This is a genomic window from Roseburia sp. 499 (assembly GCF_001940225.2).
In the GTDB taxonomy this organism is placed as follows: domain Bacteria; phylum Bacillota; class Clostridia; order Lachnospirales; family Lachnospiraceae; genus Petralouisia.
Genome location: NZ_CP135164.1, coordinates 1,211,103 through 1,268,773 on the forward strand (window position 1 = coordinate 1,211,103; position 57,671 = coordinate 1,268,773).

General features: G+C 38.7%; 61 protein-coding genes (2 of these 61 cut by a window edge). 53 read left to right on the plus strand and 8 right to left on the minus strand.

What is annotated here, in order from left to right:
- From BIV20_RS06005 to BIV20_RS06150, 30 genes are all read left to right on the plus strand, one after another.
- Positions 1-681, plus strand: partial view of a Glu/Leu/Phe/Val family dehydrogenase gene (locus tag BIV20_RS06005; RefSeq protein ID WP_075719222.1) — the 3' portion only. Its footprint begins 576 nt before the window's first position; 681 of the gene's 1,257 nt are visible here — the last part of the coding sequence; the start codon falls outside the window, past its left edge; it ends in the stop codon at positions 679-681.
- 61 nt (positions 682-742) lie between these two features.
- Positions 743-2,230: a stage IV sporulation protein A gene (spoIVA, locus tag BIV20_RS06010; RefSeq protein ID WP_075719028.1), complete on the plus strand. Its 1,488-nt coding sequence runs from the start codon at positions 743-745 to the stop codon at positions 2,228-2,230.
- Positions 2,231-2,318: 88 nt separating this feature from the next.
- Entirely contained in the window at positions 2,319-3,083 is a 765-nt protein-coding gene (locus tag BIV20_RS06015) for an MBL fold metallo-hydrolase (protein WP_075719224.1), read from the plus strand.
- A gap of 31 nt (positions 3,084-3,114) precedes the next feature.
- Entirely contained in the window at positions 3,115-3,594 is a 480-nt protein-coding gene (rnhA, locus tag BIV20_RS06020; protein ID WP_075719030.1) for a ribonuclease HI, read from the plus strand.
- A gap of 51 nt (positions 3,595-3,645) precedes the next feature.
- Positions 3,646-3,780 (plus strand): vanadium nitrogenase, encoded by a 135-nt coding sequence (locus BIV20_RS06025; RefSeq protein WP_143524507.1) that lies wholly within the window; start codon positions 3,646-3,648, stop codon positions 3,778-3,780.
- Between the two features lie 69 nt (positions 3,781-3,849).
- Positions 3,850-6,471, plus strand: coding sequence for an alanine--tRNA ligase (alaS, locus tag BIV20_RS06030; protein WP_242939792.1), 2,622 nt, complete (start codon positions 3,850-3,852; stop codon positions 6,469-6,471).
- 132 nt (positions 6,472-6,603) lie between these two features.
- A complete protein-coding gene (gene rpsU / locus BIV20_RS06035) occupies positions 6,604-6,780 on the plus strand; it encodes a 30S ribosomal protein S21 (RefSeq protein WP_004054229.1) in 177 nt (58 codons plus the stop codon).
- Between the two features lie 185 nt (positions 6,781-6,965).
- Positions 6,966-7,904 carry a stage III sporulation protein AA gene (gene spoIIIAA / locus BIV20_RS06040; RefSeq protein ID WP_075719034.1) on the plus strand — a complete coding sequence of 313 codons (939 nt, stop codon included), beginning with the start codon at positions 6,966-6,968 and terminating at the stop codon, positions 7,902-7,904.
- Positions 7,898-8,413, plus strand: coding sequence for a stage III sporulation protein AB (locus BIV20_RS06045; protein WP_075719036.1), 516 nt, complete (start codon positions 7,898-7,900; stop codon positions 8,411-8,413). The genes spoIIIAA and BIV20_RS06045 overlap by 7 nt, the downstream gene beginning before the upstream one ends.
- Before the next feature lie 13 nt (positions 8,414-8,426).
- A complete protein-coding gene (spoIIIAC, locus tag BIV20_RS06050; RefSeq protein ID WP_075719038.1) occupies positions 8,427-8,621 on the plus strand; it encodes a stage III sporulation protein AC in 195 nt (64 codons plus the stop codon).
- 9 nt (positions 8,622-8,630) lie between these two features.
- On the plus strand, positions 8,631-9,017 hold the full coding sequence (locus BIV20_RS06055) for a SpoIIIAC/SpoIIIAD family protein (RefSeq protein ID WP_075719040.1): 387 nt from the start codon (positions 8,631-8,633) through the stop codon (positions 9,015-9,017).
- A complete protein-coding gene (locus tag BIV20_RS06060; protein ID WP_075719042.1) occupies positions 9,014-10,150 on the plus strand; it encodes a stage III sporulation protein AE in 1,137 nt (378 codons plus the stop codon). The genes BIV20_RS06055 and BIV20_RS06060 overlap by 4 nt, the downstream gene beginning before the upstream one ends.
- Before the next feature lie 31 nt (positions 10,151-10,181).
- Positions 10,182-10,730, plus strand: a complete 549-nt coding sequence (locus BIV20_RS06065) for a stage III sporulation protein AF (RefSeq protein ID WP_075719044.1) — start codon at positions 10,182-10,184, stop codon at positions 10,728-10,730.
- 11 nt (positions 10,731-10,741) lie between these two features.
- Positions 10,742-11,308, plus strand: a complete 567-nt coding sequence (locus BIV20_RS06070) for a hypothetical protein (RefSeq protein WP_075719046.1) — start codon at positions 10,742-10,744, stop codon at positions 11,306-11,308.
- A 12-nt stretch (positions 11,309-11,320) separates the two neighbouring features.
- Positions 11,321-12,049, plus strand: coding sequence for a SpoIIIAH-like family protein (locus tag BIV20_RS06075; protein ID WP_075719048.1), 729 nt, complete (start codon positions 11,321-11,323; stop codon positions 12,047-12,049).
- 94 nt (positions 12,050-12,143) lie between these two features.
- Positions 12,144-13,301 (plus strand): phosphopentomutase, encoded by a 1,158-nt coding sequence (locus BIV20_RS06080; RefSeq protein WP_075719050.1) that lies wholly within the window; start codon positions 12,144-12,146, stop codon positions 13,299-13,301.
- Positions 13,302-13,754: 453 nt separating this feature from the next.
- On the plus strand, positions 13,755-14,444 hold the full coding sequence (locus BIV20_RS06085; RefSeq protein ID WP_075719052.1) for a F0F1 ATP synthase subunit A: 690 nt from the start codon (positions 13,755-13,757) through the stop codon (positions 14,442-14,444).
- A gap of 21 nt (positions 14,445-14,465) precedes the next feature.
- Complete coding sequence (atpE, locus tag BIV20_RS06090) at positions 14,466-14,690, plus strand: ATP synthase F0 subunit C (protein WP_075719054.1); 225 nt, start codon at positions 14,466-14,468, stop codon at positions 14,688-14,690.
- A gap of 24 nt (positions 14,691-14,714) precedes the next feature.
- Positions 14,715-15,164 (plus strand): F0F1 ATP synthase subunit B, encoded by a 450-nt coding sequence (gene atpF, locus BIV20_RS06095; protein WP_075719056.1) that lies wholly within the window; start codon positions 14,715-14,717, stop codon positions 15,162-15,164.
- On the plus strand, positions 15,145-15,648 hold the full coding sequence (atpH, locus tag BIV20_RS06100) for an ATP synthase F1 subunit delta (RefSeq protein ID WP_075719058.1): 504 nt from the start codon (positions 15,145-15,147) through the stop codon (positions 15,646-15,648). Before atpF ends, atpH begins: the two co-directional genes overlap by 20 nt.
- Before the next feature lie 5 nt (positions 15,649-15,653).
- Positions 15,654-17,165 carry a F0F1 ATP synthase subunit alpha gene (gene atpA, locus BIV20_RS06105; RefSeq protein WP_075719060.1) on the plus strand — a complete coding sequence of 504 codons (1,512 nt, stop codon included), beginning with the start codon at positions 15,654-15,656 and terminating at the stop codon, positions 17,163-17,165.
- Positions 17,166-17,180: 15 nt separating this feature from the next.
- Positions 17,181-18,083, plus strand: a complete 903-nt coding sequence (gene atpG / locus BIV20_RS06110; protein WP_075719062.1) for an ATP synthase F1 subunit gamma — start codon at positions 17,181-17,183, stop codon at positions 18,081-18,083.
- A gap of 13 nt (positions 18,084-18,096) precedes the next feature.
- Entirely contained in the window at positions 18,097-19,500 is a 1,404-nt protein-coding gene (gene atpD / locus BIV20_RS06115) for a F0F1 ATP synthase subunit beta (protein ID WP_075719064.1), read from the plus strand.
- A 10-nt stretch (positions 19,501-19,510) separates the two neighbouring features.
- Positions 19,511-19,921, plus strand: coding sequence for an ATP synthase F1 subunit epsilon (gene atpC, locus BIV20_RS06120; RefSeq protein ID WP_075719066.1), 411 nt, complete (start codon positions 19,511-19,513; stop codon positions 19,919-19,921).
- Between the two features lie 393 nt (positions 19,922-20,314).
- Positions 20,315-21,637, plus strand: coding sequence for an ATP-binding protein (locus BIV20_RS06125; protein ID WP_075719068.1), 1,323 nt, complete (start codon positions 20,315-20,317; stop codon positions 21,635-21,637).
- 141 nt (positions 21,638-21,778) lie between these two features.
- Entirely contained in the window at positions 21,779-22,387 is a 609-nt protein-coding gene (locus tag BIV20_RS06130) for a TetR/AcrR family transcriptional regulator (RefSeq protein WP_075719070.1), read from the plus strand.
- A gap of 129 nt (positions 22,388-22,516) precedes the next feature.
- Entirely contained in the window at positions 22,517-23,218 is a 702-nt protein-coding gene (locus BIV20_RS06135; protein ID WP_075719072.1) for an ABC transporter ATP-binding protein, read from the plus strand.
- A gap of 1 nt (position 23,219) precedes the next feature.
- Entirely contained in the window at positions 23,220-25,613 is a 2,394-nt protein-coding gene (locus BIV20_RS06140) for an FtsX-like permease family protein (RefSeq protein WP_075719074.1), read from the plus strand.
- A gap of 117 nt (positions 25,614-25,730) precedes the next feature.
- A complete protein-coding gene (gene pepF / locus BIV20_RS06145) occupies positions 25,731-27,530 on the plus strand; it encodes an oligoendopeptidase F (RefSeq protein ID WP_075719076.1) in 1,800 nt (599 codons plus the stop codon).
- Between the two features lie 19 nt (positions 27,531-27,549).
- The gene (locus BIV20_RS06150) at positions 27,550-29,142 is read left to right on the plus strand and encodes a peptide chain release factor 3 (protein ID WP_075719078.1); all 1,593 of its coding nucleotides are present in this window, start codon (positions 27,550-27,552) and stop codon (positions 29,140-29,142) included.
- Between the two features lie 71 nt (positions 29,143-29,213).
- Here BIV20_RS06150 and BIV20_RS06155 read toward each other — a convergent pair whose 3' ends face one another.
- From BIV20_RS06155 to BIV20_RS06170, 4 genes are all read right to left on the minus strand, one after another.
- Positions 29,214-30,068: a hypothetical protein gene (locus tag BIV20_RS06155; protein ID WP_075719080.1), complete on the minus strand. Its 855-nt coding sequence runs from the start codon at positions 30,066-30,068 to the stop codon at positions 29,214-29,216.
- Complete coding sequence (locus BIV20_RS06160; RefSeq protein ID WP_075719082.1) at positions 30,062-30,757, minus strand: ABC transporter ATP-binding protein; 696 nt, start codon at positions 30,755-30,757, stop codon at positions 30,062-30,064. The genes BIV20_RS06155 and BIV20_RS06160 overlap by 7 nt, the downstream gene beginning before the upstream one ends.
- Positions 30,754-31,125 (minus strand): GntR family transcriptional regulator, encoded by a 372-nt coding sequence (locus BIV20_RS06165; protein ID WP_075719084.1) that lies wholly within the window; start codon positions 31,123-31,125, stop codon positions 30,754-30,756. Before BIV20_RS06165 ends, BIV20_RS06160 begins: the two co-directional genes overlap by 4 nt.
- Before the next feature lie 82 nt (positions 31,126-31,207).
- Complete coding sequence (locus BIV20_RS06170) at positions 31,208-32,299, minus strand: pyridoxal phosphate-dependent aminotransferase (protein ID WP_075719086.1); 1,092 nt, start codon at positions 32,297-32,299, stop codon at positions 31,208-31,210.
- Positions 32,300-32,404: 105 nt separating this feature from the next.
- Here BIV20_RS06170 and BIV20_RS06175 point away from each other — a divergent pair, with 105 nt between their 5' ends.
- From BIV20_RS06175 to BIV20_RS06215, 9 genes are all read left to right on the plus strand, one after another.
- On the plus strand, positions 32,405-35,944 hold the full coding sequence (locus BIV20_RS06175) for a DUF5717 family protein (RefSeq protein ID WP_075719088.1): 3,540 nt from the start codon (positions 32,405-32,407) through the stop codon (positions 35,942-35,944).
- 16 nt (positions 35,945-35,960) lie between these two features.
- Complete coding sequence (locus BIV20_RS06180) at positions 35,961-37,178, plus strand: DUF5716 family protein (protein WP_075719090.1); 1,218 nt, start codon at positions 35,961-35,963, stop codon at positions 37,176-37,178.
- Between the two features lie 10 nt (positions 37,179-37,188).
- On the plus strand, positions 37,189-37,926 hold the full coding sequence (locus BIV20_RS06185; RefSeq protein WP_075719092.1) for a hypothetical protein: 738 nt from the start codon (positions 37,189-37,191) through the stop codon (positions 37,924-37,926).
- Between the two features lie 4 nt (positions 37,927-37,930).
- Positions 37,931-39,082 (plus strand): hypothetical protein, encoded by a 1,152-nt coding sequence (locus BIV20_RS06190; RefSeq protein ID WP_075719226.1) that lies wholly within the window; start codon positions 37,931-37,933, stop codon positions 39,080-39,082.
- Between the two features lie 155 nt (positions 39,083-39,237).
- Positions 39,238-39,945: a polyphosphate polymerase domain-containing protein gene (locus BIV20_RS06195; RefSeq protein ID WP_075719094.1), complete on the plus strand. Its 708-nt coding sequence runs from the start codon at positions 39,238-39,240 to the stop codon at positions 39,943-39,945.
- The gene (locus tag BIV20_RS06200; protein WP_075719096.1) at positions 39,939-40,583 is read left to right on the plus strand and encodes a DUF4956 domain-containing protein; all 645 of its coding nucleotides are present in this window, start codon (positions 39,939-39,941) and stop codon (positions 40,581-40,583) included. Before BIV20_RS06195 ends, BIV20_RS06200 begins: the two co-directional genes overlap by 7 nt.
- Positions 40,583-42,178, plus strand: coding sequence for a carbohydrate-binding domain-containing protein (locus BIV20_RS06205; RefSeq protein WP_075719098.1), 1,596 nt, complete (start codon positions 40,583-40,585; stop codon positions 42,176-42,178). The genes BIV20_RS06200 and BIV20_RS06205 overlap by 1 nt, the downstream gene beginning before the upstream one ends.
- 218 nt (positions 42,179-42,396) lie before the next feature.
- A complete protein-coding gene (locus BIV20_RS06210; RefSeq protein ID WP_075719100.1) occupies positions 42,397-42,666 on the plus strand; it encodes a CD3324 family protein in 270 nt (89 codons plus the stop codon).
- A gap of 176 nt (positions 42,667-42,842) precedes the next feature.
- Complete coding sequence (locus BIV20_RS06215) at positions 42,843-43,604, plus strand: aminoglycoside adenylyltransferase domain-containing protein (RefSeq protein ID WP_075719102.1); 762 nt, start codon at positions 42,843-42,845, stop codon at positions 43,602-43,604.
- Positions 43,605-43,653: 49 nt separating this feature from the next.
- On the opposite strand, the gene BIV20_RS06220 is transcribed toward BIV20_RS06215, so the two are convergent.
- From BIV20_RS06220 to BIV20_RS06230, 3 genes are read right to left on the minus strand one after another with little or no spacing between them, the layout of a single operon-like run.
- Positions 43,654-44,253, minus strand: a complete 600-nt coding sequence (locus tag BIV20_RS06220) for a manganese catalase family protein (RefSeq protein ID WP_075719104.1) — start codon at positions 44,251-44,253, stop codon at positions 43,654-43,656.
- On the minus strand, positions 44,253-44,519 hold the full coding sequence (locus BIV20_RS06225; protein WP_075719106.1) for a spore coat protein CotJB: 267 nt from the start codon (positions 44,517-44,519) through the stop codon (positions 44,253-44,255). The genes BIV20_RS06220 and BIV20_RS06225 overlap by 1 nt, the downstream gene beginning before the upstream one ends.
- Entirely contained in the window at positions 44,516-44,815 is a 300-nt protein-coding gene (locus BIV20_RS06230; protein ID WP_242939788.1) for a spore coat associated protein CotJA, read from the minus strand. Before BIV20_RS06230 ends, BIV20_RS06225 begins: the two co-directional genes overlap by 4 nt.
- A 188-nt stretch (positions 44,816-45,003) precedes the next feature.
- Here BIV20_RS06230 and BIV20_RS06235 point away from each other — a divergent pair, with 188 nt between their 5' ends.
- The 13 genes from BIV20_RS06235 to BIV20_RS06295 all read left to right on the plus strand — a co-directional run bounded on the left by BIV20_RS06235 (position 45,004) and on the right by BIV20_RS06295 (position 56,702).
- Positions 45,004-45,255: a FeoA family protein gene (locus tag BIV20_RS06235; RefSeq protein WP_075719108.1), complete on the plus strand. Its 252-nt coding sequence runs from the start codon at positions 45,004-45,006 to the stop codon at positions 45,253-45,255.
- Entirely contained in the window at positions 45,242-47,227 is a 1,986-nt protein-coding gene (feoB, locus tag BIV20_RS06240) for a ferrous iron transport protein B (RefSeq protein WP_075719110.1), read from the plus strand. The genes BIV20_RS06235 and feoB overlap by 14 nt, the downstream gene beginning before the upstream one ends.
- Before the next feature lie 117 nt (positions 47,228-47,344).
- Positions 47,345-48,847, plus strand: a complete 1,503-nt coding sequence (locus tag BIV20_RS06245) for a 4Fe-4S dicluster domain-containing protein (RefSeq protein WP_075719112.1) — start codon at positions 47,345-47,347, stop codon at positions 48,845-48,847.
- A 147-nt stretch (positions 48,848-48,994) separates the two neighbouring features.
- Positions 48,995-49,306 carry a PadR family transcriptional regulator gene (locus BIV20_RS06250; RefSeq protein WP_075719114.1) on the plus strand — a complete coding sequence of 104 codons (312 nt, stop codon included), beginning with the start codon at positions 48,995-48,997 and terminating at the stop codon, positions 49,304-49,306.
- A 15-nt stretch (positions 49,307-49,321) separates the two neighbouring features.
- Positions 49,322-49,870, plus strand: coding sequence for a DUF2812 domain-containing protein (locus BIV20_RS06255; RefSeq protein ID WP_075719116.1), 549 nt, complete (start codon positions 49,322-49,324; stop codon positions 49,868-49,870).
- Between the two features lie 67 nt (positions 49,871-49,937).
- Positions 49,938-50,720 (plus strand): ABC transporter ATP-binding protein, encoded by a 783-nt coding sequence (locus BIV20_RS06260; RefSeq protein WP_075719118.1) that lies wholly within the window; start codon positions 49,938-49,940, stop codon positions 50,718-50,720.
- Positions 50,710-51,897, plus strand: a complete 1,188-nt coding sequence (locus tag BIV20_RS06265; protein ID WP_075719120.1) for an ABC transporter permease — start codon at positions 50,710-50,712, stop codon at positions 51,895-51,897. Before BIV20_RS06260 ends, BIV20_RS06265 begins: the two co-directional genes overlap by 11 nt.
- A gap of 123 nt (positions 51,898-52,020) precedes the next feature.
- A complete protein-coding gene (locus BIV20_RS06270) occupies positions 52,021-53,391 on the plus strand; it encodes an FAD-dependent oxidoreductase (RefSeq protein WP_075719122.1) in 1,371 nt (456 codons plus the stop codon).
- Between the two features lie 58 nt (positions 53,392-53,449).
- On the plus strand, positions 53,450-53,821 hold the full coding sequence (locus tag BIV20_RS06275) for a GntR family transcriptional regulator (RefSeq protein WP_075719124.1): 372 nt from the start codon (positions 53,450-53,452) through the stop codon (positions 53,819-53,821).
- Positions 53,822-53,824: 3 nt separating this feature from the next.
- Positions 53,825-54,667, plus strand: a complete 843-nt coding sequence (locus BIV20_RS06280; protein ID WP_075719126.1) for an ABC transporter ATP-binding protein — start codon at positions 53,825-53,827, stop codon at positions 54,665-54,667.
- 1 nt (position 54,668) lies between these two features.
- Positions 54,669-55,292: an ABC-2 transporter permease gene (locus tag BIV20_RS06285; protein ID WP_075719128.1), complete on the plus strand. Its 624-nt coding sequence runs from the start codon at positions 54,669-54,671 to the stop codon at positions 55,290-55,292.
- Between the two features lie 132 nt (positions 55,293-55,424).
- A complete protein-coding gene (locus BIV20_RS06290; RefSeq protein WP_075719130.1) occupies positions 55,425-56,021 on the plus strand; it encodes a TetR/AcrR family transcriptional regulator in 597 nt (198 codons plus the stop codon).
- Positions 56,022-56,048: 27 nt separating this feature from the next.
- Positions 56,049-56,702 carry a DUF998 domain-containing protein gene (locus BIV20_RS06295; RefSeq protein WP_075719132.1) on the plus strand — a complete coding sequence of 218 codons (654 nt, stop codon included), beginning with the start codon at positions 56,049-56,051 and terminating at the stop codon, positions 56,700-56,702.
- 19 nt (positions 56,703-56,721) lie between these two features.
- Here BIV20_RS06295 and BIV20_RS06300 read toward each other — a convergent pair whose 3' ends face one another.
- A complete protein-coding gene (locus BIV20_RS06300) occupies positions 56,722-57,471 on the minus strand; it encodes a helix-turn-helix domain-containing protein (protein WP_075719134.1) in 750 nt (249 codons plus the stop codon).
- 97 nt (positions 57,472-57,568) lie between these two features.
- On the opposite strand from BIV20_RS06300, the gene BIV20_RS06305 reads away from it, so the two are divergent.
- On the plus strand, positions 57,569-57,671 hold the beginning of the coding sequence (locus tag BIV20_RS06305; RefSeq protein WP_075719136.1) for an alpha/beta hydrolase. 1,058 nt of this gene lie beyond the right edge of the window; the window shows 103 of its 1,161 coding nt (coding positions 1-103); it begins with the start codon at positions 57,569-57,571; its stop codon lies beyond the right edge, outside the window.

The window sequence follows — 57,671 nt, forward strand, 5'->3', positions numbered from 1 at the left end:
GGTGTTGTCATTAGTACGAAACTATTGCTGTCACTGGAAGGAAAGAAACTGGAAGGAACAAAAGTAGCTATTCAGGGAATGGGAAATGTAGGAAGCAATGCTGCAAGAATATTTTTCCATCGTGGGGTGAAAATTGTTGCACTTAGCGATGTGTCAGGTGGAATCTACTGCGAATCCGGTCTTAATGCAGATGAAGTTTCTGAATTTCTGGAAAAAGGAAATCTATTAAAGGATTATGAAAAAGAGGGGGTAAGCCATATTACCAATGAAGAACTATTAGAAACAGAGTGTGACGTATTGGTGCCGGCAGCATTAGAAAATCAGATTACAGAAGATAATGCAGAAAAATTGCGTTGTTCTTATATTGTAGAGGCTGCCAATGGTCCTACTACCAGAGAGGCAGACGAGATTCTGGACAAGAGAGGGATTCCGGTAGTGCCGGATATTTTTGCTAACAGCGGTGGAGTTATCGTATCCTATTTTGAGTGGGTACAGAATATTCAGGAACTGACATGGGAAAGAAACAGAGTAAATGAGATGTTAGAAGACCTGATGTCAAAATCTTTTGGAGAAATCATGGGTGTGTCAAAAGAATGCGATTGTACGCTTCGCATGGCAGCTTATATTGTGGCACTTAGAAAGTTGATTTATGCCGAAGAAATAAAGGGATTGTTCCCGTAAAATAGATTCTAAAGAAAAACCTCCTGCATATACTGTAAACAGTAGAACAGGAGGTTATTTTATGGAAAATATCAGTGCCGGTACATATAATATCTATAAGGATATCAGTGCAAGAACACATGGAGATATTTATATTGGGGTAGTGGGACCTGTGCGGACCGGAAAATCTACCTTTATCAAACGTTTTATGGATATTATGGTATTGCCGGAAATGGAAGACGAGAATGACAGAGAGCGGGCGACAGATGAATTGCCTCAGTCTGCCCAGGGAAAGACCATTATGACAACGGAGCCTAAGTTTGTACCGAAAGAGGCAGCTCGTATTCAGTTGGCAGAGGATTTAGAAGTAAAGGTAAGATTGATTGACTGTGTAGGATTTATGGTGGAAGGTGCAACGGGACATCAGGAAGATGGAAGTGAGCGCATGGTGAGAACACCATGGTTTGACTATGAGATTCCATTTACACAGGCGGCAGAAATTGGTACGCAAAAGGTAATCAAGGAACATTCCAATATTGGAATTGTGGTAACTACAGATGGAAGTATTACAGAGCTTCCCAGAGAAAGTTATATTCCGGCAGAGGAAAAAACAGTGGGACAACTGAAAAAGATGGGAAAGCCTTTTATCGTATTGTTAAATACGCAAAAACCATATAGTCCGGAAAGTCAGAAATTGTCTGAAGAACTGATGCAAAAGTATGGAGTGACAGTACTGCCGGTTAACTGTGAGCAGCTTCGTAAAGATGATATTTATCGGATATTGGAAAGTATTCTTTATGAATTTCCGATTGAACGAGTGGAATTCTATATGCCGAAGTGGGTAGAGATGTTGGAGAATTCTCATAAGATAAAGGAAAATGTCATTGAAAATGCTAAAAGTATATTAAATCAGTTCAATTATGCCAGAGATGCCAGAAACATTGAATTGACGCCGCAGGGAGAGTATGTAAAAAAAATCAAGTTAGATAAAATGGAGTTGTCAAAGGGAAGCGTCCAGATTATTTTTGATATTGATGAAAAATATTACTATGAGAATATGAGTGAGTTGACCGGAGTGCCAATTCAGGGAGAATATCAGCTCATTTCTATGATAAAGGAATTATCGGGAATGAAACGGGAGTATGATAAGGTGGCGAGTGCCATGGAAGCAGTAAAGCAAAAAGGGTATGGAGTGGTAACACCACAGCTTTCTGATATTCAAATCGAAGAACCGGTGCTTATTAAGCATGGAAATAAATTTGGAGTGAAAATTAAGGCGCAGTCTCCATCGATTCATATGATTAAAGCAAATGTAGAAACGGAGATAGCACCGATTATCGGAAGTGAAGAACAGGCGCAGGATTTGATTGGATACATTAAGACTTCAAGAGACCAGGAAGAGGGCCTGTGGCAGACGAATATTTTTGGGAAATCCATTGGGGAACTGGTGGAGGATGGAATCCGAAGCAAGATTACCATGATGGATGATGAAAGTCAGTTAAAGCTTCAAGATACTATGCAGAAAATTGTAAATGACAGTAACGGTGGTCTGGTGTGCATTATTATATAAGCTGATTTAAAAAGTCGGAAAATGAGAAAATATCGTTTTCCGACTTTTATTTGTGTACAAGGCAAAAAAAATTTAGTATAATATGCCTATGAAGATAACATATATTCATCATAGCGCATTTTGTGTAGAAGTGAACAGAAAAGTATTGGTATTCGACTATTATGACGGGAAAAGTTCCGGAGATTGTATTTATGATGGCAGTATGCCGCAATTCCCGGAGGATACGGAAATGTATGTATTTTCCAGTCATGGGCACAGAGACCATTTTGATATGGAAGTGCTAAAGTGGAGTTACCGGTACAAAAATATTCAGTATATTTTTGCAAAGGAAATAAAAAAGAAGCTTGGAAACTCTGCATTACAGAGAATTCTTCCGGATATAGAGGTTTCTGAAATCAAGCAAAAAATACATTATATGAAACCCTTAGAAAGGTTGGAATTTCCGGGAGTGGAGGTAGAAACGTTACTGTCTACAGATAGTGGTGTGGCATTTCTGGTAACGTGTGAAGGAAAGGTATTTTATCATGCAGGAGATTTGAACTGGTGGCATTGGGAAGGAGAGTCAGAGGAAGACAACCGCTATCAGGAGGACACATATAAGGAGCAGATAGGATATCTTTCAGAAAAGCATATTGACGTGGCTTTTGTAGTGTTAGATCCAAGGCAGGAAAAGGATATGTTTTTAGGAATGGATTACTTTATACAACATGTGAAAGCAGAGCATATTGTTCCAATGCATATGTGGAAACAGTATGGGTATATCTCCAAATATAAGGATTATTTGAAGGATAAGAATGTAGCAGCAAATATTGTTGAAGTATCCGAGGAAAATCAGGTGTGTTTGTACATCTAAGGGAAAAACAAATAAGAAAAGGATAATAAATATGGAAGTAAAAATATATACGGATGGAGCAGCAAGAGGAAACCCGGAAGGTCCGGGAGGATATGGTGCTGTACTCACTTATGTAGATGGAAGCGGAAAACTTTATAAAAAAGAAATATCTGCAGGTTATAAAAAAACCACCAATAACAGGATGGAGTTGTTAGCAGCAATCCGAAGCTTACAGCAGCTCAATCGACCATGCCGAGTAGACTTGTATTCTGATTCTAAGTATCTGGTGGATGCATTTAATCAGAAATGGATTTATGGTTGGATGAAGAAGGGATGGAAGAAGTCGGATGGAAAGCCAGTGAAAAATATTGATTTGTGGAAAGAACTTTTAGAAGCAATGGGTCAGCATGAGGTGACCTTTCACTGGGTCAAGGGACACGACGGACATGAGATGAACGAACGGTGTGACTATCTGGCAACTACAGCAGCAGACGGGGATAACCTGTTAGAAGATACCGTTTCCGACACTTGAAAATAGAGGAACCATATGATATGATTAAACTTTGATAGGAGGTGCAGGAGCATGGCAGTTTTAAATGTTTTTTTAGAGTATGGAATTAAGTTTGTTGTTCTCGTTGCAGTCGCGGGATTGGGAATTTTCTTAGGAAAGAAGTTACGTGACAGAAGTGATGCAAAGAAAAGCATAGACGAGAAGTAAAAAGATAAATAGAGAGACAGTTGGAGGAAATTTGTTGTGAAAAAATATGGAGTAAATGAGTTGCGCAGAATGTATCTGGAGTTTTTTGAAAGTAAAGAGCATCTGGCAATGAAGAGTTTTTCACTGGTACCGCATAATGATAACAGTTTGTTATTAATTAATGCCGGAATGGCACCGTTAAAGCCATATTTTACAGGTCAGGAGATACCACCAAAGAAGCGTGTGACAACCTGCCAGAAGTGTATTAGAACCGGAGATATCGAAAATGTAGGAAAGACAGCAAGACATCTTACCTTTTTTGAAATGCTTGGAAACTTTTCTTTTGGAGACTATTTTAAACACGAAGCAATTGCATGGTCTTGGGAATTTTTAACGGAAGTAGTAGGAATGGAACCGGAGCGTTTGTATCCATCTATTTACGGAGAAGATGAGGAAGCTTTTGAAATCTGGACGAAGGAAATCGGCGTACCGGCTGAGAAAATCACACGTTTTTATCGTGATGAAAACGGAGAATGTGATAATTTCTGGGAGCATGGTGCAGGTCCTTGTGGTCCGTGTTCTGAAATCTATTATGACCGTGGAGAAAAATATGGTTGTGGAGACCCGGGTTGTAAAGTAGGTTGTGAATGTGACCGTTTCATGGAAGTATGGAACAATGTGTTTACTCAGTTTAACGGAGATGGACATGGCAATTATGAAGAACTTGCCAACAAGAACATTGATACAGGTATGGGATTGGAACGTCTGGCAGTAGTAGTGCAGGATGTAGACTCTGTATTTGATGTTGATACAATGAAAGCTATTCGTGATAAGGTCTGTGCAATTAGCGGTAAGAAATATCAGGTAGATGCAATGGATGATGTATCCATTCGTTTGATTACAGATCATATTCGTTCTACTACATTTATGATTTCTGATGGAATTATGCCATCTAACGAAGGAAGAGGATATGTATTGCGTCGTCTGATTCGTCGTGCAGCACGTCATGGAAGATTACTTGGTATTAATGGAAAGTTCTTGGCTGACTTAAGTGCAACTGTTATTGCAGAGAGCAAGGATGGATATCCTGAATTAGAGGAAAAGAAAGAGTTTATCTTTAAGGTATTGTCTCAGGAGGAAGAGAAGTTCGATAAGACCATTGATCAGGGTCTTACTATTCTTTCTGAAATGCAGGAAGAATTGAAAAAGAACGGGGCGAAAGTGTTATCCGGTGAGAATGCATTTAAATTATATGATACCTATGGATTCCCAATGGATTTAACTCAGGAAATTTTGGAAGAACAGGGATTTACCATTGATGAAGAAGGTTTCAAGAAATGCATGGAAGAGCAGCGAAACAAAGCCAGAAGTGCAAGAAAAGAAACCAATTACATGGGAGCAGACGCAACCGTATATGACGAGATTGATACTGCAATTACGTCTGAGTTTGTAGGTTATGACAGATTAACACATACTTCAAAGATTAGTGTATTAACTACAGAAACAGAGTTAACAGAGGCATTATCTGACGGGGATAAGGGAACCATTATTGTGGACGAGACTCCATTCTATGCGACTATGGGTGGCCAGAATGCAGATACTGGTGTGATTCGTGTAGGCGAGAATGAATTCAAGGTAGAAGATACCATTCATCTTCGCGGTGGAAGAATCGGTCATGTAGGAACTGTAACAAAGGGAATGTTCAAGGTAGGAGATACCGTAGAACTTTCCGTAGATGCAGAAAAACGTGCATTGATTGGAAGAAACCACAGTGCAACCCATCTGCTTCAGAAAGCACTTCGTGAAGTATTAGGAAGCCATGTAGAGCAGCACGGTTCTGATGTAAATACAGACAGATTACGTTTTGACTTTTCTCATTTTGCAGCAATGACAGCGGAAGAGATTGCAAAGGTAGAAAATATTGTAAACGCTAAGATTGCAGAGTCTATTCCGGTTGTAACCGAGGTTATGTCACTGGATGAGGCAAAGAAGACCGGTGCAATGGCATTGTTTGGTGAAAAATATGGAGAAAAGGTTCGCGTCGTTAAGATGGGAGACTTTTCTGTAGAACTTTGTGGTGGTACTCATGTGGCAAATACCGGAAGTATCGGAGCATTTAAGATTATTTCGGAATCCGGTGTAGCAGCAGGGGTAAGACGTATTGAAGCGCTGACCTCTAAGGCAGTATTTGAATACTATGACAGATTAGAAGAGACTATCAATGAAGCTGCTAAGATCGTAAAGACCAATCCGGCAGGTCTGGTAGAAAAATTGGAACACTTAATGGCAGACATGAAGGCGCTTCAGAGTGAAAATGAGTCATTAAAGAGCAAGGTAGCAAAAGATGCTCTTGGTGATGTTATGAATCAGGTGACAGAAGTAAATGGTGTAAAACTTTTGGCAGCAAGCGTATCCGGTGTAGATATGAACGGACTCCGTGATTTAGGAGACCAGTTAAAAGAAAAGCTGGGTGAAGGTGTAGTGTTGCTGGCATCTGATTTGGATGGTAAAGTAAATCTGGTAGCTATGGCAACAGAGGAAGCTATGAATAAAGGTGCTCATGCAGGAAACTTAATTAAAGCTGTCGCAGGAAAAGTTGGCGGTGGCGGCGGTGGACGTCCAAACATGGCACAGGCAGGAGGTAAGAATCCTGCAGGAATTCCGGATGCGATTGCAGAAGCAAAAACGGCATTGGAAGGTCAGATAAAATAAATTTGATATTTTTTTCGAAAAGTAGTTGACTTACGGGAAATATCTGCTAAAATAATTGTTAGTGCAATAAAATATTACCCAAACAGTTGAATATGCACAATACGCAACTGGAGGGAGGTTAGGTGTGAGACTATGTCAAATGTAATCGTTAAAGAAAACGAAACTTTGGATAGCGCTTTACGCAGATTTAAAAGAAACTGTGCGAAAGCAGGGATTCAGCAGGAAATTCGTAAAAGAGAACATTACGAAAAACCAAGCGTAAGACGTAAGAAAAAATCCGAAGCAGCTAGAAAGCGTAAATATAATTAATTGTGTAAAAAATCCGTTGTACGGTTGATGAAAATCAGCAGTACAGCGGATTTTTTTATATTCTAGGAAAGACCTTGTTACATTAAAGTGTGAAAGTAATAACTTTCCTAGAATAAAGAATTTTGGAATATTCTATCTTGTTCTTTCATATACATGAAATCAGGTGTAGGGAAGGAGGACAACTTATGGAGGAAATAGTAAGTGTATTTCCGGGGAGGTTAAGGGCGTTGTGTCAACAAGGATTTCAAAAGGAAGTAGAACCGGAAGAGATACGGCTTCGAATTGGACAGCCTGTTATGGTGATTGGAAAAACAGATGAGTATTTCTGGAATTTGGAAAGCGGTGGACTTCAGAAACAGGAAAGAGAAGCCTATTGTTGGAGTGAAGAAGATATGAAGGAGACCCTTTCCCGTATGAGTCAGTATTCCATGTATGCGTTGGAGGAAGAAATAAAAAGGGGATTTTTTACCATGCAGGGAGGACATCGTATTGGAATCGTAGGAAAGACTGTTTGTGAGCAGGGGAAAATTACTGCAATGCGCAATATCAGCGGATTAAATATACGAATTGCAAGGGAGAAAAAAGGATGTGCCAGAAAAATTCTTTCTTATATAAGAGAGGGGGAAGAAGTACATAATACATTGATTTTGTCTCCGCCCGGAACAGGAAAGACAACAATGCTTCGGGACTGTATCAGAATATTGTCAAATGGGGATGAAAAGGTGGCCGGAAAGAAAATTGGAGTAGTGGATGAACGAAGTGAGATTGCAGCTTCCTTTCAGGGAATTCCACAGAACGATTTAGGGATTCGTACCGATGTGTTAGACTGCTGCCCGAAGGCAGAAGGAATGCACCTTTTATTGCGTAGTATGTCTCCACAGATTATTGCGGTAGACGAGTTGGGAAGTAGAGAGGATTATCAAGCAGTAGAAGAGGTACTTCATTGTGGATGCAGGATTCTTGGAACTATGCATGTAGGAAAAGTAGAAGAATTGGAGGAAAAGGTATATCTTTCAGGCTGGTTGGAGCGGGGGTTTTTTGAGCGGTTTGTGTTTTTAATTAAGGAGAGCAGTGGCGAGCGACGATTTGAGGTGTATGACGAAGAATTGAGGCAGCTATGCTGAAACTAGCTGGGGGAGTGCTGGTACTTTTGGCAGCAGTTTCTTTTGGGTGGCGTCTGTCTGAAGAACAGCAGGAACATATGGAACAACTGGTGGCCATGAAAGAGATGTTTTTGATGATGACAGGGGAGATTTCTTATACCAAGACGCCACTTAGGGAGGCTTTTTTACGAATTGCAGAACAGAATAAGGAGCCATTTGCAGGCTTTTTGAAAAAAGCAGCAGAAGGGTTACAGGAGAATCAGGAGAGTATGGGAGTCTTTTGGAGAAAACTGGTGGATCAGGAGGAAGAACGTTTTCTGTTTTCTAAGGAAGAAAGAGAACTGTTAAAACGAGCAGGAGAAAATTTCGGTTATCTGGATGGACAGATGCAACTGAAAAATCTGGAGTTATATATTGGACAGGCAGAAGTGATGATAGAGCAGTTTCAAAAGGAATTAAAAGAGAAACAGAAGCTTGCCCAGACATTAAGTGTGATGTGCGGGTTATTTGTAATTATTCTGCTGTTATAAATACGGAGGAACTATGAGTATAAGTTTAATCTTTAAAATCGCGGCAGTGGGAATTTTGGTTACCGTATTGAGTCAGGTATTAAAGCACAGTGGAAGGGAGGAACATGCATTCCTTACCAGTTTAGCAGGACTTTTGATCGTATTGTTTTGGATTGTGCCATACATATATGATTTGTTTGAAACCATGAAAAATCTCTTTGCGCTATAAGGAGGCATAATGGACATCATAAAAATTGCAGCGCTAGGGCTTGCAGGTACGCTGTTGGGAATCATACTGAAGGGACAGAAAAAAGAGTATGAGTTGTTTATTTCTATGGGAGCCTGCCTTTGCATTTTTTATTTTATTGTCACAAAGTTAGAAATCGTGTTATCTGTGATTAATCAGATACAGAATTATGTGAAAATTGATACAGGATATGTGGGGATTCTATTAAAAATGATAGGGATTACTTATGTATCGGAATTTTCAGCAAATCTTTGTAAAGATGCAGGGTATCAGGCGATTGCAGGGCAGATAGAGATGTTTGGAAAACTATCGATATTAGCAATCAGTATGCCTGTACTACTGGTGTTGCTGGAAACAATAGGAGAGTTCTTAAAGTGAAAAAATGGATAATAGGGATAGTACTGGCTTTGATGTTGGGGGGAAATTCGCTTACTGTATATGCTATGTCGGATATTGCGGAGAATGAAACCATAGAGGAGTATTTTGATGAGTTGGATTTTGATGAGGTGGATAAAGTATTGGAGGAGAAGGGAACAGGGATTACATTTCGTGAACTAGTACAAATGCTTATTGATGGAGAGAAAATTGATAAGGGTGAATTGTTAAGAAACTTGTTGGATGTGGTATTTCATGAAGTCTTATCATTCCGTTTGGAACTCTTGCAGATTGTACTTTTATGTATTGTGTTTTCCATTCTTTATAATTTTACAAATATATTTGAAAATCCGGCAGTAACACAAATTAGTTTCTATATGGTGTACATGTTGCTCATGGTTTTACTGTTAAAATCCTTTTGGGTTTTAAAGGATGTGGTTTTGGCTGTATTAGATGACATGCTGGTATTTTTAAAACTGTTGGTACCTACTTTTTCTTTAAGTATGGTTTTCTCCGGACAGATGACAGCGGGAAGTGTATTTTATGAACTTACTTTTTTGTTAATATATGGAATTGAATGGCTAATGAATGGGGTAATTGTTCCTGCCATACAGATATATGTGGTGGTAGAAATGATGAATTATCTGACGGAGGAAGAAATGCTCTCCAAAATGACAGAGTTGCTTAAAGAAGGAATTGAATGGGTACTGAAACTGGTGTTTACCACAGTAATTGGAATCAATGTGGTGCAGAATCTTCTGGCTCCGGTCATTGATGGCTTTAAGTCTACGCTTATTTCAAGGACAGCCGGTATGATACCGGGACTTGGAACTTCTATAAATGCTGTAACTGAAATTATGGTGGGAAGCGGAATTATTATTAAAAACGGTGTGGGAGTAGCGGCAATACTTGTGCTAGTGGTATTGTGTGCCGGCTCTGTAATTAAGGTATGGGTGATGACCTTTTTGTATCGCTTGGTAGGGGCAGTTATGCAACCAATAGCAGACAAGCGTATGCTTGGCTGTATCAGTGGTACAGGAGAAGGCGGAAGATTACTTGGGAAGGTTACGGTGACAACGGTTGTGATGTTTTTGGTGACTATTGCCATGGTAACAGCAGCAACTACATTTCGGTAATAGGAAGGATTTAGCATGAAAGGAGTGGAATATGGAATCAGTATATGGGTGGGTAAAAAATTTAGTGTGCTTTTATATTTTTATAACAGCAGTATTGCATTTACTGCCCAAAGAGAGTTATCGAAAATATGTCCGATTCTTTACGGGAATGTTACTGGTAATTATGGTCCTTACTCCTATACTTTCTCTGGTAGGAAATGAGGAGAATCTTTATGAAAAGATAGAACAGACAGGATTTTTTCAGCAAATGGAGAATCTAAAACTTGATACTGCTTATTTGGAAGCAACCCAGAAGGAAATTTATCAGGAGGAATATGAGAAGGCAATTTGCATGGATATAGAACAGATGGTGGATAGGCAGGAATTAGAGGCAAAAAAAGTTGAGGTGCAACTGACAGAAGAGTATTTGGTGAAGCATATCTATATAGAAGCAGAATTTTTATCCGGAGATACGCGGTATCCGGAAAAAGCAGCATTTTCGGAAGGGACAGAATACCCTCAGGTATATGAATTGCAAAAAGAACTGGAGGATTTTTATCAAGTGGAAAAGAAACAGATAGAGATTGTAGTAAGAGAGTAAGAGGTGGAAGAATGCAGTTGGAAAAGTTAAAAAAAATCCCAAAGAACCAGATTCTGATTGCAGGATTGGTGGGGGTATTGTTGTTGGTAATTGCAATTCCGGTAGACAGTGGGAAAAAGCAAGTAGAAGAAAAGGAAGAGATACAGGAAGAACAGGAAGGATATAATGAAGGGACTGGCGGTGCATATGAAAAGAATCTGGAGCGCAGGTTGAAAGAGGTATTGGAGAACATGGACGGAGTGGGGAAGGTGGAGGTTATGATTACACTGAAGGACAATGGGGAGAGTGTGGTAGAAAAGGATAGGATGACTAGTAGTCAGAATACGCAGGAGGGCGACAATGGTTCGGTACGCAGCGTAACAGAAATTCAGTCGCAGGAGGAAACAGTATTTTCCGGGCAACAGGGGAGCGGTCAGGAGCCATTTATTTCCAAAGAGGTAACACCTCAGATTGAAGGGATTTTGGTAGTGGCAGAGGGCGGAGAAAATTCTGTGGTGGTAAAAAATATTTCAGATGCAGTTTTAGCATTATTTCCGGTAGAAGCACATAAAATTAAGGTAGTTAAGATGAATCTTTAGGAGGGTGTCATTTTGAAAAACATATTTAAGAAAAATCAGATTATTATTACGGCATTGGCACTAATGATAGCAGTAGCAGGGTACTTACAGTATACCGGAACACAGAGTGACGACAAAGTTGCAAAGGAAGCAAGTGCAGATTTAAGTGATACTACATATGAAATTTCAGATGAGGAATTTAGCGCAGATGATATTTTTACAGAAGAGGAGGAAGCAACGGCACAGACGGAAGCACAGGCAGATGCACAGACGGAAGAAGCACCGTTGGGGATTCAGACAGGAGAGGATATTGCAGCACAGAATGAACAAGAGGCAGCAGAGAATCCGGGCGAAGCAGTTCTTACCAGTAATTCTATAGAAAATGTGAACTTTGCGGCAGAAGTAAAGTTGAACCGAGAGCAGGTGCGTTCCCAGAACAAGGAAACGTTGTTAGAGATTATCAATAATACCAATATTTCAGAAGAACAAAAACAGGCGGCGATTGATGCAATGGTTGCTATGACAGATATTGCAGAAAGGGAAAATGCAGCGGAGATGCTTTTAGAGGCGAAAGGATTTACTGATGTAGTGGTAAGCATTACCGATGACAATGCGGATGTAGTGTTGAATATGGGTCAGGTAACGGATGCAAAGCGTGCCCAGATAGAAGATATTGTAAAGCGTAAGACTAATATAACTCCCGAAAATATTATTATTACACCGATTCAGGGAAGTGCTACAGAAACAACTACAGAAGAGTGAGGGAAAGAACTTGCATCAAAGGCCAAAAGGTATTATGATAAGTATGACTTATGAGAATAATAAGGAATATGGTTGATAGATACAGGAGGTCTTTATGAAAAGAGTTTTTTTGATTGTATTGGATAGTGTTGGAATTGGTGAAATGCCGGATGCAGAAGCTTTTGGGGATGAAGGAAGCAATACCTTAAAGGCAGCTTCTAAGGATAAGCATTTTGCTATGTCCAATATGAGAAAATTAGGACTATTTAACATTGATGGTGTAGACATTGGAGAAAAGGAAGCGCAGCCACAGGGAGCTTTTGCAAGAATGACAGAAAAGTCCATGGGAAAAGATACTACCATTGGGCACTGGGAGATTGCAGGGATAATTTCGGAGGCACCGTTGCCAACTTATCCGGAGGGATTTCCACAGGAAATCATAGAAGAATTCTCAAGAAAAACAGGACATGGCGTTTTATGCAATAAGCCGTATTCCGGTACAGAGGTAATTAAGGATTTCGGCGAGCAGCATATAAAAACAGGGGATTTGATTGTGTATACTTCGGCCGATTCTGTATTTCAGGTGGCTGCCCATGAAGATATTGTACCGGTAGAACAGTTGTATGAATATTGTCAGATAGCCAGAAATATGCTTGTTGGAAAGCATGGTGTGGGAAGAGTGATTGCGCGTCCTTTTGAAGGAGAGCCGGGAGCATTCGTAAGAACAAGTCGACGTCATGATTTCTCATTAGAGCCACCGAAAGTAACCATGTTGGATCAGTTGAAGGAAGCTGGTTACGAGGTTCTTGGAGTTGGAAAAATCTTTGATATTTTTGCGGGAAAAAGCATTACCGACTATGTAAGAACTACCGGAAATCCAGACGGTATCGATAAAACGTTAGAATATATGGAACGGGATTTTGAAGGGCTTTGTTTCGTAAATTTGGTGGATTATGATATGCTGTATGGTCATCGAAATGACGTGGAAGGCTATGCGAAGGCATTGACTTATTTTGATGAGCGTTTACCGGAGATTCTTGGTAAGCTTAGGGAAGATGATATTCTCATGATTACAGCTGACCATGGTTGTGACCCATCTACGCCATCTACCGATCATTCCAGAGAGTATACGCCTTTGGTAATGTATGGAAATAATATTCCGGCTGGAAAGAACTTTGGTACCAGAAGCACTTTTTCCGATATTGGAGCAACAGTGTTAAATTATTTCGGAGTAGAGAAGCAGATTGCAGGAGAAAGTCTGGTTATGTTTTAAGTGAAATGAAAACGAAAAAGTGTAATAGTTAGAGAGACTGGTTGAGTTATCTGCCAGTCTTTTTTATATCCTAGGAAAGACCTTGTTGCATTAAAGAGTGATAATTTAGCGGTTCATTAGCACTTGTAATACAAAAGAAGTATGGTGAAATTTATAAAAAATAGAAAAAAACAAAAAAGAAATCCATCTAAAAAAAGGCTTCTTTTTTTGTGAAAATATAAAAAATAAAAATACAATAAACATTTCTAACAAAAGTATAAAAAATATAAAAAAAATATGTATTGAATGCACAAAAAAAAAGACGAATTTCCAATTATTTTGAAAGTCAAACTAATAATTGACAATAATTTAACATGGGATTAAATTAGATGAAGAAATTACCATGGCAGTGTGATTTTGTACGGATACCGTCAGCCGTCAGAACTGCCATTAGGTGGAAAGGAAGTGAATATAATGGATGCTTTCGTAGAATCGCTGTTAGAGGAACTGAACTGTGAAACAGTCTTTACGATTCCATTATTTGGTGGAATTCCAGTATCTGAGGCAGTGGTAGTTACCTGGATTATTATGGCAGGGCTCACTGTTGTAGCCTTTTTGCTCACCAGAAATTTGAGCGTAGAACAGCCGGGGCGAAGGCAGCTGATTGTAGAAACAGCCGTGGAAGGTGCATATGGATTTTTCAATGACACCATGGGAGGACTAGGAAAGGAATATATTCCATATTTAAGTGCTGTTGCTCTCTACATAGGAATTTCCAATCTGATAGGATTGATTGGATTTAAGCCTCCCACCAAGGACTTGAATATTACCGCTGCATTGGCAATTATGAGTATTGTATTGATTGAAGTTGCCGGTGTGCGCAAGAAGGGAATGAAGAAATGGCTTAAGAGCTTTGCAGAGCCGGTGCCAATCATTTTGCCAATTAATATTCTGGAGATTTTTATCAGACCTTTGTCATTATGTATGCGACTTTTTGGTAATGTCTTAGGCGCATTCGTAGTTATGGAACTGATAAAATTATTAGTACCCGTTGTGGTACCAGTGGCATTCAGCTGCTATTTTGATATTTTTGACGGTTTAATACAAGCCTATGTGTTTGTATTCCTTACATCATTATTTATGAAAGAAGCTATTGAAGAATAAGAAGAAAAGGAGCATATGATTATGAATACAATTATCGCTATTGGAGCAGGAATCGCAGTTTTAACAGGAATCGGAGCAGGAATCGGAATCGGTGTTGCAACCGCTAAGGCAACAGATGCCATTGCAAGACAGCCGGAAGCAGAAGGTAAAATCAGTAAAGCATTATTATTAGGATGTGCCCTTGCAGAAGCAACCGCTATTTATGGTTTTGTTATCGCATTGCTTATTATCATGTTCTTAAAATAAAAACAGAAGAAAGGCGGCGGTAACATGCTGAGTTTAAATGTTTGGAATCTGCTGTTTACGGTAATCAATGTACTGGTATTGTATCTGTTAATGAAAAAGTTTTTGTTTAAGCCTGTGTTGGCAGTCTTAGAAAAAAGAAAAGAAATGATTGCGTCTAATATGGAAGAAGCAAGAAAGAGCCAGCAGGAAGCGGAAGAGTTAAAAACTGATTATGAAGAGAGAATTTCTGTGGCAAAGGAAGAAGCACAGAAAATCGTACATAGTGCAAGAGAGCTGGCAGAACAGGAAAGAGCAGGAATTCTGGAAAAGACCAGAATAGAATCAGAGCAGATGATAGAAAAGGCAAAGGCTGCAATTGCTTCAGAACAGGAAAAGGCACAGCAGGAGGCAAAGGAAGAAATTGCCAAACTTGCGGTATTGGCTGCAAGAAAAATTATAGAAGCAGGTGATGCCAATGACACAGACAGCTATTAATTATGCGAAGGCACTTCATGAACTGAATATCAGTAGGGAAAGCATGCGTACAGTAGAGGAGATAATAAAAACAGTTCCTACTGTTAGTGAAGTGTTAGAAGCCCCGATAATTTCAAAGGAAGAAAAGAGGCGTGTGACAGACCGGATTTTCCCGGAGGAGACAAGGTCTTTTATTAAACTTTTGTGTGATTATGACAGGGCAGATCAGCTTTTGAATATCTGTGAGGCATATGAAATAGAATACAGACGTATTCATCATATTTTAAAGGCTGAAATTTATTCAGCAAAGCCTCTGGGTGATGAGAAAAAGCAGGAAATTGAGAAGTTTTTACAGGAAAAATATCCTGATATGACATGTCAGTTATCCTATGAGATTGAAAAAAAATTGATGGGAGGAACCCTTATTAAGGCTGGAAACATGGAATATGATAACAGCTACGAGGGACGTTTGCATCAATTGGAATTAAAATTAACCGGGAGGTGAAAGCGGTGAGTGCAATCAGCGCATCAGATATTATTTCCATTATTAAAAGCGAAATTGAGCACTATGACTGGGAAAAAGAAGGACAGGAAACAGGTAAGGTTATCTGGGTCGGTGACGGAATTGCAACAGTATATGGAATTGACCATGCTGTATACGGTGAAATCGTCGTTTTTGAAAATGGATTAAAAGGTATGGTACAGGATATCAGAAGAAACGAAATTGGATGTATTCTGTTTGGAAAAGATACCGGAATCAAGGAAGGAACGAAGGTTGTTCGGACAAAAAAAAGAGCAGGTATTCCGGTGGGAGATGCCTATATAGGAAGAATTATCAATGCTCTTGGTGAGCCAATCGATGGAAAGGGAGAAATCAAGTCGGAAGAGTATCGCCCAATGGAACAGGACGCTCCTGGAATTTTAGAGCGTAAGTCTGTAAATACACCAATGGAAACGGGAATTCTTGCGATTGATTCTATGTTTCCGATTGGACGTGGACAGCGTGAATTGATTATTGGTGATAGACAGACTGGTAAGACTGCAATTGCTATTGATACTATTTTAAACCAGAAGGGAAAAGATGTTATCTGCGTTTATGTGGCAATCGGTCAGAAGGCATCCAGTGTTGCTAAGATAGTATCCACATTACAGCAACATGATGCTATGGACTACACGATTGTACTTTCTTCCACAGCAAGTGATCCGGCGTCTTTACAGTATGTTGCCCCATATGCAGGTACCGCATTGGCAGAATACTTTATGTATAAAGGTAAGGATGTGCTAATCATATATGATGATTTATCCAAGCATGCGGTAGCATATCGAGCATTATCCTTGTTATTGGAACGTTCTCCGGGACGTGAAGCATATCCGGGAGATGTATTCTATCTTCATTCCAGACTTCTGGAGCGTTCTAGTCGTCTGAGTGATGAGTTGGGTGGTGGTTCTATTACAGCACTGCCGATTATTGAAACACAGGCAGGAGACTTATCAGCCTATATTCCGACTAATGTAATTTCTATTACAGATGGTCAGATTTTCTTAGAGAGTGATTTGTTTTTCTCTGGTATGAGACCGGCAGTAAATGTAGGTCTTTCGGTATCTCGTGTAGGTGGAGCCGCACAGACCAAGGCAATGAAAAAAGCAACCGGAAGTATACGTATCGATTTGGCCCAGTTCCGTGAAATGGAAGTATTTACTCAGTTTAGTTCCGATTTGGATGAAAGTACCAAGGAACAGTTAGCACACGGAAAAGTTTTGATGGAGTTACTAAAACAGCCGTTGTGTCATCCAATGAGTATGGCAGAGCAGGTAATTACCCTTTGTGTGGCAAATAGAGGTATTTTAGATGAGGTTCCAGTGCCGAAGGTAAAGGAAACACAGATGAATCTATTAGCTCACATGGCAGATGCTCATCCGGAATTGGTAAAAGAGATTACGGAACAGAAGGTGCTGACAGATGAGACAGCGGAAAAAATCATAGTAGCTGCGAAGGAATATGTGCAGACAGCAGGAATATAAGGATGGTGAGGAAAGATGGCTAATACGAAGGAAATCCAGAGCCGAATGAAGAGTATTCAGGATACCATGAAGATTACCAATGCCATGTATATGATTTCCTCTTCCAAACTGAAGAAGTCGAAGAAGAGTCTGGAAGAAACGGAGCCGTACTTTTATACCCTACAGTCAACTATGAGCCGTATATTAAGACATGTTCCGGATATGGAAAGTATTTATTTTGACCAGCGTGAAAACAAGAAACCGGAGGAAAGACATACAGGATATATTGTAGTTACTGCGGACAAAGGAATGGCAGGTGCCTACAATCACAATGTATTGAAGGTGGCTGAGGAACATCTGAAGGAAAGTGATAATCCGGTGCTTTTTGTGCTAGGAGAATTAGGAAGACAGTACTTTGAACATAAAAAATTTCCGATTGAAGAACAGTTCCATTATACAGTACAGAATCCAACACTGAATCGTGCAAGAAATATAGCAGAGACCATATTAGAATGGTATAGTCAGGAACGGCTGGATGAAGTGTATATTATTTATACCAGAATGATAAATGCAGTGCAGGCTGAGGCAGAGGTTCGGCAACTTCTTCCACTGAAAAAGGCAGACTTTAGCCAGCAGATGCCAATTGGTGTTATGATGGAAGAATTAGCATTATTGCCAACACCGGAAGCGGTAATGGATCGAATCGTTCCGGATTATATAGTAGGTTTTGTATATGGAGCATTGGTGGAATCTTATTCCAGTGAGCAGAATTCCAGAATGATGGCAATGCAGGCTGCTACGGATAGTGCAAAAGAGATGTTAAGAGAATTAGATATTTTATATAACCGGGCAAGGCAGGCTGCGATTACACAAGAGATTACAGAGGTAATTGCAGGAGCAAAGGCCCAGAAGAAAAAGAAAGAACAAGGTGGAAAGTAAGGAGGAAAGTCTCATGGAACAAGGCAAAATTGTCCAGGTTATGGGACCGGTAGTCGACGTAGAGTTTGAAAATTGTGAACTTCCGGAAATCAAAGATGCGTTGGAAGTAGATAACGACGGAAAACGTTGTGTCATGGAAGTGGCACAGCATATTGGAAATAATACCGTACGTTGCATTATGCTTGCTTCCAGTGAAGGACTGCATAAAGATATGGTAGTTACTGCAACTGGAAGTGGTATTAAGGTTCCGGTTGGAGAAAAGACGTTGGGACGTCTGTTTAACGTTTTAGGCGAAACATTAGATAAGGGAGGGTCTTTGGAACAGGAAGAACACTGGGTTATTCATAGAGATCCGCCAACTTTTGAGGAACAGAGTCCGGTTGTAGAAATGTTAGAGACAGGAATTAAAGTAATTGACCTTTTGGCTCCATATGCCAAAGGAGGTAAGATTGGTCTGTTTGGTGGTGCCGGAGTTGGTAAGACTGTGTTGATTCAGGAGTTGATTCACAATATTGCCACAGAGCATGGTGGATATTCCATTTTTACCGGAGTTGGAGAACGTTCCCGTGAAGGAAATGATCTTTGGACTGAAATGAGTGAATCCGGTGTATTAGAAAAAACAGCATTGGTGTTCGGACAGATGAACGAGCCGCCTGGAGCTCGTATGCGTGTAGCGGAAACCGGACTTACTATGGCAGAATATTTCCGTGATGAGAAGCATCAGAACGTGTTATTATTTATTGATAATATTTTCCGTTTTACTCAGGCTGGTTCAGAGGTTTCAGCATTATTGGGACGTATGCCTTCGGCAGTAGGATATCAGCCTACATTAGCAACGGAAATGGGTGAGTTACAGGAAAGAATTGCATCTACGAAAAATGGTTCTGTCACTTCCGTGCAGGCAGTATATGTGCCGGCAGATGACTTGACAGACCCGGCTCCTGCAACTACATTCGCTCATTTGGATGCTACAACAGTATTATCCAGAAAAATTGTAGAACAGGGTATTTATCCGGCAGTTGACCCATTGGAGTCCAATTCCCGTATTTTGGAGGCAGACGTAGTAGGAGAAGAACATTACCAGACTGCAAGACGTGTACAGGAAGTATTGCAGAAGTACAAGGAATTACAGGATATTATTGCAATTCTTGGTATGGAAGAATTGTCTGAAGAGGATAAGCTTACTGTATATCGTGCCAGAAAGGTACAGAAGTTCTTATCACAGCCATTTAGTGTTGCAGAGAATTTTACTGGGATACAAGGAAAGTATGTGCCGGTGCAGGAAACTATCCGTGGATTTAAGGCAATTTTAGATGGTGAAATGGATGAGTATCCGGAAAACGCATTTTTCAATGTAGGAACCATTGATGAGGTAAAAGAAAAGGCAGAGCAAATGAAAGAATCCGCCGAAGAATAGGAGTGGTTTCATGAATACATTCTTTTTAAAGGTAATTGCAGCAGACCATACTTTTTTTCAGGGAAAATGTCAGGCATTGACAGTTCCGGCAATTGATGGTGAAAAAGGAATTCTTCCTCACCATGAGGATATGGTAATTGCAGTAAATGATGGTGAAATCCGTGTGACAGCAGAAGATGGCACTGTACATATTGGTATTGTAGGAATGGGATTTGTGCAGATTATCAATAACCGTGTGACTTTATTGGTAGAAACAGCAGAAAGACCGGAGGATATTGATGCCAGAAGAGCAAAAGAGGCTCAAGAACGTGCCATGGAGCAGATGCGACAGAAGCAGAGCATACAGGAATTTCATCATTCCCAGGCATCTCTGGCACGTGCAATGTCAAGATTAAAGGCTACAAGTAAATATAATCAGTAATGAGATAAAAGAAAGGCGTTTGTGAGAGTGAAAAGCTCTTACAGGCGTTTTTTATATCATAGGAAAGACCTTGTTGTATTAAAGTGTAAAAGTATAAAAGTATATGAATTTCCTATGATATAAAAAACGCTCCGCTAAGGATGCGCAGCTCGCGGAGAGGAAATTAGCCGTAAACGGCACCACTCGCGCGCGAAAGAGTCCGACGAGCGGACTCTTTGTTCTAACAAATGACAAGATTGTCAATAAAGTAATTAAAGTTACAAGGTTAGAAAAATGTGATAAAAATAACTTTTTATGATTATGAAAATGTGATAATAATAGAATATCAAGGTTGCAAAAATGTGAATATTAAAGTAATATAAGTACATAATATAGGGTGAACGGAGTGATATTATGTATCGGAATGCATTGGAAAAACTTAAGAAATGGAAAGATAAAAAGCATAGACTACCATTGATTTTAATGGGTGCAAGGCAGGTTGGAAAAACATGGCTCATGAAAGAGTTTGGAGTACAGTGCTTTGAAGAAGTCTGCTATATTAATTTTGAAAATCCGGGGCAGGTAGCAGATATTTTCGAAGGTACCATTGTTCCATCAAGAATGATAGAGTTGTTGGGAGCATATCATGGAAAAAAAATAGAGCCGGAAAAAACATTGATTATATTTGATGAAATACAAGAGGTTCCAAGAGCGCTTACATCATTAAAATATTTTGCCGAAGAAGCACCAGAGTATGCGATTTGTTGTGCAGGCTCGCTGTTGGGTGTGACTTTGCATGAAGGAACGTCTTTTCCGGTGGGAAAGGTTGATTTTATTACAATTAATCCACTTTCTTTTGACGAATTTCTTCTTGCAAATGGGGAAGAGATGTTAGTGGATTGGACAAGGGAACATTATCAGGAAAAAATGCCGGAAATGTTATCGGAAAAATATTTGGATTATCTAAAAAAATATTTTATCATAGGCGGGATGCCTACAGCAGTGTCCACGTGGCTTGAAACTAAGGATTTTTCAGAGGTGACAGAAAGACAGAGACGTCTATTGTTATCTTATGAAAATGATTTTTCAAAGCATGCTCCGGGAAATGTGGTTCCTAAAATTCATCATGTCTGGAATTCCATTCCATCTCAACTTGCAAAGGAAAATAAGAAATTTATTTATGGTCTGGCGAAGGAAGGTGCACGTGCAAGAGAGTATGAGGATGCTCTATTATGGCTGAAAGACAGTGGAATAGTACGAAGAGTAGGATTGGTAACAGGCGGAAGGCTTCCACTAAAGGGATATGAAGATTTAAAGGCTTTTAAGATATATCTTTTGGATGTAGGACTTTTGAGAACTTTATGTGAAATCGAACCGGAAATTATTTTAGATTCAGAGGCAGTGTTTAAGGAATTTATGGGAACACTTACAGAACAGTTTGTGCTTCAGGAACTTCAGGCAACAGAAGTTGCATCGAACATTTATTATTGGAGTGAAGGAGCAACATCAGAAGTTGATTATATTTTTTCCTATAAGAATCAGGTTATTCCGGTGGAAGCAAAGGCAGGTCTTTCTGTACATGCACAAAGTCTTAAGGTTTTTTGTAAAAAATATGAACCTAAAACAGCAATAAGAACTTCTTTAAAGCCGTTTCGCGTTGATAATGGACTTATTAATTTACCCTTATATCAATTATGGAATGTGAAAGCAATACTGGAGGCAGAGAGAAATTTATAGAAAGTGAAAATATGGTAACAGATATTGTGCATCTAATTCTTTAATATTTTTTTTAAGTCATTTTACACTTGACAAATATATTTTTCTATAGTAACATAACAGTGTTATGTTTTGCGCAACCATTTAATTGGAGGAAGAATCGTGAGAAACGAAAAGGAAACAAAGGCAAAACTTCTTGCCAGTGCTAAGAAAGAATTTCTGGAAAAGGGATATATGCAGGCATCTTTACGAAACATCTGCAAAAATGCCGGAGTTACTACGGGAGCACTGTATTTTTTCTTTCAGGATAAAGAAGATTTATTTGCATCTCTGGTAGAGGAGCCTTTAAAACAATTATATGAGGTGATGGAAAAGCATTATGCAGAGGAAGAAGAACGGGTAAAGGAAGTCACGGGAAAAGAGATAGATATTGCAGATGATATATTGGCTGCGAATCAGATTATACATTATATGTATGTATATTATGACGAATTTCAATTGATAATAAATCATTCCCAAGGGTCTCGATTTGAAAAGAGTGTTGAACGGTTAGTGGAAATATCAGAAAAACAGCTTCGTTTGATGTCAGATGAGATATCGAAGGTAAAGGGTTGTGCGCGGATTGATGATAGTATCATCCACTGGTTTGCTCATATGCAGGTGGATATATTTTTACATGTCATGAAGCATGAAAAATCCGAGAAAATAGCACAGCAACAAATAGAGAAAATGATAAAGGTTCTTATTTCAGGATGGTTTGCCATATTTTAGTAAGTGAAAAAGAAAGCTATGAGTGATGAAAGATAGCAAGGTACTCATAGCTAAAAAAATGCCAATAAGATAACAGTGTTATGTTATTGAGAAAAAATATCAATAAGAAGTGATAGGAAGGAGAATATTATGTATTTAGAAGTGAAGAATATGAAGAAAAGTTATGGAGAGGGAGGAAGCTATCTTCAGGTATTAAAGGGAATTACTACAGGAGTAGAGCAGGGGCAGATGTGTGTTATTCAAGGCACCAGTGGATCGGGAAAATCTACGTTTTTAAATTGTATTGGTGGTCTGGATACTTTAGATTCCGGTTCCATAAAGGTAGACGGTATGGAAATTGCCGGATTGAAGCAGCAGGCACTGTCAGACTATAGACGGGATAATTTAGGATTCATTTTTCAGTTTTACAATTTGGTGCCTAATCTTACTGTAAGGGAAAATATTCAGGTGTGTGAGTATTTGGCAAAACAGCCTCTTGATATGGACGAATTATTGGATATATTAGGACTTACAGAGCATCAGAACAAGTTCCCGTCTCAGTTATCCGGAGGTCAACAGCAGCGTTGTGCCATTGCAAGAGCATTGATTAAGAATCCAAAGTTGTTACTTTGTGATGAACCCACAGGAGCACTGGATTCTAACACCTCCAGAGATATTTTGGTTTTGTTGGAAGAGATTAATAAGAAGTATGGAACAACCATGCTGATTGTCACTCACAACAATTCCATTAAAAATATGGTACATAAAGTAATCATCATAAAGGATGGTCAGATTAAAAAGGAATATGAGAATGAAGTGAGAGTACCGGCAGCAGAATTGGAGGATTTATAGAATGCAGAAAATACTTAGAAAGCGTGTATGGCGTGATTTAAAGGAGAATGTTTTACGTTATTTAGCACTGGGCTTTATGATTATTCTGGGAATGTATCTTATCATTAGTATGGTAGGCGCTGCAGATACCATAATCGTTGGCGTAGATAAAGTAGCAGAACAAGCCAAGGTAGAGGATGGACAGTTTGGGGTATTCGTTCCACTGACAGAACGGCAAAGGAAAGAACTTACAGATAAGGGGATTGATTTAGAAGAGATGTTTTATCTTGATTTTCGGGCAGAAGAGGAAAGTACACTTCGTGTATTTAAAAATAGGGAAAGAATCAATCTCTTACAACTAGAGGAAGGAAATAGTCCGGAAACAGAGAAAGAAATTGTATTGGAAAAACGTTACTGTGAAGAACATGATATTCAGACAGGAAATGTTGTTTCAGTAGGAAAGCAGGAATTTACCGTGTGCGGAATTGGAACGGTTCCGGATTATGATGCTGCATATCGCAACTTGTCCGATAGTAGTGTGGATTCCGGTCAGTTTGGCATTGCTTTTGTTACAGAAGAGGCATACGATTCCTTAAATGCATCAGCCACCAGCGATAAGGCAGAAGAATATCTTTATGCATATCGTTTAAATGGAAAAATGACGGATACGGAATTAAAAGAAGAACTGAAGGGATTAAAGGTTTCAGAGAATGAAATAAAGGATGCAACAGGACAGATGTTGCATGCATCCTTGCAGGAAATATCTCAGGGAAGTGAGAAACTTTCAGAGGGAATTGGTGAACTAAAAGAACAATCGGATGAATTAATGGATAAGTATTTTGATATAGAAATCAGTAATTTAACACATTTTCTTACCACAGAAGATAATCCCAGAATCAAGGCTTCGGCAAACGATCAGGTGCTTACTAAGGTGGCAGGTCTTATGGCTGGTGTGATTGTTATGGTTTTGTTTACCTATGTGATTTCTGTTTTTGTGATTCATGGAATTGAAAAGGAAAGCAGTATTATTGGTGCATTATATGCACTTGGAGCAAAGCGGAAGGATTTGATTTATCACTATTTGATGCTTCCGGTTATTGTGACTTTTATTGCAGGCGTGATAGGAACCGCGCTTGGCTACAGTAAATGGGGAATTGATGTTCAGATGGCAGATTGTTATGGGTATTTTTCCATACCAACCCTTGAAACGGTGTATGCTCCTTATTTGCTTGTTTACGGAATCGTGATGCCGCCGGTGATTGCAGTGCTGGTAAATTATCTTACTATAAGAAAACGTCTGTCCCAGCCGGTATTAAAGTTGATTAAGAATGAGAAAAAAGCTCATAAAATCAGTAATATCAATCTTGGGAAAATGGGATTTGTAGGAAGATTTCGCATTCGCCAGATGCTTCGGGAAATGCGAACCAGTTTCACCGTTGTTTTTGGTATGTTCATTTCTCTGTTGATTCTGATGCTTGGAGTTGACTGTTATGTTCTGGTTAACCATATCAGTGAGGAAAGTAAAGCCGATACAAAGTTTGAATATATGTATACCTACAAGTATCCGGAGAAAGAAGTGCCGGAAGGGGGAGAAGCAGGATTTGCAAAAACGTTCAAAAAGGAGATATTTGGTTATAATCTGGATGTAACCTTACTTGGAATTGACGATGATAATCCATATTTTGATGCAAAGGTGTCAAAAGGGCAGAACCAGATAGTTATTTCCTCTGCTATGGCACAAAAGTATCAATTGAAAGAAGGAGAACAGATCATACTGACGGATGAAGAATCAGATAGATATTATGCTTTTGAGGTAAAGGGGGTTACACAGTACTCCGTAGGTATGTATGCGTTTATGGATATTGATAGTATGAGGGAACTGTTTGGGGAGGAAGAGGATTATTATAATGTAGTATTTGCAGATAGTGAACTTGATATTGATTCAGGAAGACTTTATGCAACAACTACCAGGGATGAGATTGTGAAAGGTTCTAATGTATTTATTTCCAATATGATGTCGATGATATATATGTTGACAGTGGTATCAATTATCATATTCTGTATCGTGATGTATCTTATGATGAAAGTGATGATAGACCGTTCTGCTTTTGGTATCTCACTTATTAAGGTATTTGGTTATCGGAAAAACGAGATACGAAAATTGTATCTGAGTGGGAATTTTTACATAATCGCTATTGGGGCTGCAGTATGTATTCCTGTTACCAAGTGGATTATGGATATGCTGTATCCATTTATGATATCTAATGTCAGCTGTGGGATGAATCTTACATTTACCTGGCAATTGTATGCAGGAATTTATCTTGCAATACTTGTACTGTATTTTGTGATAAATCAGATATTGGTACAGAGACTGAATAAGGTGGTACCGGCAGAGGTATTGAAAAATAGAGAATAGTATCTACATGGCAGAAACCGTTTCATGGAAAATGATTGCATTTTTTTCTTTCAGAAACTATAATAGAGAATGGTATTTTTCAAGAGAAGAAGAACACTGTGAAAAGGAGAACATACCATGGCAAAGGAATTATTAAAAAGAGAGCAGGTAGCAGTAGAAGATACCTGGGCAATCGAAGATATTTATGCAACAGAGGAAGCTTTTTTGGCAGATGCGGATAAGGTAGAAAAAATGTCAGAAGAGCTGGAAAAGTTCACAGAAAGCTATTTGAGTGAAAGTGGAATTCATCTGCTGGAGTACTATAAAAAGCTGGAAGAGATTTATATTGTGATAGATAAGGTATTAGGATATGCAGAAAGGAATGCAGATGTAGATACTTCTAATACACATTATCAGGCATTAGATGGAAAAGTAGTGACATTGTATTATAAATTGCAGGAATTAACAGCACCGATTGACAGTTATATTGTTGCAATGGATGATGCAAAGATTGCACAGTTTTTCAAAGATGTGCCGGAATTAGAAAACTATAAAGTAACCATTGAGGATGTGAGAAGATTGAAACCTCACACACTTTCCTCTGAGATGGAAGCATTACTGGCAGCTACGAGTGATATGGGAAGTGCTGTAGATAAGGTGTATGGTCTTTTAGAAAATGCAGACTTCGAGAATCCTACGGTGAAGGATGAAAAGGGAGAAATGGTCAAGGTCAGCAGTGGAAGATTTGTTCCAATGCTAGAGAGTAAGGACGTCAGAGTACGCCGTGATACCTTTAAGGCTTATTATGCGCGTTATGAACAGTACAAGAATACTTTTGCATCGTTGTATGAAGGTAAGGCAAAATCAAATTTCTTCTATGCAAAGGCCAGAAAATACAGTTCATCTATGGAAGCTGCGGTAGATGCCAATAATGTGCCGAAGGAAGTGTATTATAACCTGATTGAAGCAGTAAATGAGAATATGGATTATCTGCATCAATATATGAAACTGCGTAAGAAACTTTTAGGTGTTGATGAACTTCATATGTATGATGTGTATACACCGATGGTAGAGCAGGAGGAAGGTGAGATTACCTATGCTATGGCACAGGAGGAAATTGCAGAGGCATTAAAGGTGCTTGGTGACGATTATGTAAGTGTACTGAAGCAGGGATTTGAAAATCGTTGGATTGATAAATATGAAAACGAAGGAAAGAGAAGTGGAGCATATTCTGCAGGAAATTATTCCACGCATCCATTTGTATTGATGAACTTCCAGTACAATCTGGATTCTGAATTTACACTTGCACATGAAATGGGGCATGCGCTTCATTCTTACTATTCTTCCAAGAATAATAATATTTTTGATAGTGATTACAAGATATTTGTGGCAGAAGTGGCTTCTACTTGTAATGAAGCATTGTTGATGGATTATCTGTTGAAAAAGACGACAGATAAGAGGAAAAAGGCATACCTGATTAATCATTTCTTAGAACAGTTCCGTACTACGTTGTATCGTCAGACCATGTTTGCGGAATTTGAACTGCGTACCCATGAAATGGTAGAAAAAGGTGAGGCTTTGACAGCAGATGTTTTAAAGAAAGTATATTATGACTTAAACAAAAAGTACTATGGCAATGATATGGTAGTAGATGAGGAAATTGCAATAGAATGGGCAAGAATACCACATTTCTATTATAATTTTTATGTATATCAGTATGCCACCAGTTTTTCAGCGTCTATGGCAATCAGTAAGATGATTCTGGAAGAAGGAAAGCCGGCAGTAGACAGGTATCTTAAGTTCTTAAGTGGTGGATGTACAAAGTCTCCGATTGATTTGTTAAAGGATGCTGGTGTGGATATGACCACGAAAAAGCCAATTAGCGATGCACTTAAGACATTTGGAGAATTGATTCAGGAAATGGATCAGTTAGTTTAGGAAAGAGAGGATACTTTTTTTGGCAGATTTACAGAAAGAAATAGAAAAACGTAGAACTTTTGCAATTATATCTCACCCGGATGCCGGAAAGACCACATTGACCGAAAAGTTTTTGTTGTATGGAGGAGCTATTAACTTAGCCGGTTCTGTAAAAGGAAAAGCAACAGCAAGACATGCAGTATCTGACTGGATGGAAATAGAGAAGGAGAGAGGTATTTCCGTTACCTCCTCCGTATTGCAGTTTAACTATGACGGATATTGTATCAATATTTTGGATACGCCGGGACATCAGGACTTCTCAGAAGATACCTATCGTACTTTGATGGCAGCAGATTCTGCTGTTATGGTTATTGATGGTTCCAAGGGTGTAGAGGCGCAGACACGAAAATTATTTAAGGTATGCGTAATGCGCCACATTCCGATTTTTACTTTTATCAATAAAATGGACCGTGATGCTAACGACACCTTTGATTTGCTGGATGAGATTGAAAAAGAACTTGGAATTGCGACTTGTCCAATCAACTGGCCTATTGGTTCCGGAAAAAACTTCAAAGGTGTATATGACCGTAATACCAGAAAGGTAAAAATCTTTGAAGATACATTAAAGGGAACCAAGGAAGGAACAGAGCGGGAATTTGATATTGAAGATTCTGCATTAGAGGAAATTATTGGTGCAGATTACAAGGCACAGCTTTTAGAAGAAATTGAACTGTTAGACGGTGCCAGTGCAGAATTTGACATGGAACTGGTATCGAAGGGAGAATTATCACCGGTATTTTTTGGTTCTGCATTGACAAACTTTGGTGTAGAGACCTTTTTGCAGCACTTTTTGCAGATGACATCTTCCCCATTGCCAAGAAAATCAGATATTGGGGAAATTAATCCATTTTCAGAGGATTTTTCTGCATTTGTATTTAAGATTCAGGCAAATATGAATAAGGCTCATCGCGACCGTATTGCATTTATGCGTATCTGTTCCGGAAAATTTGAAGCGGGAATGGAAGTAACACATATACAGGGCGGAAATAAGAAAATGCGTCTGTCCCAGCCACAACAGATGATGGCACAGGACCGTAAAATCATAGAAGAGGCATATGCCGGAGATATTATTGGTGTTTTTGACCCGGGAATCTTCTCTATTGGAGATACCATTACTACGGCAAATGACAAGTTTGCATTTGAAGGAATTCCGACTTTTGCACCGGAACATTTTGCAAGAGTGCGTCAGCTGGATACTATGAAACGAAAACAGTTTGTGAAGGGAATTACCCAGATCGCACAAGAAGGTGCGATTCAGATTTTCCAAGAGTACAATACTGGAATGGAAGAGATTATTGTAGGCGTAGTAGGAGAACTTCAATTTGATGTTCTAAAATACCGTCTGGAGAATGAGTATAACGTAGACATTCGCCTGGAGAAGCTGCCTTATGAGCATATCCGCTGGATTGAAAATAAAGAGATTGATATGGATAAGCTGGTAGGAACTTCAGATATGAAGAAGATTCAGGACTTAAAGGGCAATCCATTGCTATTATTTGTAAACAGCTGGAGTGTCGGAATGACATTGGATCGAAATGAAGGATTGGAATTGTCAGAGTTCGGAAGAGAATAGAAGAGTATGTGATAGAAAAACGGATAGGAAACTGAGTGAGTTCAGTATCTTATCCGTTTTTCGTTGTTTCCTTACTCTAGATTTACCTTTTTTCGCATGAGAATAAGTGTAATGATATAGAACAAAATGCCAAGTACCAGATTCAATATGATAGAAGCAGGAAAAATTGTACTGTATATGCTACGAGTAGTAGATAGTGAATCTGTGGCAGTACCAGTAATATTCCTTAAATTGATAACTATCAAGATGATACTGGAAGTGATTTGAGTACCTATGTATAATGCAATATAAAAGACAATGGAGCATGCAACCCTGCATTTTTCTACTAACTGTCCCAGTGTAATAGCAAGGTATCCCATGGTCAGTGAGAAAAAGCTGCTTACCAGAAAGAGGATAAAACACAAGAATATCAGTACAACAGGGGTATATCCAAAAATATCCTGAAAGGAGGCTGTGTCTTGTGCTCCGTTAGACAAGGCAGAAATAAAGCCTGAAAGGAACGCTCCCTTGTCAGTGGAATTTTCGTGTACAGCTGCATAGTAACCACTGGAAAAACTAAGGGCAAAAATAGAACCCATGGTAAGTAGTGTGTTAAAGATAGCCCATAAGGAGGCTACAATCAGTTTGGCATTTAAAAGTTGTAACGGAGTAACCGGAAGGGTAAACATTAAATATCCTTCAGCAGTAAATAGATTTTTGTAAAATCGTACCAACAGATAAATTGTAGATACTAAATCTAATATAATCATGGAAATAGCATACAGAATAATTAGGAGAATAACCAATGGAATGGAATTCTCGCTCTGTAGGAGATCTGTGCCTAAAAAAATGCATCCTACGATTGTAATAAGAATAATGGTAAGGTTTACCGGAATGAGAATTCTTCTGGTAGCCGTCCATTCGTGCTTTAGTAATTTTCCTAACATTTGAATACCTCCCGGAATAATGCATCTACCGATTTATTATCCTTTTCTCTGATATCATCTACGGAAGCCTGTAAACGAATGCAGCCGTTTTGAAGAAAAATAACCTCATCCAGGATATTTTCAATATCGGAAATCAGGTGTGTAGAGATAAGGATAGAAGCGTTTTCATCATAATTGGATATAATGGTATTTAAAATATAATCTCTGGCGGCAGGGTCTACGCCTGCAATAGGCTCATCTAGCAGATACAAATCTGCTTTGCGGCTCATAACCAGAATTAGTTGTACTTTTTCCTTCGTTCCTTTGGAAAGAGTTTTTAACTTGCTATTTGGGTCAATATTTAATTTTGACAACATGTCATAAGCACGTTCTGTTTCAAAATCATCGTAGAAATCAGAGAAGAAACCAATGATTTCCTTTATTTTCATCCAGTCATTAAGATAAGTATGGTCTGGAAGATAGGAGATGAGCTTCTTGCTTTCTATACCTATCGGTTCTTCTTTGATATATAATTCGCCAGAGGTAGGGGAAAGAAGTCCTGCAATCAACTTGATAAGTGTTGTTTTTCCGCTACCATTTGGTCCTAGTAAACCAATAATATGACCGCTGTCAATCTGGAGATTGATGTCGGAAAGCGCAGTTTGTTTTCCGTATTGTTTTGTTATATTCTTACATTCTAATAAGGTCATTTTGTATCCACCTCGATTGTTTGTTTCATAAGAGATATGGCTTCATCCTTTTGAAAGCCTAATTTTTGCATATTTTCAAGAAACTGGGAAATGATTTCCTTTGCCAGTTCGGCCTTTAATTTATCAATCATCTTTGTATCCTCCGTAATAAATCTACCACTGGTTCGCTGGGAATAAACAAGGCCCGTCCGTTCCAATTCAGAAAGAGCCTTTTGCATGGTATTGGGGTTTACCGAAGCTTCTGCTGCAAGTTCTCGAACAGAAGGCAGTTTATCACCGGGACTGTATACGCCTGAAATAATATCCATCTGTATTTTTTCAATAATCTGGATAAAAATTGGTCTGTCGGAATCTAAGTTCCAGGGCATAATATCACCTCTTTTTCATGTATTATTGTACTATCTTAGTGATACAATAAACACTTTTGGTAAAAATGTCAAGAGATTTGGGCTATTTTCGCATGAAACATTCCAAAAGTTTATCATTCATTTCCGGGCTCATAAAGCAGAAACGAACGTACTTATTATCCAAAAACGGAAAAGTTGAACAGTCACGAATCATCATTTTTTCACGAATTGCACGGTCAAACAAAAGTTCTGAGGTAAGTGTATCATCCATAAGACGTACCAGCATAAAGTTTCCACTTGGCTTGTATACCTTGAAACGGGAGTCTTTGGAAAGGGCATTATACATTCTGGCACGCTCCGTAGAAATGAGTTGCCGTGTTTTTTGAATATAATCGGTATCTTTAAACATAATTTCACCGGCAATGACTGCAAGAGAGTTAATTGTCCATGGATTTTTTCTGGTATTGATTGCCTTAATTAAGTCTCGGTTTCCGGTGATAGCATAGCCAAGACGCAGTCCGGGGGCAGCAAAGAACTTAGAAGTTCCTCTTAGAATAACAATATTATTGTAAAAGGCAGTCAGTGGAGTGGAATCAATCTCATCATAATTATCAGCAAATTCCACATAGGTTTCATCTACCATGACAAAAATATCATTTTGTTTACAAATATCCAGAATGGTACGCATATCTTTCTGGTTGACAGCAGTAGATGTTGGATTATTCGGATTGCAGATGACCAAAAGGTCAATGCTTTCATTCAACTGAGCAGTGAAGTGGGCAACATCTAAGCAGAAGCCTTGTTCTTCTTTTAGTGGATAGTACAGGCAGGTACCGCCGCCTAAGGAAATTTCACGTTCATATTCAGAATAGGTAGGTCCAAGGATAAGAGCCTTTTGGGGATGTTCAATTTGAATGAATAGTGAAATCAGTTCTGTAGAACCGTTTCCCATGATAATATTTTCATAGTCTGTATTTACATAATCAGCAATGCATTTCCGAAGAGATGTGTATTCTCTGTCCGGATAGGTAGTAATTGCATCAATGTGCTTTGAAAGGGTGCTTCTGAGCATAGGGGAAACGCCCAAAGGATTTACATTGGCACTGAAGCTTGTAATTTCTTCCTTTTTAATACCATAAATTTGTTCTATTTTTTCCAGGTCGCTACCATGGAAATGGTCTTTGTGTTGTAACATTTTTTTGCCTCCAAATTTTTCATTTACACCATTGGCGGAATCGTTTATAATTTATGTATATTATAACGGATATTGACGAAAAATCAACTAGAAGCAGGTGACGATTTGCGTAAGAAGATACAGGAACTGGCAGCAGGAAAATGTGATAAGAAGTGTTCAATTATTCAATTTTCAGAGAAAGAATTGAAAGTAAAGGTGTTGGAGGGGCAGAAGTATAGTGGAAAGTTTACCATAGAAAGTACGAATGAGATACCTATGCGTGGTATCGTCTATTCTTCCAATCCACGGATGGAATGTCAGAATTCCCAATTTCAGGGAAATGAAGTAACCATAAATTATGAATTTCATAGTGAAGGTATGGTAGAAGGTGATTCTTCCAAGGGTGACTTTTATGTTATTTGTAATGAGGGAGAATATGACCTTCCTTTTGTAGTGACGGTTTCGAAGGGATATCCGGAGAGTTCTCAGGGAAGTATTGACAGTATATTCAGCTTTGCCAATCTTGCACAGAGTTCTTATGAAGAGGCAGTAGAAGTATTTGGAAAACCGGAATTTATCAATATTTTTAAAGAACGGGAGCAGGAAGAACGATTAGGGTATCTGGGACTTATGAAAAAGCCATGTACTATGGCGCAGGTGGAAGAGTTTTTGATTTTAGCTAAGAAAAAGAAAAGAATCAGTTTTTCTATAGAAGAAAGTCAGACAGAAATTTATGGAATCGGGCAAGATGAAAAGCAACATGTTACGTTGAAAAAGGATAACTGGGGATATGTTGCCATTGAGGTAAGCAGTGATGCTGCGTTTGTGGCACCGGTAAAAAGAGTGATTACCACCGAGGATTTTGTAGGAAATCGGGCGATTGTGGAATATGTGATTTTAGAAGAAAAATTACATGCAGGGAAAAATTTTGCAAGAATTACTTTTGAGAATCAGTTTCAGAAGGATAGTGTGGAACTTTGTATTACCAGAGAAGAAAAAGACATGGAGAAGAATCGAACTTTTCTGGAAATTCAAAAGCGAAGAGAAGCCTTAGTGAAGTATTATATTGCATTTCGTCTGCGTCAGATGGTAACCGGTGTATGGACAAAAAAGACTTGTGAGGAACTGGACTTTTTAATGAATCTGGAGCAGGACAATGGTTGGTGTTCCTTGTACAAGGCGCAGGCACTTCTGATAAATCGTCAGAAACAGGAAGCGCAGTGGATATTGGATGCTTTCCGTAGAGAAAATAGAGAAAAAGATACACCATTGTATGCGTATTATTTGTATTTGTGTACACTGGCAGAACCGGAACCGGCATATGTAAATCAGTTGACTGAGCAGATAGAAGAAATCTATCATCGGAATCAGGAGAATCCTATTCTATTGTGGATTCTATTGTTTGTGGATGAAGAGTTTAATTATAGTAATAATCGGAAATTAGAGGCAATTGCAAGGCAGATAGAGAGGGGATGTGACAGTCCGGTTCTCTATATAGAAGCATATTCCCTATTGAGTCAGGAGCCTTATTTGATTCATAAGGGAGACAAATTGGAACGAAAAATTCTAGGTTGGGCAGTGAAGCATAATGTTCTAACAATAAAGATGGCAGAGCAGATAAGACAGTTGATTCCACAGTTGACTTCCTTTCATCCGGTGTGGTATCGGATTATGGAATCATGTTATGAGAAGTATCCATCTAACGAACTATTGCAAGAAATCTGTGGATATTGTATCAGGGCCGGACGTTATGGAGAGCAGTTCTTCAAATGGTATGATGCCGGAGTCAGAGAAGAGTTGCGGATTGGTGGTTTGTATGAGGCGTGGATGTTGTCAGCAAATCAGGGACAATTACAGAAGATTCCGAAACTGGTGACAATGTATTTTCAATACCATAGCAATCTGGCATATCAGCAACAGGCAATGCTTTATAGTGCGGTAATAAGCAATAAGCAGAGTATGAAGCAGGTGTTCCAGAATTATCAGAAGTCCATGGAAGAGTTTGCGCTAGAACAGCTTAGGGCTGGTAGAATTGACCAGAATTTGGCAGTGATTTACAGAGAAATGTTGACCCCGGCAGTTTTGAATGAGGAATCAGCAGAATGGTTATCTAAGGTGATTTTTTCCTACCAGATTACTTGTCAGGAGGAAAAAGCGGTAAGGGTCATAGTACGGCAATATCAGTTGCAACAGGAACAGGCAGTTCCCCTGGTAAACCATAGTGCTTATGTCAATATCTATGGAATGGTATATAGCATATTATTAGAGGATGCAAAGGGAAATCGTTTCCTTCCAAAAGAAGATATTGTGATAAAGCCTTTAATGAATGCAGCGCTTTTTTTAAAAAAGGGAATGGAATATGCCAGTGATAATCTGAGTTTTATGTTGAGTTACTTTGATTGTAAAAAGATATGGCAAACCTATGAAGAGGAAGATTTACCTTATTTGAAAAAAATGATGGAGTCTCCAAAACTTAGTAGGGAATATCAGGAGGAAATTCGTCTTCAGATGATTGCATATCATTATGACAATTATACGGGAGATACGCTAGATGAATTTTTGTTGAATTTGTCTTTTGAACGGCTAGAACAGAATATCCGCGGAAAATTGATGGAACTTTTAGTGGCAAGGGGACACTTCCACAAAGCGTATGAACTGGTATTGGCATATGGAAGTGAAAGTTTGTCGGCGTCGAAGTTGTTGTCTGTTATTTGTAACAAAATAGATGAGATAGAACAGGAACCGGATGATTTTCTGATTGGAATGTGCAGAACTGTATTTTTGCGTGGAAAATATAATGATATGGTATTGGAATATATGTGTCGTTACTTCTATGGCAATCTTAAGGAGATGACAGGTCTTTGGAAGGCGGCAAGGGAATTTGAACTGGAGTGCCGGGATTTGGAGGAACGTTGCCTTACCCAATTTCTTTATACGGGTAGTTATGCTATGTGTATGGAAGAGATTTTTGAAAGTTACGCAAAAAAAGGTGGAAGAAAGATTATTATTATTGCGTATCTTTCTCAGATATCTCATAAGTATCTGACCAGTGATATAGAAGTCTCTAATTATGTTTTCCAAAAGATTTCGGAATTGTTGGACGAAGAGGAAGAATTAAATGAACCTTGTCGTCTTGGATTTTTGAAATGGTGTTCAGAGACAGAAAAGATATCCGAAAAGCAGAAGGAGCAAGCGGAAGAGATTCTAAAAATTGCAGTCAGTGAAGGAAAATATTTTCCGTTTTATAAGAGTCTTCCCCAGGAATTTGCAGAAAAGTATATGTATTATGACAAAACGTTTTTGGAATACCGCACAGTACCGGATACCAGAGTGGTAATAAATTTTGGGAAAAGGGGTTCAGAAGATTATGTAGAATGTGAAATGACAAGGATGTATAGTGGAATCTTTGTAAAGCCATTTTTGCTGTTTTTTGGAGAGGAAGTACCATATTATATTAAGGAAGAGAAAAATGGCGAGATGGTGGTAACAGAAAGCAGTCATGTTCAGAGTAGTGAGATATGTCCTGTTAATGAAGAGAGTAAGTATCAGCTCCTAAATGGTATGATCATGAGTTTACAGATGAGGGATGGAGCAACCATAGAGAAGTTATTGGGGCAGTATGAAATGGTGGAACAATTAACACGCGAGAGATTTACCATAATATAAAGGGTGGTGAGAGTGGATGAGACCGAAAGAAACAGAATGGTATATCGGAATTGAATTAGGAAATAAGTGGACTATGGTAAGTTCCTATACGGTAGGCATGAAGGAGCCTGAGACAAAGGGATTGGTTGCCGGAAGTCAGAGTTATCGAATTCCCACTGCCCTTTGTAAGAAACGTGGAATTAGTCAGTGGTATCTGTCAGAACAAACGGAAGGAATCTACATAGAGCATTTATTGGAAAAGGTAGTAAAAGGGGAAATAGTAGAGGCAGAAGAGTCCTATGAGGCAAAAGAACTTTTTTTGGTATTTTTACGAAAAGTAATACGGATGGCATTACCGGGAAAAGGAATAGTTGCAGTAACCAGATGTGTGTTTTCGGTAGAACAGCTTACCACAGAGTTAGCTGAATTGTTGCTTGGATGTGCCCGTGAACTGGGATGGAAGCCAGAGCAGATTCTGATTCAGGATAACAAAGAGAGCTTTTATGCTTATGCCGTTAGCCAGAAACAGGAATTGTGGATGTATGATGTTGCATTGTTTTCCAGTGAAGATGGAGCAGTCACTTATTGGAATATGAGTCATGACAAGAAGACGATACCTCAGATTTGCAAAGTCACAGAGCAATATTTGGGTGAACTTCCGAAAGATAGCGATGAACGTGATTTGGAATTTGCCAAAATGTTGGAAAAAACATTGAATGGAAGGATTGTCTCGGCGGTATACCTTATAGGAGAGGGATTTGAGGGAGGATGGATGCGAACCTCATTGCAGGTGGTGTGTCGGGGGCACAGAGCATTTCAGGGAAAGAATCTCTATACCAAAGGTGCTTGTTATGCAGGGGTATTAGATGCTCATGCTGAGAAAAGAGAGACCATTTATTTTTGCGAATATAAGACAGAGAAGAATGTGTTTTTGAAGGCGTCTTATCAAGAACGGGAATATATGTATCCACTGGTAGAGGCGGGAAGAAACAGACATCAGATTCAAAAAAAGTGTTCTGTGTTATTGGAAGGGGAACCATCATTGGATGTTTGGGTGCAATCTCCGGGAAAGAAAGAGGCTGTTATTGAGAGCATGGAACTTCAGGGATTAAATTCTGTAGAAGGAAGAAGATGCCGATTGGAACTTCAGATAGAAGGAAAACTAGAGAATGGATTGCAACTTAAGGTAAGAGATATCGGATTAGGTGAACTTTTACCTGGAAGCAATCAAGAATGGGAATACGAGATAGGATAAGGAGAAGACCATGAATAAAGTATGGATATGTCAGAGTAAAATAGCGGGTATTCCCCTTTATCTTCCGGAGCAGCGGGTAAACTTATATTCTTTGGAGGAATTGTGTTATTATTTATGCCAGGATGCTGAAGTAATAGAAGAACAGTTTTTTGATGAAAAATTAGTGCTGTGGTTGGAACGGGAACTGGAATTAACAGAATTGTGTGAGCGACTACGGGAAGGAATTGCACAAGGAAAGCGTGGTTTCTGGTGTATGGAAGTGATTCTTTGGGAAAGTGGTTATTATACCAAGGAAGAAATAGAAAAAGTAATGGAAACAGTAAGCAGGATTGTCCAGGCAAAGCCGGAGGAAAGAAAGAAGTTACGGGCAGATCGAATGCTTCAGGAAGGAAGGTATAAAGTAGCACTTCAGGAATATCAGCAGTTGGTTCTAAAGGATAATCCGGACAAGTTGTTAGCAAGTCACATATGGCATAATATGGGAACTGCATATGCAAGACAGTTTTTGTTTGAACGGGCAGCAGAATGTTATGAGAAGGCTTATATTATGGGGCGCATGGAAGAGAGCAGACAGCAGTATCTTGTTGCACGTGCTTGCGCAGAGAGACAGAATCTGGAAGAGGGTGAAAATATTACAGAAGGGAAAGACTTGCAGAAGGTGAAAGAGCAGGAGGGAATATTACGTTATGAAGAAGAGGTATATCGGAAATTAGAGAAACTTGTAGAAGAATATATGAGAAGTGAGTGAAAAGATGGGATTATTTAAGAGAAAGAAAAAGGTAGAACCAGTCGAAGAAGTAGTGGAAAATAATGGATTGGTAAAAGAGGAAAAGAAAGAAACGCGCCATGTAGTTATGGAATATTGTGAACAGATTATGGAGGCTGCAAAAGACTTAGAGGAGAAAAAAAGGGAATATCGGGTGGTGACTGATTATCTGACTGATATCCAGATTATAGAGGAGCTTCCGGAACCGGATATGAAAAAAATTCAGGAGTCAGCACAGCAGGTTCAGAATCTGAGCGAGACAAGAGATATTTATCGAAAGAAGGTAAAGACTATTTCAGATGCACAGTTTGCTCAGATGGAGCAGTTGGAAGATGAGGTGCCGGATGCAGTTCGTAGGTTAAAAACCAATGAGGCATATCAAGCTGCGGTAAAACGAGACATGCAATATCTGGAAGGGGAAAAGAATGAGTGGCATATTCATCAGGAAACGATGGAACGTGAATATCATATATTGCGACGTGTACTGTATGGAATTGCAGCAGTATTTGTAGTGGCGATAATTGCTATTCTTGTGTTGTCACAGGTGATTCGCTTAGACATTCAGACTCCGTTTTTGATTGCAGTACTGATTGCGGGCGGTGCAGGTGGTGGCGTGTTCTGGAGAATGCAGAATGATGAACGGGAAGTTAAGAAGGCCCAGGCAAGTATAAACCGTGCAATTACATTGTTGAATGGTGTGAAGTTGAAATATGTGAATATTACTAATGCAGTAGACTATGCTTGCGAAAAGTATCATGTACACAATTCTAATGAGTTGAATTATATTTGGGAGCAGTATTTAGAAGCCATAAAAGAGCGAGAAAAGTATCAGCGTACGAATGAAGACTTAGAGTATTTCAGTAGTAGATTAATTCGTGACCTTCATGCATATCACTTGTATGATGCAAAAATCTGGGTTCATCAGACACAGGCTTTGCTGGACAAGAAGGAAATGGTAGAAGTAAAGCATGAACTTTTGGTAAGAAGACAGAAGTTGAGAGACAGAATTGACATGCAGATAGACAGTATTCAAGGTGCTAAGGGAGAAATAGAAAAGCTCATAAAAGACTACGGACAGCATGAAGCAGAGATACGGGAGGTATTAAGTTCTCTGGATAAGATATGCGGAGTAGCATAGAAAATAAATATAAAGTCCTTGTAGGAATGGAAGAACCTTTGGGTTCGGAAAGTTCTACAGGGACTTTTTTTTGAAAGTTTTTAGAAGACCATCACATAACCATCACTTAAAAACTTTACAATAATTTTACATTCAAGGAGAAAGGAGTTGGAAAAGTGATACAGAAAGTATTTAATCGTTATGAAAAGAAGTATCTACTGACAGAACAGGAATATTGTGCCATAAGAAAAAGGCTGGAAGAATATATGGAAGAAGACCAGTATGGATTACATACCATTCGCAATATATATTATGATACTGCAGATGATGAGTTGATACGTACTTCTCTGGAAAAACCAAAATATAAGGAAAAATTCCGGGTACGCTGTTATGGAGAAACGGATGCAGAGAGTAATTATTTTCTGGAAATCAAAAAGAAATACAAAGGCGTTGTTAATAAGCGAAGGATTGTTATGAAGCCGGAAGAAGCGAAGGCATATCTGGAGCAAGGACAAAAGCCGAAAGAACAGTCACAGATTTTTAAGGAAGTAGATTATGTGTGGAATCGTTATCAGTTGATGCCGAAAGTATATCTTGCCTATGACAGGATTGCATTATTTGGAAAAGAAGACCCGGAGTTCTGGGTAACCTTTGACCAGAATATTCGAAGTCGTGACTTTGCATTGAATTTAGAAAATGATGCAGAGACCACAAAACTGTTGGAGGATGGATATTATCTCATGGAGGTAAAGATATCGAATGCCATGCCGTTGTGGTTCGTGAAAATTTTAACGGAACTTAGAATTCACAGTACATCTTTTTCCAAGTATGGAAATGTATATCGTAAAAGTTTAGAAGAAAATGGAGGACGAAAAGTATGTTAGAAGCAATATGGAACGCATTTTTTTATGCAGTAATCGCAGGAGTATTGGGAGTGGTTATCTCCCTGACTTATATGAAGACGGGAAAGGTATCAAAAAATTTTGCAAGAACATTGATTATTTTACCGATTCTGGTATGTGTAGTTATTACTATGGTAAACGGTAATCTGGGAACCTCTGTGGCAATTGTAGGAGCATTTAGTTTGATTCGTTTCCGCTCCCTACAGGGAAGCTCGAGGGACATTGCATTTATCTTTTTTGCTATGACAGCAGGACTTACCTGCAGTATGGGATATCTTCTTTTTGCAGTAGCAGTAACTGTTTTGGTATGTGTGATTTTGTTTGTATTGCAGCTTGTTCATTATGGAGAGAAAAAAACAGAGGAAAAGGATTTACGGATTACCATACCGGAAAATCTGGATTATACCAATATATTTAATGAGATTTTTGAACACTATACCAAGGGATATAAGTTACTCCAGGTAAAAACCACCAATATGGGAAGCCTATATGAATTACGGTATCATACCACATTAAAGGATGAGGCGCAGGAGAAGGAATTTCTGGATGCTTTGCGGGTTAGAAATGGAAATCTTACTGTGATTTTGGGAAGAACAGATATGGAAGAGGAGGAATTATAATGAAAAGAAAATATTTAAAACGGCTGGGGATATGTTTTCTTAGTGCCGTTTTAGTAATGGGAATGACTGGATGTGGTAAGAACAAAGAAAGTAATACGGAGTCTGGAACAGAAGAAGAACAGCAGAATACAGAAATGCAGCAGGGCAGAGGAATGGAAAACCAATTAACGGAAGAGGAATTGGCAACTTATGAAGAAGCAGATGGAATAGAAATAGAGGAATTAGAGCTAAAAACAGATTGGGAAGAAAAGGCGGAGATTTCTCTGGGAGATACTGTTACAGTGAATGGAACAGGAGCAGAAGTATCTGATGATAATACAGTGCTTATTACAGAGGGCGGTTCTTATTCGATTTCCGGTGAGTTATCTGACGGAATGATTCAGGTAGATACAGAGGATGCTGTAAAGCTGGTGTTGGCAGGGACTAACATTACAAATGCAGATGGTTCTGCAATTTATGTAAAAGCGGCAGAAGTATGTTATATAGAAACAAAAGTGGGAACAGAAAATGTGCTTTCTGATGGAGAAAGCTATGTAGATACAGAAGAGATGAAAGCAACCGTGTTTTCAAATGACAGACTGGTTATGTTGGGCGAAGGAATACTTACGGTAAATGGAAATTATAAGCATGCTGTCAGCAGTGATGATGAAGTATATGTAGTAAGTGGAAATTATGAGCTTACTGCAGTGAAGGATGGAATTCATGCAAGTAACTGGATTAATGTGGAAAATGGAAGCATTAATATGGAAGTCACAGATGATGGAATGCAAAGTGAAGGTCCGATTGCTGTGAATGGCGGAGCAATTACTATTGCAGCAGATGGAAAAGGAATTACTGCCTATGGAGACCTTACGGTAAATGAAGGAACTATTAGCATCAGTAAGTGTGAGGAAGGATTAGAAAGCAAAAATGACTTGACCATTAATGGAGGAACTACAGAAATAAACGGAAGTGATGATGGTCTGAATGCCAGAAGTTCTATTACGATTAATGGCGGAACGTTGTATGCAGAAATAACAGCAGGAGATGCGTTGGATTCCAATGGAACGATGATTATTAATGGCGGATTGGTATTGGCATTTGGAGCACAGGAACCAGAGGGCGGTATTGATTGTGATATGAATGAAATTCAAATCAATGGCGGAACAGTAATCGGTACCGGTGGAACCAATAGTGCACCTTCGGAAACAGAAAGTAGTCAGATATCGGTACTTTTAGGAAGTGCATCCAAGGGTGATGTGATAGGAATTCTGGATAATGAAGGAAACACCGTTTTTGCCTTTGAGGCACCGGGGGACTATAGTAATATGTTGTTGTCTACAGGAACGATTTCTTCTGATACAGATTATGTAGTTTATACCGGAGGAACTGTGAATGGGGAACGTTATCATGGATATTATCAAGACGGTGTTTACAATGGTGGAACAGAATCTGTTTCTTTTACCACAGACAGTATGGTAGTAAGTGCCGGTGGAACATCCAATAGTATGGGCGGCGGTCCTCAAGGTGGTATGCAAAAAGGCGGTATGCCACAGGGTGGAAAAATGCCGCAGAACGGTGAAAAACCAGAAAATGGAGAAACAGTAGAAAATTAAGAGTGGAATGGCAAAAAAATAAATGATATAATAGGAATAATAATGCTAATCTAAAATAGTAGAAAGGATATTGTTATGAAATTGAAACGTTTGCTCTAGCTCCATGCGGTTCTTGTATTGGCAATGCGTGTGGAGCGTAAAAAGTGTTGCCGCATTTCATTACTGAATGATACAGAATCCGCATTCTAATAAAAATTAGAATTAAGGAGTGGTTCAGAGTGAAATATGAAAATGCAGATAATATTTTTCCAGAGAAATTGCTGATTGAAATCAGACGATTTATGCCGGAAGGGTATGTATATATTTCTCCCAAAGGTGGTCGTAAGGAATGGGGAAGTGTTTCGGGGCAAAAATCAGAATTGGAAAAAAGGAACACTGAAATATATGAGGAATATCATGCCGGTAAAAGTGTTGATACAATTTCAGAAGAAAGGTACTTATCTAAAAGTTCTATTTATAGAATATTGAAACAATTTGAATATATGTGATGAAAAGCCACAGTTTCGGACTGTGGCTTTTTACATTATAGGAAGTTGCTTTGCACTCTTTATTCTCGAGAATGATACAAAGAATTTTCAGTAGCGGAAACAGTTGCTTTTTGTGATATGATTTATACATGACAGACAACTTTGTTTCTAACAGAGAGAAGGTAAGGAGGTTTATTATGCTATATCAGAATATATTAGATGAGATTGTGAATAAAAGTAAGCAAATTTTTGAGGATGAGCTTGTGGGGATATATCTACATGGTTCCATGGCAATGGGATGTTTTAATCCAGAGAAAAGTGATATTGATTTAATCATTGTAATTAGAAATAATATCACAGATAATCAAAAATTAAAGTTTATGGATAATGTGGTGGAGTTGAATAGAATAGCTCCAAGCAAAGGAATTGAAGTAAGTATTGTCAAGGAAGAATACTGCAAAAAATTTATTTATCCCACACCTTTTGAATTACATTTTTCAAATGCACATTTGCAGTGGTTTATAGATAAACCAATAGATTATGTTCAAAAAATGAATGGCACAGATAAGGATTTGGCTGCACATTTCAAAATCATAAAGAAATATGGAATTGTATTATATGGGGCAGAGATAAACGAAGTATTTGATGATGTACCAAGAAAAGATTACATTGATAGTATTTTGTGTGATATTGAGGGAGCGAAAGAGGAAATATTAGAAGAACCTGTGTACATGATTTTGAATTTAAGCAGAGTGGCAGCTTTTCTCAAAAATGATTTAATTATTTCTAAAAAACAGGGAGGAGAATGGGCATTACAAAACATTTCAGCGCAATACAAATCTTTAATCTCAAATGCAATACAAAGTTATTCCCTTGGAACTGAAATGAATATAGATAAAATGGAAGCACAAAAATTTGCTGATTATATGTTGCAGATGATAAGGGATATACTAGATTAAAAAATGAACAAGCCACCGGCTAAGCCGGTGGTTGTTATCTGAAAAGTTATTATCTACAATCAAATTCCGGATTGGCAGCATAAAAGTTCTTAGAATCAAGCTGGTCCTGAACAATACGAAGTCCTTCTCCAAAACGCTGGAAGTGCACGATTTCGCGAGCACGCAGGAAGCGGATTGGGTCAGCAACCTCTTGGTCTTTTACCAGACGTAAGATGTTGTCATAGGTGGTGCGGGCTTTTTGTTCCGCAGCCAAGTCTTCAAACAAGTCTGTAATTGGATCTCCCTTAGATTGGAATTCACAGGCATTAAACGGAATTCCACCGGCTGCCTGAGGCCAGAGTGCCAACGTGTGGTCTACATAATATTTGTCGAAGCCAGAGGCCTTGATTTCTTCCGGCGATAGGTTTTTCGTCAATTGATAGACAATAGCGGAAATCATCTCCATATGGGCTAATTCTTCTGTGCCAATATCAGTAAGTAAACCAGCTACTTCCTTGTATGGCATAGTGTAACGCTGAGATAGATAACGCATAGAAGCAGCCAGTTCGCCGTCCGGTCCACCGAACTGACTAATGATAACCTGTGCCATCTGCGGGTTGGTCTGGGTAATATTGACCGGATATTGCAGACGTTTTTCATAATTCCACATTAGCAGTAACCTCCTTCCCATGGCATTGGCTGGGTAGACCAGAGCCATTTTTGATCCGGCATGGCAGTGTCAATAGTTAGTGGACCATAGAGTTGTTCATATTCTGCCAGAGCTCTGGTACGCACTTCACGGAAGTGATTAAAGTAGGAGATGGCATTCTGGTCCATCGGATGAGTATCCAGATAAAGGGTAATATCATTTACTGCAAAACTGACCATATTAATCCACTGGAATAATTTTATCTGTTCCATTTGATTTCCTCTCATCTCGGACAGCCCCCTTTCCCATAAAATGGTTTATTTAATTCAGGGAAAATCGTGCCATATTGAAACGCTTTGTCTGGTTCGTAAACATCCTGAAAACATTGCCATGGAACGTAAGCCATACCAACCGGCAGATGTGCCAGAGGATCATTTCGCATGTTACCACAAGGCTGGGACATGGAACAGTCCGGCATAGAGCGAGTGGACATAGGACGAGAAGGCATAGAGCGAGCCGGCATAGGGCGAGTGGGGGCATTGCAGCCACATTCTCTTTCAGGTGTATGATTGCAACTATCCATAATAAGAATCCTTTCAAAAATTAGTTTTATTATAAAATATGAAAGATGGTAAAATGTGTTATCAATGCATAAAAAGATAGTGGTATGTATTTTATTTTTATGCATAAAGCACATTGATAATGATTCTCATTTATAATATAATTAAAAATAGAAAAATAACCACGATTGTAATGATGAGGAAGAGATTTATGACAATTTTAGAAGGAACAGTTCGAGAAAGTTATATTGTGACAGATATTCAAATGGAAGAAAACATTATGAGGCGTTTGGAGGCATTGGGAATTAATAGTGGTACACATTTAAAATTGATGAACCGTAAGAAAAATGGAACGGTAATTATTAAGGTGCGGGGAACTCGATGGGCAGTAGGAAAAGATATTGCAGAAGGAATTGAAGTAACGAAGGAAGGAATGGAGGAAAATGTCCATGGAAACCATTAGAGTAGGATTTGTTGGAAACCCAAACTGTGGAAAGACCACATTGTTTAATGCTTATACAGGGGCAAATTTAAAAGTGGCGAACTGGCCCGGAGTTACCGTAGAGCGTGTGGAAGGAGAGACTTCCTATAAGGGACAGAAGTTAAAGCTGATTGATTTACCGGGAATATATAGTCTGACCTCTTATTCTATAGAAGAAAAGGTATCCAGAAAATGTATTATGGATAACGAAGTAGATGTTATCATTAATGTAGTGGATGCGTCGGCGTTGGAACGAAACTTATATTTGACAATGCAACTTTTGGAGTTAGGCAAGCCTGTGATTTTAGCTATGAATATGATGGATATTGTGGAAGAGCGGGGAATGGAGATTGATATGCATCGCTTGCCTGAGATGCTCGGTGGAATTCCGGTGGTTCCGGTATCTGCAAGAAAACGGACGGGACTGGATGTTTTGATGCATGCGGTAGTACACCATTATGAGGAAAAACATAAGCCGGATGTGGTTCATTATCAAAACTATATAGAAGAAAAGATTTCTGTGCTTGAGAAAAAAATAGAAGAAATCTATGACGTAAAGGAAAACCAGCGTTGGTATGCGATTAAACTTCTGGCAAATGATAGTGAAATTACAGAAGAATATCCGATTCAGGATGGAGCAGTGTTAGATCGTAGTTATGAAAAGGATATTATTAATCAAAAATATGACTATATTGAGGAAGTAATCGAAGATACGTTGTTTTATAAGTCCGAAAAGTCAGCATTTACGGATAAAGTGGATGAGGTATTGACGCATCCTTTCTGGGGAATGCCTATTTTTTTTGGAGTAATGGCCATTGTATTTTTCTTAACATTTTTTGTGGGAGATGCTCTGAAGGGAATATTTGAAATTGCATTAGAATATATTTCTAATGGAGCTTTGTATGCATTAGAGCAGATGAAAGTGGCACCATGGTTGATTTCTTTGATTGTAGACGGAATTATCGCGGGCGTAGGCGGTATTTTAACCTTTTTGCCAAATATCTTTATTCTGTTTCTGGCATTGGCATTTTTGGAAGATAGTGGGTACATGGCAAGAGTAGCATATGTCATGGATGGAATGATGGGAAGACTCGGACTTTCCGGCAAAGCATTTCTTCCGATGGTTCTGGGATTTGGTTGCACCGTTCCCGCGGTGATGGCCACCCGTGCATTGGAAAAAGAAAAGGACAGAAGAAGAACGATTTTAATTACACCGTTTATGTCTTGTTCTGCAAGACTGCCGATTTATGTTCTGTTTGCAGAGATGTTTTTTGGAAAATATGCCATGGTAGCAGCACTTTCCATGTATGTTATAGGAATGGTGGTTGCAATTATGGTGGCACTTGTGATTCACAGAGTAGAGACTCATACAGCACATCAGAATCTGTTGATTGAATTGCCGGAGTATAAGACCCCGAATGCCAGAACGATTGCAGTATATGTCTGGGAGAAGGTAAAGGATTATTTGACAAAGGCAGGAACTACTATTTTTATTGCATCCATTATTATTTGGTTTTTATTGAATTTTGGAGTACATGGTATGGTAACCGATATTTCAGACAGCTTTGGTGCAATCTTGGGACATTGGATGGAGCCAATATTGGCACCGGCAGGACTTGGTATGTGGCAGATAGGAGTAGCATTGATTTCCGGTATCTCTGCAAAGGAGGTAGTGGTATCCAGTTTCTGCGTGTTATTTGGAATCGGAAATGTAAATTCCGCAGCAGGAATGATGTCATTGACCAGTCAACTGGCAGATGTAGGATTTGGACCGTTAAATGCCTATTGTATGATGATTTTTTGCTTGCTGTATGTACCTTGTGCAGCAACAATAGGAACGATAAAAAGGGAGACAGGGTCTTGGAAGTTTACGTTGAAAATGATATTATTTCAGATTTTGGTAGCATGGGGCGTGGCAACCGTGATATATCAGATTGGGTCAATTCTATTATAAAGTGTATATTATTGAGTACAAAGAAAAAATCTCTTGTAAAAGGTGAATCCCTATGTTAAATTATTAACGAATGCAAATTATGACTATGAATATATTTTAGATTACAGGAGGTTACAGATGAGAGGAATTGATACTCCAGTAAACCAGTTAAGAAAACAGGTTTTTGTAGAAGTAGCAAAGGTTGCTTATGAATCTGATAATGTAAATAATGATATTGAAGCAATCCCTTATAAAATTACACCAGGAGATGAGCCGCGTTTTCGCGAGAGCATATATCGAGAACGTGCCATTGCATCCGAAAGGGTACGTCTTGCAATGGGTATGTCTTTAAGACCACAGGATAAGCCGGTACATATTACAGATGGAGTAGAAGAGAGTAATATTTCCGAGAAATATTATGAGCCACCTCTGATGCAGGTAATCCCTTCTGCATGTAATTTCTGTGATGACAATAAATACGAAGTAAGCAATATGTGTCAAGGATGTATTGCACATCCATGTATGGAAGTCTGTCCGAAGGGGGCCATTTCTCAGGTAGATGGTCATGCAGTGATTGATCAGACAAAATGTATTAAATGTGGTAAATGTAAGGCTGCTTGTCCATATGATGCCATTTCAAAAAAGGAACGTCCATGTTCTAAAGCATGTGGTGTAAAGGCAATCGAGACAGACGAGCAGGGAAGAGCAAAAATCAATATTGATAAGTGTGTTTCTTGTGGTCAGTGTATGGTAAGCTGTCCATTCGGAGCAATCGCTGATAAGTCTCAGATTTTCCAGTTGATTCGTTGTATGAAGGAAGGCGGAGAGGTAATCGCAGAGGTTGCACCGGCATATGTAGGACAGTTTGGTCCGGACGCTACACCGGCACGTGTAAAGGCTGCATTGAAGCAGTTAGGATTTTCAGAAGTATATGAAGTTGCATTGGGTGCTGATATTGGAGCAGTAGCAGAAGCGCATCATTTTGCAAATCATGTTGCAACTGGAGAACTTCCGTTCTTGTTGACATCTTGTTGCCCGGCATGGTCTATGCTTGCAAAGACACAGTTCCCGGATATGATTGAGAGCGTATCTTCTGAATTGACACCAATGGTAGCAACAGCAAGAAGTATTAAGAAAAAGAATCCAAATGCACATGTAGTGTTTATTGGACCGTGTGCAGCAAAGAAACTTGAGGCAATGAGAACAAGTGTCCGCAGTGACGTGGATTTTGTTATTACTTTTGAAGAATTAAGTGCTATGTTTGAAGCAAAGGGTATCGACCCACAAACAATTGAAGCAAATGGTTCATTGCATGATGCAACCGGAGCAGGACGTGGATATGCAGTAGCAGGAGGAGTAGCAAAGGCAGTTACCGAATGTGTAAAGGAATATTATCCGGAAGTAGAAGTGAAGATTGAACATGTAGAAGGTCTTGCAGAATGTAAGAAAACATTAATGCTTGCAAAGGCAGGTAAGATGAACGGATGCTTAATTGAAGGAATGGGATGTCCGGGCGGATGTGTTGCCGGAGCAGGTACCAATATTCCTGTAAATAAGGCAAAACAGGAAGTTGACAAGGCAGTAAAAACTTCTAGCAAGTCTTTACCAGCCAAGGAATTAAGAGAGATTGAATTAGATTAGTAATAAGGCTAGGAATAAGCGAAAGGCGAATGTGTGTCAATGTGATATACATTCGTTTTTTGTTTTCGGTATAAAAAGTTGTTGACAGATATATCGGCATCTGATATATTGAATATATCGTTTGTCGATATATCGCGAGGTGATAGAATGGAAAAACATATTGCGTTGACAGAAAGTATGTACTATATTTTGCTGTCAGTGATGGAACCTAATCATGGATATGGAATTATCCAAAAGACGTTGGAATTAACAAAGGGAAGAATTGAACTGGGCGCCGGAACACTATATGGAGCAATAAATAGTCTGGTGGATAAGGGGTGGATTCAGTTATATAGTGAAGATAAGTTATCCAGAAAGAAGAAACAGTATATTATTACAGAAGAAGGTAAGCAGATATTAGGGCAGGAAATAGAGCGGTTACAGGAATTGCTGGAAAATGGAAGAATGATGGGATTCTGAAGGAGGAATGGCAAAATGAGGAAGTTTAGACTTTATCTTGATAAGGACAAGGAAGAAAAGTGGTTGAACAAAATGTGTCAAAAAGGCTGGGCGATGACAGGATTCTGTCTGGGAGTGTATACCTTTGTGCCATGTGAGCCGGGAAAATACATTTATCGTATTGATATGCCGGGAGAGATTGGAAAAGATAGCCCAAATTGTGGAATGAAAAGTCGGTATGTTGAGTTTGTGGAAGAAACGGGAGCGGAACATGTCTGTAATTGGGGCTGGTGGATGATTTTTCGAAAGGAAACGGCAAAAGGTGGATTTGAATTATATACAGATATAGAATCAGAGCTTGCATTATACAAAAGAATTCAAAAATTGTTTTTGTGGGTAGGGAGTATGGAGTTTTTGATTGGAATAAATAACACAACATCCGTTATGGAAAGCGGAATTGGAAATTTGGACGTGCCGCATGTGTTGTGCCTAACACTAATATACATTATTATTATGGCATTTATCGTTGCCATTACAAAGACCACAATAAAGATAAAAAAGTTGAAAAGGCAAATAGTGTCTTGACAAATATTAAGAAGTGTATTATTGTATTAAATGAATAGTACAAAGGCATGGAAAGGAAGAGAAGGTTATGAAAGAATTATTGCAGGTACAGAACCTTAGAAAGACCTTTAAGGTTTCTGCAAAACAGCAAAAACTGCAAAAGACCAAAGAAAGAATTAAGGTAGCAGTAGATGACTTATCCTTTACAGCATATGAAGGAGAAGTATTTGGATTATTAGGACCGAATGGTGCAGGAAAAACAACTACACTTCGAATGATGGCAACACTATTGACACCGGATGCAGGAGATGTGTTAGTGGATGGAACCAGCGTTGTAAAGAAACCGGATGTAGTTCGAGGAAAAATTGGTTTTCTTACCAGTGAATTGAAGTTAGAAGAGTTTTTCACTCCAAATTATTTATTTGATTTCTTTTCAGAGTTACATGGAATCGATAAAGAAACAGCAGCTAAGAGAAAACAGGAGTTGTTTGATAAATTTGGAATTTCTAAGTTTGCAGAGGTAAAGGTAGCAGACCTTTCTACAGGAATGAAGCAGAAGGTTTCACTGGTAATTTCTATTGTACATGATCCGGCTATTATTATTTTTGATGAGCCGACAAACGGATTGGATGTATTGACTGCTAAGGTAGTAACAGATTTCTTGGTAGAATTAAAGGAAAAAGGAAAGACAATCATTGTATCTACACATATTTTTAGCTTGATTGAAAAAATTTGTGACAGAGTAGGTATTATCATCAATGGAAATATGGTGGTTTGTGATACATTAGAGAATATTACAGCAGAAAAATGTCTGGAAGAGAAGTTCTTCGATATTTATGTGGAAAGTGTAGGTGGGCTCAATGAGGAATAATATATGGACTGTAATGAAGAAGGAATTTACTCGCTTCTTCACAGATAAACGAATGGTACTGACGACTCTGATTATGCCAGGACTTATGATATATTTTCTCTATAGTTTTATGGGAAATGGAATTTCCTCGCAGTTTGAGTCAGCTGAGGACGAGGTTTTAACGGTATATGCTGAAAATCTCCCGGAAGAGATAGAAACAATTGCAAATCAGATGGCAAATGTTAAGTTCGTTGATGCGTCAGATTCCAAAAAAGAAAATATTTTGGAGAAGTTGAAGGAATGCGATGAAAATTGCGATTTATTTGCAGTATTTCCGGAAAATTTCGTAGAAGAAGCACAAGCATATGACACAAAGAGCGAAGAAGCAGCGCCGAATGTAGCTTTATATTATAATTCTACGGAAACAGATTCTAGTGCAGCATATAGCATGATGCAGACTGTATTAGATACATATGAAGCTTCTATGGCAAATAAGTTTGATATTAATGCCGAAGAGGATACTTATGATCAGGCAACAGAAGAAGATTTGACAGCCATGATGTTTTCTATGATGGTGCCAATGCTTATGATGGTATTTTTATTCAGTGGATGTATGGCAGTTGCACCGGAATCTATTGCAGGTGAAAAAGAGCGTGGAACCATAGCAACTCTTCTGGTGACACCAATGAAGAGAAGTCATCTTGCTCTTGGTAAGTTATTAAGTTTAAGTGTAATTGCTATTTTGAGTGGATGTTCCAGTTTCCTTGGAACAATGTTATCTCTGCCAAATCTTATGGGTGGTGCAGAAGGTGTGAATGCTAGTGTTTATGGTGTAAAGGATTATATACTGTTGTTATTTATTATTCTGTCAACAGTACTAGTAATTATTTCCCTTATTTCCATTGTTTCAGCATTTGCAAAAAATGTAAAAGAAGCAACAGGTTGGGTAACACCGATTATGATTGTGTCCATGTTGATTGGTGTTACATCTATGATTGATAGCTTATGCAAAACAGAGCCAGTGTGGTTTTTAATTCCACTTTATAACAGCGTTCAGTGTATGAACGGAATATTCTCCTTAAATGTAAATTTAACAAATGTACTAGTAACAGTAGGAGCAAACTTCTGTTATGCAGCTATAGGGGTATTTGTATTGACAAAGATGTTCAACAGCGAGAAGGTTATGTTCTCAAAATAAGAATAAAAAGTAAGAAAAGAAGAATAATGATAGAAAAAGAGTTTCTTAATCGTAAGACTAAGAAACTCTTTTTTGATATTCTAGGAAAGACATTGTTACATTAAAGTGTGAAGAGGAAATATTATGGAATCAATCTGGAAACAACAAATACAATTACCAAAAAGAAGTGTATTAAAAGAAGATATTCATATAAAAAACGTGGTAATCGGAGCAGGAATGGCGGGACTTTTAACAGCTTATATGCTACAAGAAAGGGGGCAAGAGGTGGCAGTGCTGGAGGCGAATACAGTGGCCTCAGGGCAAACAGGACATACCACAGCGAAAATTACATCACAACATAATTTAATATATGCTTATTTGGTTGAAAAGTTTGGAGAAGAAAAGGCACTACAGTATGGAAGAGCAAATGAAAAAGCAATTCGGGAATATGAAAGAATTATTCAAAAGGAAAAGATAGACTGTCATTTTCGTCGTTGTTCTGCTTATCTGTATACGGAACAGGAAGAAAGAGTACAGGAATTGGAAAATGAAGTACAGGCAGCAAGACTTTGCGGAATTGAAGCAGAATTTACGAAAAAAACAGAGCTACCTTTTTCTGTGGCGGGCGCGGTAAGATTTCACAATCAGGCACAATTTCATCCATTGGAATTTGTGAAGAAAATATCAGAGAAACTTAGGATATATGAACATTCCAGAGTAACACGGTTAGAAGACCATTGTGTATTTACGGAACATGGTATGGTAGAGGCAGAACATGTGGTTTTTGCCTGCCATTATCCATGGCTTTTGACGCCGGGGTACTATTTCTTACGGATGCATCAGGAGCGCAGTTATGTGCTGGCTCTGGAAACAAAAAAGGAAATGGGTGGTATGTACCTTGGAATAGATACAGAAGGGTATTCATTTCGGGGAATAGAGGAGGATGGAAAGCACATGATTCTTCTGGACGGCGGCAGTCATCGTACTGGAGAAAATATAGAAGGTGGGAAGTATCAGATGTTGCGGAAACGGGCACAGGAGTGGTATCCGGAAAGTAAAGAACAGGCACATTGGTCGGCACAAGATTGTATGCCTTTGGACAAAATTCCGTATATTGGATATTTTTCTTCGGATATTCCTAATTGGTATGTAGCGACTGGATTTGGAAAGTGGGGAATGACTAGTTCTATGGTGGCAGCCGAAATAATTACAGATATGATTTTAGGATTAGAAAACGAGAATGAGGAAGTGTTTGCACCGCAGCGTTTTCCGGTTACTGCCATGTCTGGAAATTTGGCGGAAAATACAGCGAAGGCAGTAAAGGGATTGTCGAAACAATTCATGAATACGGATCAGATTCCTTCTAAATGCAGTCATATGGGATGTAAACTAGAAAAGAATGCAGATGAAGGAACATGGGAGTGCCCATGTCATGGGTCTGGTTTTAGCGCAGATGGAGAAGTGTTACGAGGACCGGCTCAAGAAAATCTTGCAATGTATAAAAAATGTCATTGACAAAACTGTATCAACTGTATATACTGTACCTATACAGTATAACGAATGAGGTGATGCTTTGAATATATTTATTGATAATAAGAGCGGTGAGACAATTTATAATCAGATTTATAGTCAGATTAAGAGTCAGATTATCAGTGGAGAATTAAAAGAGGATGAACCGCTCCCATCCATTCGTAATCTTGCAAAGGATTTACGGATTAGTGTAATTACTACAAAGCGTGCATATGACGAGTTGGAGAAGGAAGGATTTATCTATACAGTAGCAGGAAAGGGCTGTTTTGTAGCGCCTAAGAATGTGGAATTGTTAAGGGAAGAGAATCTGAAAAAAATTGAGGAATATATACAGAAGATAATGCAGCTCGCAGCATCCTGTAATCTGAGCAGACAGGATATTATTGATATGTTTAATATTATGGAGGAGGAATAAGAAATGAATGCGTTAGAGATAAGAGGACTAAGTAAGAATTATCCGGGATTTCAGCTCGATAATCTGAATTTAGAGTTGCCAAGCGGTTGTATTATGGGGCTTATTGGAGAAAATGGAGCAGGAAAAAGTACCACTATGAAGCTTATTCTAAATATGATTCAAAGAGATAGCGGTACGATTACGATTCTGGGAAAAGATAATCAGGAGAATATGAAACTTACCAAGGAGGATGTTGGTGTGGTTCTGGACGAAGTAGGTTTCCCGGAGTGTTTTAATGCCAGAATGGTTAATTCGATTATGAAGAATACCTTTCAAAACTGGGAGGAACAGAAGTTTTACGAACTTTTACAGAAATTGTCGGTTCCGGATAAGAAAGCGTTTAAAGACTTTTCCAGAGGAATGAAGATGAAACTTGGTATTGCCGTAGCATTGGCGCATAAGCCTAAATTGTTACTTTTGGATGAAGCAACGAGTGGGTTAGACCCAGTGGTAAGAGATGAAGTACTTGATATGTTTAGTGAATTTACGCGAGATGAAAATCATGCCATATTGATTTCTTCCCATATTGTAAGTGACTTGGAAAAAATATGTGATTATATTGCATTTTTACATAAAGGAAAACTACTGTTGAGTGAGGAAAAAGACTTACTGATGGAACAGTATGGTATTATCCGGTGCTCCAGAGAACAGTTTCTGGAATTATCTGCAGATGCAGTGCTTGGCAAAAAGGAATCGGCCTATGGTGTAGAGGCGATTGTACAAAGAAATCGAATTCCTTCCGGAATGAATATCAGTCCGGTGAATATAGAGGAATTGTTTTTATTTATGGTAAAGGAGGAGAGATAGCATGAAGGGATTATTGTTAAAGGATTTTTATATGATAGGAAAATACTGTCGCTTTTTTATTCTTATGAATTTGATTTTCCTTGTGTGTTCCGTTATGGGAGAAGAATATATGTTTTATGCTTTTTTCCCGTCCATACTGCTGGGAATATTACCAATGACATTGATTGCGTATGATGAACGGAGTAAATGGAGTGTATATGGCAATATTTTTCCATATTCCAGAGCACAAATGGTATCAGTAAAATATGTGATAGCACTGATTGGAGTAGGAACTGCGACACTGCTGACTTTCATAATGCAATGTTTGAGAATGTTCCAAAATAGTAGTGTTGCATGTCAGGAAGCGGGAATTATAGCAATGATTTCCGGAATTGTGGGAATGATAAATCCCAGTATTATATTACCGTTTATTTTCAAGTATGGTGTAGAGAAAGGAAGGATTATATATTATATTGGGCTTGTTGGAATCAGTTCCGTCAGTGTAATGATTTTTAAGTGTGTAAATCTAATGGAAGTTTTACCGAATATAGAAGGTAGTTTGTTTTTGGTGCTGCTTGGAGTTATTGTCCTTTTTGCATTATCATGGCTATTGTCTATTCGGATTTATCAGAAGAAAGAATTGTAAATTGTATAGCTACTATGGAGAGAAAAATTTCCATAGTGGCTTTTTTTATTACACGAGGAAGAGTCGAGAAAAGATATTATTGACAAAAACTACCAATCGGTAGTAAAATAATTACCGAAAGGTGGTGAAGGGATGGCAAGTAAAGAAGCAATTCTTATGGCAACACTGGAACTTGCGTCACAGAATGGTTTGGGAGCAGTCTCTCTTTCTAAGATAGCCAAAAAAGTTGGTATACAAAAGGCTTCTTTGTACAGTCATTTTTCATCGAAAGATGAAATCATAGACAGTCTTTATGAATACTTGCGAACAAAAGCAAGAAGCAAAGTTAATACAGGAGAAATTGACTATGGGGAATTGGTAAAAGGTAAGTCAGCGTTAGAAGTGCTTCGGTATGTAGTAAGTTCCTATCAGACAATGAATGAGGATTCGGATATGTTGCAATTCTATCGATTCATAGTGTCAGAGCGTCCATTTAACGAAGATGCAGCAAAAATAATGGTGGCAGAAACCGAGAAAATGATACTTGCTACGAAACAGTTGTTTTATGCTATGCAGGTACAGCATGTGATGAATTTTTCCAATGTGGATATGGCGGCATTTTCGTTTGCTATGTCGGTTCATTCTATCATCAATTATATAGAGGACAAAAAAACAGCCGGAATAGAGGAGGATGGAAAAATGATGGAGGATTTTCTGGAGGAATTCTGCAAAATATATGGAACGGAATAAAGAGAAAGTAACAAAGGATTAAAAGATATGAATAGAAGTGAAAATAAAAGAAGTATGATACATTATATGGGATTGCTGGGAATTATTAGTTTGATTTCCTATACGTTGGCAGTTGTTTTTTCGCCATTGGCTTATCCGGGGTATGACTGGATGGCACAGGCAGTCAGTGATTTAAGTGCGCAAAATGCACCATCCGAAATGTTGTGGAATCAGTTGTCAAGCCTTTATTGTGTATGCGGAATGATTTCTGTCATGATGGTTTGTGTATATGTTTCTTATAAGAAAGTATGGAGTAAGACCATTCGGGTAGGAATTTATTTGTTTGCAGCAATGAACTGGATTTCTAACGTGGGATACAAAATGTTTCCATTGTCGGACAGTGGGTATGCCGGAAAATTTCAGGATATCATGCATGTATATGTGGTTACGTCATTAACAGTTATGCTATCCATTGTATCTCTTGTTGTCATTATCATCGGAGGTTTTCGCAAGAGTACCTGCCGTTCTGTCGCAGGATGGGCTTTGTTTGCACTGCTTATGATGTTTGCCGGAGCAATCGGAACCGGAGCAGTACCAAAGGAGTATTTTGGTATATTTGAGCGGTTCAGTGTATTTGCAGCAACCGGATTTAATGCGGTGCTGGGTGTTTATTTGTTTCAGGGATTCCGGCAAGGGAAGTAAGACCTTCCTTGTGCATCCGCTAGACGTTATCTAGAATTTCAAGTTGAAATTCCACGACACAATGATGATTTACCGGATTAATTGGAAGAAGATAACGTTCTAGTGGATTTTCTTCTGTCCGGTATCCCCATTTGGTGCTTATTTTTCTCATATGATTGATAATAGTTCCAAAATTCTCAATGGAACCATTATAATAAGCAGATACAATTTTCCTTTTCGGATAATGTAGGATAAGTTCATCTTCACAGGGATTGACCGGTAATATTAATGTCAGTTTTCCCGTAGAATAATCATGTCTGGCCATATAGCTTATCTGCTGTTGCAGTGTGATATGCCGCCTTTTGGCATAGGATATTATTTCATTAAAATGATTTGTAATTTCTGTAGGGTCTATAATGTCCAGAGTTTTAGTAATTCCGTAGAAATCATATCGTTCTCGTACAACGATTTCTGGGAATTCATTGGTATCCAAGACACCTCGAATCAGTGCAATCTGCATGTTACATATGTCAATAATATTCTTGAGACTGTGTATTTTTTCCTCTTTTGAAAAAGTATGATTTAAATATTTTTTAATTTCTGAAATACCAAATCCCAAGGAGCGAAGTTGTACGATATTTAGTAGCTGGGTGATATCTTCTTCGTCGTAAATACGGTAATCTGAGGAAGATTCTCTTTTTGGGGGTGGCATAAGGCCTTCTTTTTCATAATATCTTATGGTCTGGGTGGATACGCCACAGACTTTAGCGATGTCTTTTATATGGTACATAAAATTCCTTTCAAAAAAACTTTACTTTATAGTGCACTATAAGGTTTATATTTACAGTGTAACAAGAAAATAAAAAAGATGCAAGAAAGGATAGTTTATGAAAAAGAAGTTATTATTAGTTATTGGTTTATGTATTGGTATAACGGCAACGGCCTGTTCGTCGAATTCAACTAAGACAGATGAGGCGGTTCAGACCGAGC

Bases quoted from the DNA above. Each gene is read 5' to 3' on its own strand.
- BIV20_RS06290 (WP_075719130.1), top strand. From the start codon at position 55,425: ATGGCAAGTAAAGAAGCAATTCTTATGGCAACACTGGAACTTGCGTCA.
- BIV20_RS06155 (WP_075719080.1), bottom strand. From the start codon at position 30,068: ATGTTAGGAAAATTACTAAAGCACGAATGGACGGCTACCAGAAGAATT.
- BIV20_RS06045 (WP_075719036.1), top strand. From the start codon at position 7,898: ATGCTGAAACTAGCTGGGGGAGTGCTGGTACTTTTGGCAGCAGTTTCT.
- feoB (WP_075719110.1), top strand. From the start codon at position 45,242: ATGGAAACCATTAGAGTAGGATTTGTTGGAAACCCAAACTGTGGAAAG.
- BIV20_RS06280 (WP_075719126.1), top strand. From the start codon at position 53,825: ATGAATGCGTTAGAGATAAGAGGACTAAGTAAGAATTATCCGGGATTT.
- spoIVA (WP_075719028.1), top strand. From the start codon at position 743: ATGGAAAATATCAGTGCCGGTACATATAATATCTATAAGGATATCAGT.
- BIV20_RS06285 (WP_075719128.1), top strand. From the start codon at position 54,669: ATGAAGGGATTATTGTTAAAGGATTTTTATATGATAGGAAAATACTGT.
- rpsU (WP_004054229.1), top strand. From the start codon at position 6,604: ATGTCAAATGTAATCGTTAAAGAAAACGAAACTTTGGATAGCGCTTTA.
- atpH (WP_075719058.1), top strand. From the start codon at position 15,145: ATGACACAGACAGCTATTAATTATGCGAAGGCACTTCATGAACTGAAT.
- BIV20_RS06085 (WP_075719052.1), top strand. From the start codon at position 13,755: ATGGATGCTTTCGTAGAATCGCTGTTAGAGGAACTGAACTGTGAAACA.
- BIV20_RS06025 (WP_143524507.1), top strand. From the start codon at position 3,646: ATGGCAGTTTTAAATGTTTTTTTAGAGTATGGAATTAAGTTTGTTGTT.
- BIV20_RS06235 (WP_075719108.1), top strand. From the start codon at position 45,004: ATGACAATTTTAGAAGGAACAGTTCGAGAAAGTTATATTGTGACAGAT.
- pepF (WP_075719076.1), top strand. From the start codon at position 25,731: ATGGCAAAGGAATTATTAAAAAGAGAGCAGGTAGCAGTAGAAGATACC.
- BIV20_RS06265 (WP_075719120.1), top strand. From the start codon at position 50,710: ATGAGGAATAATATATGGACTGTAATGAAGAAGGAATTTACTCGCTTC.
- atpD (WP_075719064.1), top strand. From the start codon at position 18,097: ATGGAACAAGGCAAAATTGTCCAGGTTATGGGACCGGTAGTCGACGTA.
- BIV20_RS06065 (WP_075719044.1), top strand. From the start codon at position 10,182: ATGGAATCAGTATATGGGTGGGTAAAAAATTTAGTGTGCTTTTATATT.
- BIV20_RS06015 (WP_075719224.1), top strand. From the start codon at position 2,319: ATGAAGATAACATATATTCATCATAGCGCATTTTGTGTAGAAGTGAAC.
- rnhA (WP_075719030.1), top strand. From the start codon at position 3,115: ATGGAAGTAAAAATATATACGGATGGAGCAGCAAGAGGAAACCCGGAA.
- alaS (WP_242939792.1), top strand. From the start codon at position 3,850: ATGTATCTGGAGTTTTTTGAAAGTAAAGAGCATCTGGCAATGAAGAGT.
- BIV20_RS06230 (WP_242939788.1), bottom strand. From the start codon at position 44,815: ATGGATAGTTGCAATCATACACCTGAAAGAGAATGTGGCTGCAATGCC.
- BIV20_RS06255 (WP_075719116.1), top strand. From the start codon at position 49,322: ATGAGGAAGTTTAGACTTTATCTTGATAAGGACAAGGAAGAAAAGTGG.
- atpE (WP_075719054.1), top strand. From the start codon at position 14,466: ATGAATACAATTATCGCTATTGGAGCAGGAATCGCAGTTTTAACAGGA.
- atpG (WP_075719062.1), top strand. From the start codon at position 17,181: ATGGCTAATACGAAGGAAATCCAGAGCCGAATGAAGAGTATTCAGGAT.
- BIV20_RS06055 (WP_075719040.1), top strand. From the start codon at position 8,631: ATGGACATCATAAAAATTGCAGCGCTAGGGCTTGCAGGTACGCTGTTG.
- BIV20_RS06070 (WP_075719046.1), top strand. From the start codon at position 10,742: ATGCAGTTGGAAAAGTTAAAAAAAATCCCAAAGAACCAGATTCTGATT.
- BIV20_RS06250 (WP_075719114.1), top strand. From the start codon at position 48,995: ATGGAAAAACATATTGCGTTGACAGAAAGTATGTACTATATTTTGCTG.
- atpF (WP_075719056.1), top strand. From the start codon at position 14,715: ATGCTGAGTTTAAATGTTTGGAATCTGCTGTTTACGGTAATCAATGTA.
- BIV20_RS06205 (WP_075719098.1), top strand. From the start codon at position 40,583: ATGAAAAGAAAATATTTAAAACGGCTGGGGATATGTTTTCTTAGTGCC.
- BIV20_RS06165 (WP_075719084.1), bottom strand. From the start codon at position 31,125: ATGCCCTGGAACTTAGATTCCGACAGACCAATTTTTATCCAGATTATT.
- BIV20_RS06170 (WP_075719086.1), bottom strand. From the start codon at position 32,299: ATGTTACAACACAAAGACCATTTCCATGGTAGCGACCTGGAAAAAATA.
- atpC (WP_075719066.1), top strand. From the start codon at position 19,511: ATGAATACATTCTTTTTAAAGGTAATTGCAGCAGACCATACTTTTTTT.
- BIV20_RS06245 (WP_075719112.1), top strand. From the start codon at position 47,345: ATGAGAGGAATTGATACTCCAGTAAACCAGTTAAGAAAACAGGTTTTT.
- BIV20_RS06200 (WP_075719096.1), top strand. From the start codon at position 39,939: ATGTTAGAAGCAATATGGAACGCATTTTTTTATGCAGTAATCGCAGGA.
- BIV20_RS06160 (WP_075719082.1), bottom strand. From the start codon at position 30,757: ATGACCTTATTAGAATGTAAGAATATAACAAAACAATACGGAAAACAA.
- BIV20_RS06180 (WP_075719090.1), top strand. From the start codon at position 35,961: ATGAGACCGAAAGAAACAGAATGGTATATCGGAATTGAATTAGGAAAT.
- BIV20_RS06260 (WP_075719118.1), top strand. From the start codon at position 49,938: ATGAAAGAATTATTGCAGGTACAGAACCTTAGAAAGACCTTTAAGGTT.
- BIV20_RS06185 (WP_075719092.1), top strand. From the start codon at position 37,189: ATGAATAAAGTATGGATATGTCAGAGTAAAATAGCGGGTATTCCCCTT.
- BIV20_RS06080 (WP_075719050.1), top strand. From the start codon at position 12,144: ATGAAAAGAGTTTTTTTGATTGTATTGGATAGTGTTGGAATTGGTGAA.
- BIV20_RS06135 (WP_075719072.1), top strand. From the start codon at position 22,517: ATGTATTTAGAAGTGAAGAATATGAAGAAAAGTTATGGAGAGGGAGGA.
- spoIIIAA (WP_075719034.1), top strand. From the start codon at position 6,966: ATGGAGGAAATAGTAAGTGTATTTCCGGGGAGGTTAAGGGCGTTGTGT.
- spoIIIAC (WP_075719038.1), top strand. From the start codon at position 8,427: ATGAGTATAAGTTTAATCTTTAAAATCGCGGCAGTGGGAATTTTGGTT.
- BIV20_RS06300 (WP_075719134.1), bottom strand. From the start codon at position 57,471: ATGTACCATATAAAAGACATCGCTAAAGTCTGTGGCGTATCCACCCAG.
- BIV20_RS06190 (WP_075719226.1), top strand. From the start codon at position 37,931: ATGGGATTATTTAAGAGAAAGAAAAAGGTAGAACCAGTCGAAGAAGTA.
- BIV20_RS06140 (WP_075719074.1), top strand. From the start codon at position 23,220: ATGCAGAAAATACTTAGAAAGCGTGTATGGCGTGATTTAAAGGAGAAT.
- BIV20_RS06215 (WP_075719102.1), top strand. From the start codon at position 42,843: ATGCTATATCAGAATATATTAGATGAGATTGTGAATAAAAGTAAGCAA.
- BIV20_RS06225 (WP_075719106.1), bottom strand. From the start codon at position 44,519: ATGAGAGGAAATCAAATGGAACAGATAAAATTATTCCAGTGGATTAAT.
- BIV20_RS06270 (WP_075719122.1), top strand. From the start codon at position 52,021: ATGGAATCAATCTGGAAACAACAAATACAATTACCAAAAAGAAGTGTA.
- BIV20_RS06295 (WP_075719132.1), top strand. From the start codon at position 56,049: ATGAATAGAAGTGAAAATAAAAGAAGTATGATACATTATATGGGATTG.
- BIV20_RS06220 (WP_075719104.1), bottom strand. From the start codon at position 44,253: ATGTGGAATTATGAAAAACGTCTGCAATATCCGGTCAATATTACCCAG.
- BIV20_RS06125 (WP_075719068.1), top strand. From the start codon at position 20,315: ATGTATCGGAATGCATTGGAAAAACTTAAGAAATGGAAAGATAAAAAG.